The following is a 57,671-nucleotide window of genomic DNA, read 5'->3' as shown; positions in this document are numbered from 1 at the left end:
TAACGATGGGGAAGCGCCGGAACGTTCTGTAGATGTTGAAATCGCCATTCGATTAAAAGAAGAAAACAAAGCGTTCAAAGTTGAGAAATACGTACACAGTTATCCGCATTGCTGGAGAACCGACAAGCCTATTTTATATTATCCTTTAGATTCCTGGTTCATAAAAATTACGGATGTTAGAGACAGAATGTTTGACTTAAACGAGACGATTAATTGGAAGCCAAAAGCTACCGGAGAAGGCCGTTTCGGAAATTGGTTAAAAAACGCCAACGACTGGAATTTATCACGTTCTCGTTATTGGGGAATTCCATTGCCAATCTGGAGAACTGAGGAAGGAACGGAAGAGATTCTAATTGGTTCTGTAGAAGAATTATACAACGAAATTGAAAAATCTATCGCTGCAGGTTTCCAAAAAGAAAATCCTTTCAAAGGGTTCGAAATTGGAAATATGGGGGAAGCCAATTATGATTTAGTTGATTTACATAAAAATGTAGTTGATGAAATTACTTTGGTTTCTGCTTCGGGAAAACCGATGAAACGGGAAGCTGATTTGATTGACGTTTGGTTTGATTCGGGTTCCATGCCGTATGCGCAATGGCATTATCCTTTTGAAAACAAAGATAAAATTGACCAAAATAAAGATTTTCCAGCGGATTTCATTGCCGAAGGAGTCGATCAAACGCGTGGTTGGTTTTATACCTTGCACGCTATTGGGACCTTAGTTTTCGATAAAGTAGCCTATAAAAATGTAGTTTCTAACGGATTGGTTTTAGACAAAAATGGACAAAAAATGTCCAAACGTTTAGGGAATGCAGCAGATCCATTCGAAACATTAAAAGAATACGGCCCTGATGCCACGCGTTGGTATATGATTTCGAATGCGAATCCTTGGGACAACCTGAAATTTGACTTAGAAGGAATCGCTGAGGTACGCAGAAAATTCTTTGGAACATTATACAACACGTATTCGTTCTTTAGTTTATATGCGAATATTGACGGTTTCAAATTTGAAGAAGCGGAGATACCATTAAAGGAAAGACCGGAAATTGACCAATGGATCATGTCAGAATTGAACACTTTGATAAAAGAAGTGGATAGTTTTTATGCGGATTATGAACCAACGAAAGCAGCTCGTGCAATCTCAGAATTTGTACAGGAAAACTTAAGTAACTGGTACGTTCGTTTGTGCAGAAGACGTTTCTGGAAAGGGGAATATGCACAGGACAAAATCGCTGCGTATCAGACCTTATATACGTGTTTGTTAACTATAAGTAAACTAGGCGCGCCTATTGCTCCTTTCTTTATGGACAAACTTTACAGAGACTTAACTTTAGCAACACAGTCAGAAAAATATGACAGTGTACATTTGGCGGAGTTTCCAATTTCGGTTGAAAACTATGTTAATAAAATGTTAGAGAGTAAAATGCAGAAAGCACAGACCATTTCATCATTGGTTTTATCACTCCGAAAAAAGGAAATGATAAAGGTACGCCAACCGTTGCAAAAGGTAATGATTCCAGTACTTGACGACAATCAAAGGGCTGAAATTGAAGCTGTTTCTGACCTTATAAAAGCAGAGGTAAACGTGAAAGAAATCGTACTTTTGGACGATGCTTCCGGTGTTTTGGTGAAACAAATTAAGCCTAATTTTAAGGTGCTCGGGCCACGTTTTGGAAAGGATATGGGCTTGATTTCTAAGGAAATACAAGGGTTTTCAAAAGAGCAAATCAGTCAATTGGACAAGGACGGAAGTCTAAATATTGTTATTGCAGGAAATGACGTAATTTTAACTCTAGAAGATGTAGAGATAACATCACAGGATATTGAAGGTTGGTTAGTAGCCAACTCTAACGGAATAACGGTTGCGCTTGACATAACAATTTCTGAAGAATTAAAACAAGAAGGAATTTCCAGAGAATTGGTAAACAGAATTCAGAATATCCGTAAAGATTCAGGATTTGAAGTTACCGATAAAATTAAAGTTCAATTGAAAAGAAATGGAATTCTAGAAGAGGCGATTCTTAAAAACGAAGCGTATATAAAATCGGAAACATTAACTAGCGATTTGGTTTTTGTAGACGAAATAGAAAACGGTACAGAAATTGAATTTGACGATATAAAAACAATGATATTAATTTCAAAATAATACAAAAATGGTAAATGAAGCTACAAAATACTCAGAAGCTGATTTAGCAGAGTTCAAAGAGATAATCCTTAGCAAAATTCATAAAGCACAAGCAGATTTAGATTTGATAAAAAGTGCCTATATGAATGATTTAAATAACGGAACTGACGATACTTCTCCAACATTTAAAGCTTTTGAAGAAGGAAGCGAAACGATGTCTAAAGAAGCTAACTCTCAACTGGCGATACGTCAGGAGAAGTTTATTCGTGATTTGAAAAATGCACTCTTCCGTGTAGAAAATAAAACATACGGAGTTTGTAAAGTTACAGGCAAATTAATTGGGAAAGAAAGATTAAAAATCGTTCCTCATGCAACAATGAGTATCGAAGCAAAGAACTTGCAACGATAAACATCCTGTTAAACAATATTTAACGCTCCGTTGGGAGCGTTTTTTTTGATTAAATTGTTATTTTTGCGCCATTAAAATTTATAAAATGTCATTACGAAAAGCGTATCTCCTTATTTTTATCTTATTACTTGTTGATCAAGTTTCTAAAATTTATATTAAAACTAATTTTATTTTAGGAGAAGAAGTTGAAGTATTTAAATGGTTCAAAATCCTGTTCATTGAAAATGAGGGAATGGCTTGGGGAGTTCAAATTCCTGGAGCTCATGGAAAATTATTTTTAACTCTTTTTAGAATTGCAGCTGTTGGTGGTATTGGATATTGGTTGTGGGATTCAGTCAAAAAAAAGAGTTCAGATTATTTAATTGTTGCGATTTCATTAATTCTTGTTGGAGCTTTCGGGAACATTATCGATTCTGTTTTTTACGGAGTTGTTTTTGATGACAGTCACCAACAATTAGCTACTTTATTTTCAGATCAACCTTATGGAACATGGTTTCACGGAAAAGTAGTTGATATGTTTTATTTTCCTTTTTGGCATGGAAATTTGCCAAGTTGGTTACCAATTTGGGGCGGAAAAGAGTTTACTTTTTTCAATGCTATTTTCAACGTTGCTGATATGGCGATTTCTACAGGAGTTGGAATTTTGATTTTTTTCAATAAAAAAGCATTTCATCATCATCATTAGATTGAAAGCTTTCATAAAATAAAAAAAGACCTATTTCATGATTTGAATAGGTCTTTTTCTTTTATTAATTTTTATTTTGTCCTGGTGCGTAGCGTTTAGCACTTTTCCCTCCATATATTTTTTTAGCTTGACCCGGTGGGAGTTTCTTAGCTTTATAGGTAGATCTGCTGGTTCCGGTGTGAATGCTACAGTTTGAAAATGAAACTGCAAATAGAATAACCATAACGCTTACGGCAAATCTTGAATTTTTAAATGTTCTCATAACTTAATTAGATTGTATCTGCTGCGAAAATACAAAATCAAAATTAAAAACAGTGAATTTCATTCGGTGTCACACAATAATCCACTTTTACATAGGCTTCGTAAACAATAGGGGTATGATTCACATTTATTATGTAACAGTCTTTGGTGCTTTAACTTTGTGCTCAAACTTTCTGTAAGGATCTGTCATGACTGCCAGAACTGCTCAGATATACATGAATTTCTCTCGTTACCATAAAACGAATTTACAAATCGGCCTACAAACGAGAGCAGGTAAAACAAGTCAAGAAATAAAAAACCTCGCTATTTGCGAGGTTTTTTTATGTTTCATAAAGTTGCTACATTGTCCCCTACTTTATATGTATGGTTTTTATTTTGTGATAGTTACAGTTAAACGCGATTGGAAATCAGAGTTGAAGCCATAAAGACCAGCATACCAAGTTCCTGATGGAGGATTAAGAATGGTACAACTTTTAATTTCCCGGTTTGGCGTATGGCTTATGTAATCGGCAGTCCAAGTATATTTAGGTAGGTAAGTGGGTGGTTTGGGACCAGCTACGATAGGCGCAGCACCTCTTCTTACAAATAAATCTGCCAAATTTCGATAATTGTTTGTAGGTTCATTTGTTTTAACTGTCATACTCTTAACACCTGAAGGGACTGTAAATGGTACAACTTTTAGCTGATAGGCACTTCCAGTTACATCTACATCAATTAATTTAGTTTCTCCTGTAGTTGTACCAGATCCGCCTGTGCCGCCAGTTCCACCGGTACCACTACCAATAGATACAGCTACGTTATTAACAGAGAGACTTGGAGTATTATTCTGCACAACTATTTTTACTACGTTTGATGTTTTATTAAACATGGATTTAGAAATAGTACCAGAATATGAATTGGTAACTATATCCCATCTACTGCCAGTTAATGTGTATCTTTTCTTAGTATAAGATACAGAAACGCTTGTAGGCAATGTCATCTTGGTTTCAGAGCTTGAAACAAGTTTGTTGTTAATCACAATATCAGTTATAATATTATAATTGCTACTTGTTTTATTTAAGTCTTCCGAAAGCGCCGTAATTCCTAACATGTCATCAATTGCAGCATCAATATCTTTATTCAGACTATCTATTTCTTCGCAAGAAGAAAAACAGAAAATTGAAATTAGGGAAATAATCCAAATTTTTTTTTGTGAGATTTTACTTTTCATAGCTTAAGTTTTTTTACTTTTCAAAAGTATAGAAACTTTAAATCTGTTCAAATACCTACAAATGGGTATTTTTTATTTAGTAATGAAGATGAAGCGTTAGATTTTATCAGTTGCGAAAGCACAAATTCAAAATTAAAAAGAGTAAATAGAATTTGGAGTCACACAATAATCCAATTTTACATCGCCTTCAAAAATATCGGTAATCAATTCTTCTGGTTCAAAGAAAGAAAGTCCAATTTTGATTACATCCGGTTTGCATTCGGATAAAAATTTATCATAAAATCCTTTCCCGTAACCCACGCGATGTCCTTTTATGTCGAAAGCCAAAAGCGGTACAAAAACCACATCAATTTTATGTGAAGGAACTTCAATTCCATCTATAGGTTCTGGAATATTGTATTCGTTTTTCTTGATTTTGGTGTTGTCCGTCAAAAGAAAATGAACCAAATTACACGTTTTAAAATCGCATTTGGAAACAACTATTTCTTTGTCTTTTCCGGACAATATGTGCAGAATAAATTCGGTATTGATTTCCTTATGTTCCGTAATAGGAAGAAAAATATGGAAATAGGTTCTCTCCCAAATAGGAAGTGCCAGTATTTTATTGGCAATAGACAAACTCATTTCTTCTATTTCATTTTCAGAAAGTGAATTTCGTAAGGCTTTGTATTTTTGCCGTAATTCTGTTTTATTCTTCATCCTCTTCATTAGTGTTTGACATGTGATAAATAGCATCGCCTTCGTAAACAATAGGGGAATGATTGGCGTTGATCACGTAACCATCATTTGGCGCTTTAACTTTTCGCTCAAACTTTCCATACGGATCTGTTATAGTTGCTAGAATTGTTCCCTTTTGTACAAAATTACCAATAGTATTATAATCGTGCAACAATCCGGAACATTTGGCTCTTATCCAACCCGATTTTTCAATATAGATTGAAGGCGATTTTGGTTTGATAACGATATGTTTTGGATCTAACATACCAAGATGAGACAACAGGCGTTTTGCACCATTAACTCCTTCGTCAGCAACAAAATTATTAATGTCAAGTGATTTACCGCCCTCGAAAAGCAGCATTTTTACATTCATTTTTTCACTGGAACTTCGGAAAGAACCTGAAATGTTTTTGGAATACAACGTAAACGGAGCATTAAAAACATCGGCTAATATTTTTAATTGTTCATTGTTCTGGGTAAGACGAATTTGTGGCGCATTAAAACGACTGGCGCCACCAGCATGGAAATCAACGGCATATTGTACAATTGGCATTATCTCCGTTAAAATATGAAAGGCAAATCTACTGGCTAAAGAACCCGTTTTGCTGCCCGGAAAAACCCTGTTTAAATCCCTGCCGTCAGGAAATTCTCTGGATTTATTGACAAATCCATATACGTTTATGATAGGAATACAAATGATTGTACCTTTTTTTGGTCTGTTTATTTTCTTGCTGATCAATTGCCTAACGATTTCGACACCGTTAATTTCATCTCCATGAATTCCTGCGGAGAAAAGCACGACCGGGCCATCAATTTTAGAGCGTCTTACAATAACGGGGATGTTTAGTTTTGTGGTGGTGTGTAATCGGGCAATTTCGACATTGATGGTTTTGCTTTCGCCGGGAACAATGCTTTCGCCGAAAATTACGATTGGTGTGGTATTGGTTTTTATCATAGGTTCTTGAAACCATAAAAATAACGATAATAACGAATTAGAAACTAAAATTTTGATAAAAATTTCGCATGCGAGATTTCAAGAGTATTGACTTGTATTTCGGGATTATTGAGATTAACTTTGTTACATGAATCCAATAACTTTAGCCTTACAAATCCAAACCTTACCAGACGGTCCCGGCGTATATCAATATTATGATAAGGAAGGGAAAATTCTGTATGTGGGCAAAGCCAAAAACATTAAAAAAAGAGTTGCTTCCTATTTTAATAAAATTCATGATACGGCCAAAACTAATGTGCTTGTAAAAAAAATTGTCACCATAAAACACATTGTGGTTCCTACGGAAACCGATGCGCTGTTATTGGAAAATAACCTGATAAAAACATTGCTGCCGCGCTACAACGTATTGTTGCGAGATGATAAAAGTTATCCGTGGTTGTGCATAAAGAAAGAACCTTTTTCGCGCATTTTTGCGACTCGAAGAATGGTCAAAGACGGGTCGGAATATTTTGGGCCTTATACCAGTTTCAAAACCGTGAATACTATTTTAGAACTGATTAAAGAATTGTATCCGCTGCGAACCTGCAACTTTGATTTGAGTAAAAGCAATATTGAAAGCGGAAAGTTCAGGGTCTGTCTCGAATATCATATTGGCAATTGCATGGGGCCTTGTGAAGGTCATGAAACGTTAGAAAATTACCAAAAGCAAGTTGACGCGATTCGCGAAATCCTAAAAGGGAATTTCAAAGAAAGTATGAAGGATTTTAAGCGCGTCATGACCAATTTGGCCGCTGATATGCATTTTGAAGAAGCCCAAAAAATCAAAGAGAAAATAGAAGTTCTGGAAAACTACCAATCACGTTCCACAATTGTAAATCCTAAAATCACGAATATTGATGTGTTCTCGATTGTTTCGGATGAAAGCGCGGCCTATGTTAACTTTTTACAAATTTCTCACGGTTCGATTATTCGTTCGCACACGATGGAAATCAAAAAGAAACTCGACGAGACGGATGAAGAATTGCTAGAATTGGCAATTGTCGAATTGAGAGAGCGCTTTCAATTGTTGTCTCGAGAAGTTATCGTTCCGTTTCACGTTGATTTGGGTGAAAACATAAAAATTACGGTTCCACAATTGGGAGACAAAAAGCAAATATTGGATTTGTCGATTCGGAATGCTAAGTTTTACCGAATCGAACAACTAAAACAATTGCAAATTGTAGATCCTGACCGACATACCAAAAGGATTATGGCGCAAATGCAAAAAGATTTGCGTTTGCCGGTGGAGCCAAGACATATCGAATGTTTTGATAACTCAAACATTCAAGGAACTAACCCTGTTGCGGCCTGTGTGGTTTTCAAGGACGGAAAGCCAAGCAAGAAAGACTATCGCCATTTTAATATAAAAACGGTCGAAGGACCGGATGATTTTGCTTCGATGACCGAGGTGGTTTACAGAAGATATAAAAGATTGCTGGACGAAAATGAACCTTTACCACAATTAATCATTATTGACGGAGGGAAAGGACAATTATCCTCAGCATTAAAAAGTATCGATGAATTGGGTTTGCGAGGAAAAATTACGATAATCGGTATTGCCAAGAGGCTGGAAGAGTTGTTTTATCCGGGTGATTCCATTCCTTTGTATCTGGATAAAAGATCGGAAACCTTGAAGATAATCCAGCAATTGCGAAACGAGGCGCATCGTTTTGGGATCACACATCATAGAGATAAAAGGAGTAAAGCGGCACTAAATTCTTCGATAGAAAGTATTCCCGGTATTGGAGAAAAAACGATGCTGGCTTTAATTCAACATTTTAAAAGTGTTAAAAGATTGAAATTAGCCACAGAAAAAGAAATTTCAGACGTTATAGGTATGTCTAAAGCCAAAAAAATTATCGAATTTTACAAGGCTGCTAATGAATGATTAATTTAGATTATTGAATTTTGGGCAAATGATGCCTGATCGCGCCAAATTTTATTACTACCAAATTGCACCTTATGAAGAAAATCATTCTATTATTCATTGTTTTTGCAAGTCTGACTGTGTCTTCGCAAGAGCAAAAGAAACCAAAAATTGGTTTAGTTTTAAGTGGCGGCGGTGCAAAAGGATTTGCGCATATTGGAGTTTTGAAAGTATTGGAAGAAGCGGGAATCAAGATTGATTACATTGGCGGAACCAGTATGGGAGCGGTTATTGGCGGTCTTTATGCTTCAGGATATAACGCAAGTCAGATTGATTCTATTTTTCATGCAACTAATTTTGACGAACTATTAAACGATTTTATTCCAAGATCTTCCAAAAATTTTTACGAAAAAAGAAACGACGAATTGTACGCGCTCGTTTTACCGTTTAGTAAACTCAAAATAGGAATTCCGGAAGCGTTGTCAAAAGGGATGTATAATTATAATTTGTTAAACAGAATTACCAGAAACGTTAGACATATTAAAGATTTTAATCAGCTTCCAATTCCTTTTTTATGTATTGGAACTGATATAGAAACCGGAAAAGAAGTGCTGTTAAACAAAGGAAATTTGGCACAGGCTATGATTGCCAGCTCTGCATTTCCGTCTTTGTTTTCTCCTGTGGAAATTGACGGAAGGGTGCTTGTGGATGGAGGTGTCGTTAATAACTATCCAATAGAGGAAGTACGAAAATTAGGCGCGGATATTATAATAGGTGTTGATGTTCAAAATGATTTGTTAGATAGGAGCCAGCTTAAAGATGCCACGAGAATCTTGGTCCAAATTACAAATCTTCAATCCATTGAAAGGATGAAAAAAAATGTAAAAGAAACGGAGGTCTATATAAGGCCGGATGTCAAAAATTACGGAGTTGTGTCCTTCGACAAAGGAAAGGAAATTATTAGAAAAGGGGAAGAAGCCACATTCTCAGTTTATGAAAAAATAAAATTACTTGCCGATGAATCTAACCCGTATAAGAAGCCGAATCTAAAATTAACAACAGACAGCTTGCAGATTATAGACATCAATAGCAATGAATTGGATAATTATACCAAAGAATATGTAATAGGTAAATTAAGATTTAAACCAGGAGCTAAAACGTGTTATGATGATTTGTTGAAGGGAATAAATAATATCAATGCGACTCAGAATTTCAGTGCTATATCCTATTCATTAGACGCAAATGAAAACGGGGATGATTTAAATTTAACTTTAAAAGAAAATCCTACAAAAACGTATTTGAAATTTGGATTGCATTATGACAATTTATTCAAGAGTGCCGTTTTGATTAACCTGACACATAAAAAAACATTTTTTAAAAATGACAGAACCTCTCTGGATATAGTTTTGGGAGATAATATCAGGTATAATTTAGATTATTATATAGAGAATGGATTTAATTTGAGTTTTGGTTTCAAATCGCAGTTCAATCAATTTAATAGAAACGTAGCCAAAGAAATAAGCAGTTTAGATTTAGGTGCTTTGGGTATAAATTCAATCAATGTTGATTTTCATGATTTAACAAATCAGGCTTATTTTCAATCTTTATTTGTTCAAAAATTTTTGATTGGCGGAGGAATTGAATTAAAATATTTAAAAATAAAGTCGGAAACATTGGCCAATGTTGATCCGGTAATTGATAATAGTAATTACTTAAGTCTTTTTGGTTATATGAAATTTGATTCTTTTGATAATAAATATTTCCCAAAAAAAGGATGGTATTTTTCAGGGGATATACAATCGTATTTGGTGTCTTCGGATTACACAGGGGTTTTTGAGCCTTTTTCCATCGCGAAAGCAGATTTTGGAGTGGCTGCAACACTTTTTAAAAATGTTACGGTTAAATTTCATACGGATGCCGGTTTCTCCTTTGGGAATGAAAGTGTTTCTTTTTTTAATTTTATTTTGGGAGGTTACGGTTACAATCCTATAAACAACTTCAAGTATTTTTATGGGTATGATTATTTAAGTATTGCTGCCAACAGTTATATAAAATCAACAGGAACGATTGATTATGAATTTTATAAGAACAACCATTTCAATTTTTCGGCAAACTTTGCTAATGTTGGCGATAAAATTTTCGAAACGGTAGATTGGATTTCAATCCCAAAATACTCAGGTTATGCAGTAGGGTATGGTTTAGAAACAAGAATTGGACCTATAGAAATAAAATATTCCTGGTCTCCGGAAAATGCAAAAGGATACACTTGGTTTAGTATTGGGTTTATGTTTTAATTGTAATTTAATTCAATAATAATTCCGATATTTGTTATCATGAAAACAACTTGGAGCGGTTTATTAGGATATCTGCAATTTCTCATCAAGAGGAATCCTGAATAAGTTGCATTTTTTTGATTTAATTAAATAAGTTTAGTTTGACAAAACTTTAAACTTTTAAACGTTAATTTTTAAGCAAAAGAATCATGCCTTTATATCATAAATTGGGAAACTTCCCCCAAAAGAGACACACACAATTCGAAAAGTCAAACGGCGGTTTATACTATGAACAGCTTTTTGGAACAGAAGGTTTTCACGGTCATTCGTCATTATTATATCACGTTCACAGACCAACACAGGTAAAGGAAATTCTAACATCCTACTCGGTGGAGCCTAAAATTGCCATTGGGAAAAATATAAAATCGTTGTTGTTAAAAGGTTTTGAGTTGAAGCCCGAAGATGATTTTCTGGACAGTCGCAAAGCGATGTTAGTCAATAAAGATTGTACTATTGGGTTGGCCGCGCCAAGACAATCGTTGCGCAACTATTTCTATAAAAATGCTGATGCGGATGAAATGATTTTCATCCATAAAGGGAAAGGAAAATTACGCACCATGATGGGAAATATTCCTTTCGAATATGGCGATTACTTAATTATTCCTCGCGGAATGATTTATCAAATTGATTTTGAAACATCGGAAAACAGACTTTTCTACGTCGAATCATTTGCGCCTTTTTACACACCAAAACGCTATAAAAACGAATCAGGTCAGCATTTAGAACATTCACCATTTTGCGAACGCGACTTTATCTTGCCGACAGAATTAGAGACGCACGATGAAAAAGGAGATTTTCTAATCAAAATCAAAAAAGAAGGAATGATACATGAATTCGTTTACGCTACGCATCCCTTTGATGTAGTAGGTTGGGACGGATATAATTTCCCTTATGGATTCAGTATTCATAATTTTGAGCCTATAACAGGTCGCGTGCACCAGCCACCACCGGTTCATCAAACATTTGAAACGGCAACATTTGTAGTTTGTTCGTTCTGTCCGCGATTGTATGATTACCACCCAAAAGCAATTCCAGCACCTTATAATCACAGTAATATTGACAGTGATGAGGTTTTGTATTATGTAGATGGCGATTTTATGAGCCGCAACAATATCGAGCAAGGACACATTACATTGCATCCAAAAGGCATTCCGCATGGACCGGCACCAGGAGCAATGGAACGCAGTATTGGCCAAACCATAACCCACGAATTAGCAGTAATGGTCGATACGTTCCGCCCCTTAATGGTAACCGAAGAAGCCATGGGATTAGATGATGGTCAGTATTACAAATCTTGGGTAGAATAATAAGGAGCTATTTCCTGCTGTGCGCTTTATCTTATTCTGGCTAAAGAAGCCAGAAAAAGGATGCCGCTTCCATCAGGGCTAGGGCTTTAGAATAAATAACAACATTTTTTTAAATTAATAAATCCGCGTAAATCTGTTTTATCCGCATCATCTGCGTTCCAAAATTAGTTTACCGAATCAAAAAATAAATACCATGTCAAAAGAAGTAAAATCAGTAGAATACGGACTAGAAAAAATATTTGAAGGAGCGCAAGATTTCCTTCCGTTATTAGGAACCGATTATGTAGAATTCTACGTAGGAAACGCAAAACAATCCGCACATTATTATAAAACCGCTTTCGGATACCAGTCATTGGCCTATGCCGGATTAGAAACCGGAGTAAGAGACAGAACATCGTATGTGCTAAAACAAGATAAAATCCGCATTGTATTAACCACACCATTAACACAAGATTCTCCCATACACGAACATTTGAGAAAACATGGTGACGGGGTGAAAGTTGCGGCACTTTGGGTAGAAGATGCAACCAGTGCTTATGAAGAAACCATGAAACGTGGCGCGCGCTCTTTTATGGAGCCTACAGTGGAAAAAGATGAGTTTGGAGAAGTAGTCCGTTCGGGTATTTATACCTACGGCGAAACGGTGCATATTTTTGTAGAGCGAAAAAATTACAATGGTGTTTTCTTGCCAGGATACAAAGAATGGAAATCAGATTACAATCCGGAGCCAACAGGATTAAAATATATAGACCACATGGTAGGTAATGTGGGTTGGAACGAAATGAATACTTGGGTTAAGTTCTATGAAGACGTCATGGGATTTGTGAATTTCCTTTCCTTTGATGACAAACAAATCAATACCGAATATTCGGCGTTGATGAGTAAAGTAATGTCCAATGGGAACGGAAGGATTAAATTCCCAATCAACGAACCCGCCGAAGGAAAGAAAAAATCACAAATTGAGGAATATCTGGACTTTTATGGTGGACCTGGAATTCAGCATATCGCTATTGCAACGGATGATATTATCAAAACAGTATCTCAATTGAAAGCAAGAGGAATAGAATTCTTATCTGCTCCTCCACATACGTATTACGAGGCAATTCCGGAGCGATTGGGCGATCATATGAAAATGATGAAAGAAGATTTAAACGAAATCGAAAAGCTTGCCATTATGGTCGATGCCGATGAAGAAGGGTATTTATTACAAATATTTACAAAGCCTGTACAAGACCGACCAACCTTGTTTTTTGAGATTATTCAAAGAATGGGAGCCAAAGGCTTTGGTGCGGGTAACTTTAAGGCGCTATTTGAATCAATTGAGAGAGAACAGCAATTGCGAGGAACGCTGTAAAAAAGCATTATTTTTGCATATTGTGAAAAAATAACCGACAAACAACATGTTTCTTTGTAAATGTTGTGTTAAACTTTATTTTTCGCTAAAATAACTGGATTTGTTAGCTACCTTTGCACTCGCAAAAAGGAAGGGGTGGTTTCCTTCCTGATTTCATATAAATTTCATAGTTTATAGTTTTTTGGTTAGTTAATAGCATAAAAACTCAGTCATTATTTGACTGAGTTTTTTTGTTTTAATATATTTGGAACAAAATTTGTTATTAGAGTCACTGAATTGACTAATAAAGTAATGATGAAAAAAATAATACTATTCTTTGTGTTGGTAATGACCGTAAGTTTTGATTCTCCAAAAGAGGATGCTTATGACGTGGGAGAATGGTTCAAATTTCGAATTCATTATGGGATAGTCAATGCCGGCTATGCCACACTGGAAGTAAAAGACGCTACCGTGAATGACAAAAAGACGTTTCATGTTGTAGGTAGAGGATATACTACCGGAATGTCTCGATTTTTCTTTAAAGTAGACGATTTATACGAAAGCTATATTGACAAGGATACCAGAAATCCATACCAGTTTGTCCGAAAAATTAATGAAGGGGGCTACACTAAAAATCAAGAAGGCTTTTTTAATCAATCTACAAATAGAGTTCTTGTCAAAGATTACAAACATAAAACAGAGAAGACGCTTTACGTTCCTAAAAACACACAGGACATTTTGTCTACCTTCTATTATCTAAGAAATTATCCGGGAATTGATAAGCTAAAAATAGGAGAATCAGTTGCGATTGATATGTTTTTTGATGATGAAACCACAAAGTTTAAACTTAAGTTTATAGGTCGTGAAAATATCACGACTAAATTTGGTGTGGTATCAACAATGGTGTTTAGACCTTTAGTACAATCAGGGCGTGTTTTTAAAGAACAAGAAAGTCTTACCGTTTGGATTTCAGATGACGATAATAAATTACCAATCAGAATAAAAGCCAACTTGGCAGTAGGTTCAATAAAAGCAGATATAGATGCATATAGAGGATTGAAAAATCCTTTTAAAACAAATAAATAATGAATAACATTGATAGTTCAGAAGCGATTTTAAAAGAAATTGAAATTAAATACCAAGCAATAAATCAAAAAACAGAGACACAGCTGGAAGGATTGTTATGGTCAAAACCAATTACGTATTGGGATTATATTCAAACGGATGCATTATTGGGTCTTCAAATTCAAAGAACAACACTTCCTGATGAAATGGTTTTTATCATGTATCACCAGGTTAATGAATTGATATTTAAGATGATACTTTGGGAAATGCATCAAATTTCTTATTGTAAAAATATCAAAACTGATTTTTTTACTGAAAGATTAATGAGAATAAGTCGGTATTTTGATATGCTGACAACTTCTTTCGGTATTATGGAAAATGGAATGGAAGTGGATCAATACATGAAATTTAGAAATACGCTAACTCCTGCCAGTGGTTTTCAAAGCGCGCAATACCGTTTAATAGAATTTTCTTCCACTGACCTAATAAATCTTATCGATCACCGTTATAGAGATTCAATAGATAGAAATACGCCTTATGAATTTGCCTTAGAGCATTTGTATTGGCAAGCGGCCGGAAAAGATTATCATACCGGTAAGAAATCTTTTTTACTGGAGGAGTTTGAAAAAAAATATAAGAAGACGTTCCTAAATCATATGGAAGAATACAATACCATAAATATTTGGCAAAAATTCAAACAGCTTCCAGATTTAGATCAAAAAAATCCAGAGTTAATAGTAGCGATGCGTCATTATGATCATACGGTGAATATCACTTGGGTAATGCAGCATTTGAATACGGCAAAGAAATATATTGACCAGAGCGGTAAAGGGGATGGTGAAGCGACGGGTGGAAGTGACTGGAAAAAATACATGCATCCAAAATACCAACGCAGGATATTTTTTCCGGAATTATGGTCGGCAGAGGAACTAGCGCATTGGGGTGAAGAAAAATAATTTGAATAAAAAAACATAGTTTGAAACAAATATTATTAGCAATTATAGTATTATTTTCTTTGATTTCTTGTAATAAATCAGATGAAATTATAGAAAAAGAAATTATAAAACCAGCAGTTAAAAAGATAGAGTTTGGGTTTAAATATTCTGATTTTAATGTTATTCAGGATACTATAAAAAAAGGAGACACTTTTGGGACTTTACTAGAAGAGCAAAATATTGGAGAGCGAGAAATATATGATATTGTCGCTAAAGTAAAAGACACTTTTGATGTGAGAACCATCAGGATAAATAAACCTTTTACAATGCTTCGGTCAAAAAACAAGAAGAATGATTTACAGGTTTTTATATATCAGCCGGACGCACTAAACTATTATGTAGTCGATTTCCGTGATACCGCTATTGTTGTTTATAAAAAAACAAAACCCATAACCATTAAGCGACGCACCATTGGCGGGGTTTTGAAAGAATCATTGTCTGAGACTTTAGGCAATGCCAAGATTGAAGGGGCATTGGCAAGTAAAATTTCTAAAATTTATGCTTATTCCATTGATTTTATGAAACTCAAAAAAGGAGATCGTTTTGCGATAACTTTTACGGAACGATTCATAAATGATTCTGTTTATGATGGAGTGGAAGAACTGGAAGCATCCTTTTTTGAATACAAAGGAAAAATTATTTACGCATTTCCTTTTGCTCAAAATCCGGACTCAGATAAAATAGAATATTACGATGAAGATGGAAAAACGTTAAAAAATTTCTTTCTTAAATCTCCAATAAAATTCAGTAGAATATCCTCTCGATTTTCAACTAGTCGATTTCATCCTGTTCAACACAGATGGAAAGCGCACAAAGGAACGGATTATGCGGCGCCACGCGGTACGCCTATAACTACAACGGCTGGCGGAGTTGTGGAGCAAAGTGGTTTTACGGCCGGAAACGGGAATTTTGTAAAAGTAAAACACAACGGAACCTACTCAACGCAATATTTACACATGTCTAAAATATTGGTAAGACGGGGGCAACGTGTCAGTCAGGGACAGGTTATCGGTTTAGTAGGAAGCACAGGTTTGGCAACAGGGCCGCACGTTTGTTATCGATTTTGGAAAAACGGTAAACAAGTGGATGCACTAAGACTTAAATTGCCTAGCGGTGAGCCGATGAGCGGAAGAAATAAAGACCGATACATTAAAACGATTACTCCGTTAAAGTTTGAATTGGATAGTGTTGCCAATTTATAATTCGATAATTTAAATTAACTAAAAAGTTTACTTGGCGAATAAATAGAAACAATTAGCGTGATTATATGTCAACCACTATTTGGTGTTTTTCCTGCTAAATTGTTATATAATTCAAAAGTCATTTAGCGTTAAAACTAATTTCAGTATTTTTGCCAGAATTTAAATAATACTACAAACTACCTATAAATGGCTCTAAATACTATAAACCCAACAGAAACGAACGCTTGGAAGAAACTTGAGATGCATTACAACGAAATGCAAAAAGCTTCGATGCAAGAATTATTTCAATTGGACGCAACCAGAACTGAAAAATTCAATTTGAAATGGAATGATTTTTTAATTGACTATTCAAAAAACATTATCAATCAAGAAACACTTCAGTTGTTATTGGAATTAGCAGAAGAAGTAGGTCTTAAAGGCGCCATTAAAGACTATTTTGATGGCGAAATAATCAATCAAACGGAAAACAGAGCTGTACTTCATACCGCATTGCGAGCCAAAGAATCAGCAGTTATAAATGTTGATGGAGATAATGTGGTTTCTGAAATTTATGAAGTAAAAAGCAAAATAAGAACATTCACGAATCAGGTTACTTCAGGTGAAAGAACTGGTCACACGGGAAAACCTTTCACGGATGTTGTCAATATAGGTATTGGAGGTTCTGATTTAGGACCTGCTATGGCGGTTGAGGCATTACAATTTTATAAAAATCATTTAAATGTTCATTTTGTTTCAAATGTGGACGGCGATCATGTAAATGAGATTATAAAAAAACTAAATCCGGAAACTACGCTTTTTGTAATTGTTTCTAAAACATTTACAACACAAGAAACATTGACCAATTCTGAAACTATCAGAAAATGGTTCTTAGAATCAGCTACTCAAGAAGATGTGGCCAAGCATTTTGTTGCGGTTTCCACCAATATCCAAAAAGTAACAGAGTTTGGGATAAACCCGGATAATGTATTTCCTATGTGGGATTGGGTTGGCGGAAGATTCTCTTTGTGGAGTGCCGTTGGACTTACAATAAGTTTAGCCGTTGGATACGATAATTTTGATGAATTGTTAGAAGGGGCGAATGAAATGGACGAACATTTCAAAACTGCTGATTTCGATAAAAATATGCCGGTAACATTGGCTTTATTGAGTATTTGGTACAATAATTTTTTTGGTGCCGAAAGCGAAGCCTTAATTCCTTACACGCAATATTTGCAAAAATTAGCTCCTTATTTACAACAAGGGACTATGGAAAGTAACGGTAAAAGTATAGGTCGTGATGGGAAGCCGGTAGACTATCAAACAGGAACTATTATTTGGGGAGAGCCAGGAACTAATGCACAACATGCATTTTTTCAGTTAATTCATCAAGGGACAAAATTAATCCCAGCAGATTTTATTGGGTTTATAACTCCTTTATACGGTGATAACGATCATCATGACAAACTAATGTCTAACTTTTTTGCGCAAACGGAAGCGTTAATGCATGGAAAATCTGGAGAACAGGTTCAGGCGGAATTCGACAAACAAGGTGTTTCAGAAGAGAAGGCTAAGTTTCTTTTACCGTTTAAAGTTTTCACGGGCAATAAGCCTACAAATACCATTTTAATCCAGAAATTAACTCCAAAAACCTTGGGTTCTTTGATCGCTTTATATGAACACAAGATTTTTGTACAAGGAATTATCTGGAATATTTTTAGTTTTGATCAATGGGGTGTAGAATTAGGAAAACAATTGGCGAATTCTATTTTGGAGGAGATTAACACAAAGACAGTCAAAAATCATGACAGTTCTACAACCTTTTTATTGAATCATTTTTTGCAGCATAAATAAGTTTTTTTATTCTTAATAGATATTCTAAATGACAAAACCTTGACTTTTTTAAGCCAAGGTTTTGTCATTTAGGGGATTAAATGATTTTTTTTTAGAATTAGTAGGATATTTTTGATTCAGTTATGTCATGATTTTTTTGATTAATAAGATGAAAATACTATGCATGAATAGTAATTATGTATTTTTTTAACAAAAAAATAAAATAAATCATTTTTAAGATAAAAATCCTACTTAAAAATGTGCCATTCTTAACGTTATGTTAACTTTTTAAGTAAAAAATGTTATATTTTTGCCAAATATTAATAAACTAAACAAAATGAAAAAATTATTAAAATTATTTTTAATTCTAGTTGTAATAATGTTCGCCAATCCTGGAGTTTATGCACAGGGTAACACAACCTCTTCCATTAGTGGTAATGTTTATGATAAGGATTCTCAAACCTTACCTGGGGCATCAATTCTTGCGACACACACTCCATCAGGTACTCGATACACTGCATCTACAGATGGCACGGGTAACTTCAGAATATCTAACATGAGAGTTGGAGGTCCATACAAAATTGTAATTACTTTTGTTGGATTTAAAACTTTTGAAGATAGTGATGTTTATCTTCAGTTAGGGGATTCAAAAGATTTTAAAGTGGTCTTGCAAGAAGAATCAAATGAATTACAAGAAGTTGTAGTTAGAACTTCAAGAGATAATACTTTTAATTCACAAAGAACTGGAGCTCAAACAGTAATTAATTCAGATAAAATTAAAGCATTGCCTTCTTTATCTAGAAATATTTCAGATTTTGCCAGACTAACACCACAAGCTCAATTAAGAGGTGATGATGTTTTATCTATCGGAGGTCAAAACAACAGATTCAATGCTATTTACATTGATGGTGCTGTAAGTAATGACGTTTTTGGATTAGCTGCTAATGGAACTAATGGAGGTCAAACAGGAGTAAGTCCTATCTCTATTGATGCAATTGAGCAATTTCAAGTAAGTGTTGCTCCTTATGATGTAAAACTATCTGGTTTTGCTGGTGGAGCAATTAGCGCGATTACTAAATCAGGAACTAATAATTTTGAAGGTTCAGCTTATTTCTTTAATAGAGATGAAAATTTGGCAGGAAAAACACCTCCTTCATTAGCGGGAACAAATGGAAGAAAAAAATTAGCTGATTTTTCTGCTCAAACTTATGGTGTTCGTGCAGGTGGAGCTTTAATTGAAGATAAATTATTTTATTTTGTTAATTATGAGAGACAAGATAATGAAACTCCACAGCCATTTGATTTATCAACTTATACAGGATTGTCTGGAAGCAGATTGGGAGAATTAAGAACTAAACTTGCTACTTATGGATATGATCCAGGTTCTTTTGAAAACAATGTAAGAACTCTTGTAAGTGATAAGTTGATTGGTAAGATAGATTGGAATATCAATGATAATCATAAATTATCTTTGAAACACAGTTATGTAAAAGCGGAGAATTTTTCGCCAAGTAGATCTTCTGCAACTGCAATAAGTTTTATAAACGGTAGCCAGTTATTCAATTCTACAACTAATTCTACAGCTTTAGAATTAAACTCAAGATTTGGGAATAAATTTTCAAATAATTTAGTTGTTGCTTACACTAGTGTAATCGATGATAGAGATGCATCAGGAAGTCCTTTCCCAACGGTTCAGATTTTTGATGGTGCGAATCAAAGTATTTTCTTTGGAGCAGAGGGATTTTCTACAGCAAATCTTTTGGATCAAAAAACATTGACTATTTCAGATAATTTTGAAATTAATGCTGGAATGAGTAAAATAACTATTGGTACTCATAATGAATTTTCAAAATCAAGAAATGTTTTCTTTGGAAATAATTTTGGATCTTACAGATACGCTACTTTAAACGATTTCTTAAACAATGCAAAACCGAATAGATTCCAATTAAACTATTCTTTAATTGGTGGTGAGGGTGATGATTCTCAAGGCGCAGCTGAATTTGGGACTAAACAATTCGGATTCTACATTCAAAATGATATGAAACTGAACAGTAATCTTAAAGTTTCTTATGGTATTAGAGTAGATATTCCTGTTTGGGAAGATGGATTAGGGAATAATGACTTTAATAACAGAACAATTGGTTTGTTACAAGCGGCTGGTAAAAATTTAAAAGGAGCAAGAGTAGGAGAAGGTATTGCAAATTATACACATTTTGCACCACGTTTCGGCTTCAATTACGATCTTAACGGAAAAAAATCTACTCAGTTTAGAGGTGGATTAGGTATATTTACTTCTAGATTGCCTTTAGTTTGGCCAGGAGGGACTTATAATAACAATGGTGTTTCTCAAGGTGCCATTTCAATAACAAGTCCTACAGGAATGCCTTTGTTTAACCCAAATCCAAGTGTTGCTAGTCAAATTGCACCGCTTCCTGCATCATATCCACGTCCAGGCTCAGGACGTACAGGAGGAAATGTTGATTTGTTTGCAAAAAATTTCAAATTGCCTCAAGTATTCAAAGCAAGTTTTGCAGTTGATCAAAAATTACCATTAGGTTTTGTTTTGACATCTGAAATTACTTATAATGATAATATTAGTGCAATCATTTATGAAAATTTGAATATCAAAGCTGCTTCAAGCGCTTTAACAGGGGCTGATACAAGACCTCGTTATAATGGAAACAGCAGAGTAGATCCTTCTTATTTAGGAATTTATTTAGCTTCTAATACAGATGAAGGTACAGCTTACAATCTTGCTTTTACATTGACTAAAAATTTCAGATCTGATTTCATTGATGCTAATATTTCTGGAACTTATTCTTACGGTAAATCAACTGTTTTAATGGATGCGACTTCTTCTCAAAACAGTTCACAATGGAATAATACAGAAACTGTTAATGGTGCGAATTATTTAGCGCTTTCAAGATCTGATTTTGATCAAGGAAGAAGAATTATCTCTAATGGTAATGCAACATTCAAATGGAATAAATTCACTAAATCTAGAATTGGTGTATTTTACGAAGGTGCTCAAGGAACTCCAATCAGTTATGTTTATAATGATTCTGGTCGTTTATTACAAGACACATTCTCTAATTCAGCATTGATTTATGTTCCTGCTGCACAAAGTGAGATTAGACTTGTTTCCACTTCTGCAAATACTTTAACTCCACAACAACAATGGGATGCTTTAAGTACTTTTATAGAAGGTAATGAGTACTTAAGAGGTAGAAAAGGTGGTTATGCTGAGCGTAATGGTGACCGTTTAAAAACAAGCCATGTTGTAGATTTAAAATTCGCTCAAGAATTTACTATCAATGTAGGTAAAAAGAAGCATACACTTGAATTTACTGCGGATATTTTTAATTTCACAAACCTTTTGAATAAAAATTGGGGAAAAAGATATTTTACAAATTTTGACCAAGTACAATTACTTCAACAAGTTGGATTCTTAGCGGATAACACAACTCCAACATTTAGTTATAATCCAGCTGTAGCAAACAGTATTAACCAAGCTGATGATGTAGGTTTAAACTCATCTAGATGGCAAATGCAAACGGGTGTTCGTTATACGTTCAACTAAGTTTAGCTAAAAATATTGCAACCCTCATTTCAATTGGAATGAGGGTTTTTTTATGCCTTTTTTTCTTATATTTGTTAAAACAAAAACATTATCTATGTACGATTTTATTCAAAAATTTCATTCTGGTTGGGGGTATTTAGCACTTTTAGTATTAGTGATCGCAGTTGTTAATTCCTTCATTGGGATGTCTTCTAAAAAAGATTTTACTTCAAAAGACAGGAAAATTGCTTTGTTTGCATTAATAGCAATTCATACTCAATTGTTAGTTGGGTTAATTTTATATTTCGTGTCTCCTAATGGATTAAATATGATAAAAGCAGTTGGAATGGGTGGATTAACAACCGAGAGCAGATTACTGGCTTTAGAGCATCCTTTAATAAATATTATTGCAATTGTTTTAATCACTATAGGTTGGTCAAAACATAAAAAATTAATAGCTAGTGAATCAAAATTCAAAACCTTTTCTATTTTTTATGGTTTAGGATTACTACTTATTTTAAGTAGGATTCCATGGAAAATTTGGTTTTAAAAACCAATTAAAGCTCTAGAAATAGAGCTTTTTTTATCTAGGTATGGTTTTTGTAAAATAGATTTAACTAATACGATATATATGAAAAAATCAATAACATTATTTTTTTTACTTGCAATTATTAGCTTAGTCAGCAGCCAAAGTTCAATTTCAGAAAAACAAAAAGCTGCAACACAAAAAGATACGCTCAGGAAGGGTAAGGCATTAATTGAATTGCAAGAAAACAAAATAGATTCTTTAATAACTTCATTAGGAAAATTTAAAATCTATAAAAAAGAAGCACATGCATCCTATTATGCAGATAAATTTAATGGAAGACGAACTACAAGCGGCAGTAGATTCGATAATAATAAATATACTGCAGCACACAAAAAACTGCCTTTTGGTACAAAAGTAAAAGTGACTAATGAGAAAAATGGGAAGTCCGTAATTGTGGAAATTACCGATAGAGGGCCATTTGTTAAATCTAGAGAAATTGATCTTTCAAAACGCGCATTTATGGATATTGCCTCCAATAAAAGCAGTGGTGGAATGAAAGTAACAATGTCAATATTAAATTAAATTACCAGTTTTTGTAAGGATTAGTGCTTAAATAAGCATTGTAATAACGGTTGCTGTTTGTCACTTCTTCACCTAGCCAACTTGGTTTTTCAAAAGTTTCCATTTCAGAATCAAGCTCAATTTCGGCGACAATTAATCCTTCGTTTTCACCATAAAATTCATCAACCTCATAAATATGATTGCCTTGTTTTATCTCAAAACGGATTTTGTCAATGACACCTTTTTCGCATAACAATAACAATTCCTTTGCTTCAGCAACAGGAATTTCTTTTTCCCACTCAAAACGGGACATTCCGGAATCATTTGAAATCCCTTTTATAGTCAAATATCCTTTGTCGCCTTTTATGCGTACGCGTACCGTACGTTCTGGAACGGAACTCAAATACCCTTGTGCAATATGGTTTTGAGCGAAAGCTTCTTTCTTGAACGAATCATCTGTGACCAAAAATTTTCTTTCTATTTCAATCATTTTTTATAAATATTTTGGAGCTATTTACTTCTTCAGTTTGCATCGCTCGTGTCCAGCTATTCGTTTCAATTTCTCAATCATAAAACTTTTTTTCTATTTTAAAAAAAGGAGCTTCTTGGGTCGCTCTTTTTTAAAAATAAAAAATAGTTTTTTTCAATCGAAGATTTCCACTTCTATCTGGGCTAATCCAGAAACTCAAAGGTATCAAATATTTCTATTTTTCGTACTTATACCATTTAAGCTTTCTTTTTAATGGAATAAAACAGCGTCTATTTGCCATTTCGACGAAGGGGAAATCACATAACGAGAGCAACTAATGAGATTTCTCCTTCGTCGGAATGACAAAGTCACAACAACATAATCCAGTAAATTCTATGTTCAAACGGTATAACAGTTATTTTCTGAATAAGTTAATGGAAGTTATGGCGTCGATTTGTATTTTTACAAAACCGAATGAATTCAAATATGCCAATTTTTAAAGTAAAATCTAAACCAACACCCGCAACACTATTAATCAAGTTTTTTGGGGAAAATCAATTTTGGCGTAAAACAGACGATAGCTTAGAACCCTTAATTGAATTGATTAGGCTGATTAGACCTTTGAAATTTAAAGATCTGGAAACGGTTGATTTACAGGAAATCATTTCTTTTTTCAATGAAAATGATTCTTGCAGGGAACAATTCTCAATATATCTCAAAGAAATAGTAAAAGATAAAAAATTCAACAAAATACTTTCTGACGCAGCTATTCTGCAAGATGTAGATTTTATTTTTGAAGTCAAAAAAAGAATATTCGCTAAATTTTTACCCTACCAGCCTCAAAAAGACACTTTAGAATATATCCTTAATCAGGTTTTCTATTTGGCCAATGATACGATTTGGATTAATAAAATTCCATCCAATCAATTGGAAGAATTATACAGGCTTTTAAAATTCAAATCAATTTATGAAAGTGTAGCACCTAATTCAGTTTTGTCGGAATTATTAGTTGCAATGGATTTAATTACGCAACGCATTAGTGGTCGTGCCTTGGAAACCGATGTTATCAAAATGGTGCCGGAATTTGATGATTACGAAAGTCCTTTTACAGCCTTTGAAAAGGAATTATTCCTGATTGAAGACCGAATCAGAAATTCTGAAAATCATTTTATTAAACCCGATGATTTGTCCTATGCCCAGCTGTTAGTTTTGCACAAACAATGCGAAGATTTTGTGGAGAAAGCATTTCACAACAGTTCAAAATACGGAATTTCACTTCGTGTAAATCAGAATTTATTAAAAATCAGACAGCAATTAGTGCGACTTAAATTTTTAATTTCATTATTGATTATAGAAAAAGGAAGTGATAAAAGAAATAACGGAATTACATTGGTTTTGCACTTGATTAAATACAATTGCTACAAAAACAATGTTAGGAAATTTATTGGAGAAAGCACCCAGCTTATTTCTTATGAAATAACACAACACACAGCTAAAACCGGCGAACATTATATTACTGAAAGTCGAAAGGAGTATTTCAAAATGTTTAGAACGGCTTTAGGAGGAGGATTTATTGTGGGGATTTTGTGTGTCATTAAAGTCTTGCTTTCTAAAGCTGATACCAGTTTTTTTGGGCATGCTTTTCTTTACAGTATGAATTATGCCATTGGATTTATTGCTATTTATCTTTTAGGTTTTACACTTGCTACAAAACAACCCGCAATGACAGCCTCAGCTTTGATAAGAGCATTGGAGGAAGGTGTCATAAAAAAAGGAAAAGATGCCGAAAAGTATAAAGCTTTTGCTATTCTTTTTGCACGTGTATTTCGTTCTCAGTTTATCGCTTTTGTGGGGAATGTAATCATGGCTTTTCCGGTTTCATTACTTGGAATCTGGGTTATTGATTATACGTTGCAGTATAATATTGCTGCAACTAAATGGGAAGGACTACTTACTGATTTGAGTCCGATTCATTCTTTAGCCATACTTCATGCGGCTATTGCCGGAGTCTTTTTGTTTTTATCAGGAATTATCTCAGGAAGTATTGCGAACAGGGACAAACACAACCAAGTGTATTTTCGAATTACAGAACACCCTTTGCTGAAAAGGAGTTTTGGGAAAGACAGAACGGTTAAATTAGCCAAATTATACAGAAAAAGATGGGCTGGGATTATTTCAAATTTCTGGTTTGGAATATTCATGGGAAGTACGGCAACTATTGGCTTGTTTTTGGGCTTGAATCTAGATGTTCGACACATCACTTTTGCAAGCGGAAATCTCGCTTTGGCGATATACGGTGCGAATTATGCGGTAAATAACTCCATGTTATTCTGGGGTATTTTTGGGATTGGCATTATAGGATTGGTTAACTTTATAGTGAGTTTTAGTCTTTCACTGGGGCTTGCATTTCGTTCGAGAGCCATCTCATTATTCGAATTGCGATTTGTTACGGTTTCCATTTGGAATCATTTCAAGTCGAGACCCATTAGTTTCTTTTTTCCAACGGAAAAGAAAGATAAATCAGTAGTTGTAGAAAATTATTTGCACGTGGAAGATCAAAAATAATTTTTAGCGCTAATAAATCATTAGGAAATAGTATTGGATATTCAATCAGTTTAGATGCAGGAATTAATTCCAAATAGAAAAATCATACACGTTGACATGGATGCTTTCTATGCTTCTGTGGAGCAAATGGACAATCCATTGTTGCGTGGGAAACCTATTGCTGTTGGCGGATCAGAAAACCGAGGTGTTGTTGCTGCGGCAAGTTATGAAGCTAGAAAATTTGGAGTTCGAAGTGTTATTAGTGGTGTTATGGCCAAAAAAAATTGCCCGGAACTCATTTTTGCAAGGCCACGTTTTGACAGGTACAAGGAAATTTCGAGTAAAATCCAAAAGATTTTTTATGAATATACGGACTTAGTAGAGCCATTGTCACTTGATGAAGCCTATTTAGATGTCACCAATAATAAAAAAGGAAATCCAAGTGCTACGTTATTGGCACAGGAAATTAGACAGCGTATTTTCAACGAAGTGGGTTTGACGGCTTCGGCAGGAATATCAGTGAATAAGTTTGTGGCTAAAATTGCCAGTGATTACAACAAACCCAATGGTCAAAAAACGGTGAATCCGGATGAAGTTATTTCATTTTTGGAAGAATTACCTATTCGGAAATTTTATGGCGTTGGAAAAGTAACCACTGAAAAAATGTACCAACTGGGAATTTTTACGGGAGTGGAGTTGAAAAGCAAAACATTAGAATTTCTAGAGAAACATTTCGGGAAATCGGGAAACTTTTATTACAATGTTGTAAGAGGAATTCATAACAGCGAAGTGAAATCAGACCGAATTACAAAATCAGTTGCTGCCGAACATACTTTTGATGTTAATCTTTCTTCAGAAATTTTTATGATTGAGAAGTTGGAGGTCATTGCCAATGCATTGGAAAAAAGATTAAAAAGATACAATGTAGCCGGTAAAACAATCACTTTAAAAATAAAATACAGCGACTTTACACAACAGACCCGAAGTAAAACATTGCCTTATTTTATTTCAGATAAAGGATTAATTTTAGAAATTGTAAAGGAGTTGTTGTATCAAGAACGCATGAAGGATTCTGTTCGATTACTTGGAATTTCACTCAGTAATTTAAATACAGAAGAGAAGAAGTTTGTCGTCGTGCAGTTGAAATTCGATTTTTGAAGAACTAATTCACTCGTTCAACAATGGTTAAAGTCTGAAATATGTTGTTTTATTTTTATAAATAAAATTATATTTGGTTTTTTAACATAAAAAGGCATGAGCAATTTTAGACAATATGAAGAGGCAATTGCTAAGTATCACAGTAGTTTAAGCGTAAAAACAGTTCCTGTTTCTTCTTGGGATTTCCATAATGATTTTTTAGGTTTAATAAAAAATCTCTTTGTGGATTTAAATAAACTGGATGCTCTTGCTTCCCAAAATAAATGGATTCGTAATAATTGGGATTTAAAAACAAGACAACAAGAAGAAGTCATAATTGTAACAGATACTAAATTAAACATCGTTTTTGCTTCGCATAATATGATAAAAATGAATGGTTATGTGGAAGCAGAAGTTCTAGGTAAAAGCCCTAAGATTTTTCAAGGTGCAGCAACCGATTTGACAATTTTGAACGAAATCCGTAGTGCAATACTAGTTCAAGAACCTTTTGAAAAAACAATTGTGAATTATAAAAAAAACGGAGATGTTTATGGATGTAAGATAAAAGGATTTCCAGTCTTCAATACAAAAGGGCAATTAAGCCACTACATAGCTTTTGAGAAAGCGGCTTAAAAGAGAAAACCTTTCCAATTTGGAAAGGTTTTCTCTTTTATAATTTTTTTATGATGATTTTAATTTTTATTGTTCAATTTAGAAAGTAATCTTAGAAATTCAATATACAACCAAACCAGTGTAATCATTAATCCCATTGCGCCATACCATTCCATGTATTTTGGCATTTTTTGTTCAGCTCCTTTTTCTATTCGGTCAAAATCTAAAAATAAATTTAAAGCAGCAATTACAATAACAAAAATGCTGATTCCAATGCTCATTATTGAGTTTCCATAATGCACGGGAACAAAACTCGTAAACATTGAAAACACCCAAGATATAAGGTAATAGGTTGCAATTGCAAGTGTAGCAGCCACAACAACCGATTTGAATTGCTCTGTTACTTTTACGATTTTATATTTATACAATCCCAGACAAACCATAAACGTTACAAAAGTTGCACCAACCGCCTGAATTACGATTCCGGGATACATAGCTTCAAATATTGCCGAAATTCCACCAATAAACAAACCTTCGAACAAGGCATAGCCTGGTGCTAAATAGGGAGAGTATTGTGGTTTGAAAGCAGAAATAAGCACTAAAACTAATCCCACAATAGCACCGCCAATTGCTGGAACCATCGGATTCATTCCGTTAAAAGTCAACCACCAGATTACTGTTGCAGAAGCTGTAAGAAGTAAAAACAAGATTAGACTTTTATTGATGGTGCCAGACAAAGTCATCTCGTCGTTATAATCAATAAGGATAGCTTGATGTACTTCATCATTTTTTGAAACTGCAGTAGAAAAAGTTTTGTTGTTTAAAAATGGATTTTTAGAATTGAAATTCATAGTTTGTAGGGTTATTTGTTGTTCAAATATAAATTTTATTTTGCAGATGATTGTTTAAATAGTCTTAAAATTTTTTAAAAGGAAAATCATATTACATTGATTGATGCATAAAAATAATCCGTCTTATTTCGTTTTAAAAACGAGACAAGACGGATAAGTATGTAAGTGATTTTTAAACTATTCTATTTCAGAAACTCTCAAGGTATTAACCATTCCTTTTTCTTTTATTGGCATTGCGGCTAAATTAATAACAAAATCTCCTTTGGCAACATACCCTTTTTCTTTAACGATATCATTTATATCAGTCACAGTATCATCGGTGCTTACTCTTTTGTCATACAAGAACGATTTTACCCCCCATAATAAACTCAATTGGGTAAGGATTCTTTTATTTGAAGTAAAAACTAAAATATGCGCGTTAGGTCTCCATGCCGAAATCTGGAAAGCAGTATAGCCACTATTTGTCAAGGTACAGATGGCTTTAGCTTTGATAACATTAGCCATAGTTGCGGCGTGATGACAAATTGTTTTAGTGATAAAACGTTTTGTTTTAATCTGTGGCGTGTTTTGTGGTACTTGAATTAGCGGAGAATCTTCCACTGCTTCAATAATTTGTGTCATTTTTTGAATTACCTGAACCGGATAGTTACCGGTAGCCGTTTCTCCAGAAAGCATTACTGCATCTGCACCGTCCATAACCGAGTTGGCAACATCGTTCACCTCTGCACGTGTTGGTGTCAAGCTAGTAATCATTGTTTCCATCATTTGAGTGGCAACAATTACTGGAATTCTGGCAGTTTTAGCTCTGCGAATCAATTCTTTTTGAACTAGAGGAACTTCATGTGCTGGAAGTTCAACTCCTAAATCTCCACGAGCGACCATCAAACCATCACAATAAGCAACAATTTTGTCAATATTTTCTAATGCTTCCGGCATTTCTATTTTGGCAATAATTGGAATTTTATAATCCGAATGTTTGGCTATTAATTCCTGTAATTCCTGTAAGTCTTGTGGTGTTTTTACAAAAGATAATGCAATCCAATCAACGTTTTGTCCAATAGCAAAAATAGCATCTGCTATATCTTTTTCGGTCATAGCGGGAAGAGAAATTTTTGTATTAGGAAGATTTACTCCTTTTTTAGATTTCAATTCACCGCCTTGAATCACTTTTGCTATAACTTCTGTTTTTTTATCCGTTTCAACGATTTCAAAGATAAGTTTTCCATCATCAAGCAAAATTCTTTCTCCAGGATTTACATCATTTGGAAAGTTTTGGTATTTCATGAATACTTTCTTTGCAGTTCCAAGAATGTCTTCGGCAGTGGTAAATGTAATTAAATCACCATCATGAACGATTACACCTTCTTCCATAACTCCTACACGAAGTTTTGGTCCTTGTAAATCACCCAGGATTGCAGTTGTATAGCCAAATTCTTCGTTAAGGCCTCGTATGATATTAATTTTTTCTTTTACATCATTGTAATCAGCATGAGAGAAATTCACTCTAAACACATTTACACCGGCATCAATCATGTCTTTTATGATTTCTCTTGTACTACATGCGGGCCCAAGTGTGGCTACAATTTTTGTTTTTTTGTTTGTGAGCATTTGTATTAAAAAATTAAATTGTTTTTTGATTTTATTTGATTTGTATCTACCGTATAAACTGTGGATACGTTATCTATGGTATTTAATAGGATCTGTATTTTGGATACATTCATGGTATCGTCGTTGTTTTCTATTTTTAAAAAGTAATCTACTTTTTTAAATTCCGGAAGTAAAAATACTTTGGTTGAAACTTCCATTGTTACATTTGAAAATAGATTTTGAGTATTTTCTTTTTTGTATTGGGTAACCTCATTTTTATTTTGAATCAAATCCCAAGAGATGTCTTTTTCGGTATCATTATAATAAAATCTCGAAAAATTGGTCTCGCCTTCTTTTATATTAATTTGAATTTCATTTTTGCTTTTACTCAAATTTATAGGCAGCTTTTGATTAATAAAATAAGCCAATCTATAGTCCTCTAATGAAGTATGAATTGCGATGAGATCGTAATCTATTTCGTCAAATTCGCCAAGATCCAATTTATGAATAGCCATTTTATGAAAAAATAAGATGTAAATATAGTATTTCTAACGAAGTATAGACCTCTCAGAATAAGATGTTTTCGTTAATTTATGAACGAAAACGTTATAGTTTTATGAAAATTGATATTATTTTCTGTCCATTTTTTCTTGAAATGCAAAATAAGCACGTTGGGATGCTTTTTCTTCCGCTTTCTTTTTTGAAGTTGCTCTTGCTCTTGCAATCACTTTGTCATCAATACTAAGTTTTACGCCAAATAAACGTTGCCCGTCAATGGCGTTATCTTCGAAAATATCATAATGAAATATTTTCTTTTCTTTTTGGCACCATTCTATTACCAAACTTTTATAGCTAATTACTTTTCCTTCGAGTCTTGCGATATCTACGTAAGGAATTATAACTCTTTTTTGAATGAATTTTTCACAATATACATAGCCTCTATCAAGATAAATTGCTCCTACGAGTGATTCAAAGATATTACCATGTATGTTTTCTCCAAAATGCTGTATCGGCACTTTGCTTTCTATATATTGTACTAAATTTAGGTCTTTCCCTAATTCGTTCAAATGTTCTCTACTTACAATCTTTGAACGCATTTTAGTAAGATAACCTTCGTCTCCAGCGGGTGCTTTACTGAATAAATGTGCTGCAATTACCGAGCTTAACATGGCGTCACCCAAAAATTCCAATCGTTCGTAATTGATAGGGTTTCCTAAAATATCCAGACGATTTGAGGAACGATGTGTGAAGGCTTTCTTATAATAATCTAAGTTTATTGGATCAAAACCTAAGATTTTTTGAATAGAATCAAAAAAAATCCCGTCTTCTGGAGAACGGGATTTTGAAAATATTTTCCTGATTATACGCATATATAATTATTAGATTTCTAATTTTTTTACCAATACACAAGCATTGTGACCGCCAAAACCAAAAGTATTACTCATAACAACATTCATTTCTCTTTTCTGAGCTTTGTTGAAAGTAAAATTTAATTTAGAATCAATGCTTTCATCATTTGTAAAATGATTTATTGTAGGTGGTACTATTCCATGTTTCATGGAAAGAATAGAAGAAATTGTTTCAACAGCTCCTGCTGCGCCAAGTAAATGACCAGTCATGGATTTTGTTGAATTTAGATTCATTGTGTAAGCGTGTTCGCCAAAAACATGAAGTATAGCTTTAGATTCTGCCATATCTCCAAGAGGCGTTGAAGTTCCGTGCATGTTTACTCCGTCAACGTCGGTTGGTTTCAAACCAGCGTCTCTCAAGCAGTTCAACATTACGTTTTTGGCACCCAATCCATCAGGATGTGGAGCGGTTATATGATGCGCATCTGCTGACATACCGCCACCGCCAATCTCGCAATATATTTTTGCTCCACGAGCAATAGCATGTTCGTATTCTTCAAGAATTAAAGCTCCGGCTCCTTCTCCTAAAACAAATCCATCACGGTCTTTATCCATAGGTCTGGAACCTGTTTTTGGATCGTCATTTCTTGTTGATAAAGCATGCATGGCGTTAAATCCCCCCATACCTGCTATAGTCACAGCCGCTTCAGATCCACCTGTTACCATAACATCTGCATGGCCTAATCTGATGTAATTGAAAGCATCAATAATAGCATTTGTAGAAGATGCGCAAGCAGAAACAGTAGCGAAGTTTGGTCCTCTAAATCCGTATTTTATAGAAATATGACCACAGGCAATATCTGAAATCATTTTTGGAATAAAGAATGGGTTGAATTTAGGAGTTCCATCGCCTGCTGCAAAATTCAACATTTCGATTTGAAAGGTCTCCAATCCACCAATTCCTGAACCCCAAATAACACCGGCTCTGTCTTTATCTAATGTTTCCAGATTGAATCCGGCATCATTTACTGCTTCGTCTGATGACACCATTGCGTATTGTGCATAGCGGTCCATTTTTCTAGCCTCTTTTCTGTCTAAGAAATCTTCAGCATTAAAATTTTTCAATTCGCATGCAAATTGAGTTTTAAATTTTGAAGCGTCAAAATAAGTGATTGGAGCAGCTCCACTAACGCCGTTAATAAGTCCGTTCCAATACTCTTCAATGTTATTTCCAATGGGTGTAAGAGCGCCTAAACCTGTTACAACAACTCGTCTTAATACCATAAATTCTATTTTTGTTATCTTTAAACAAATAAAACCCATGCTTTCTTTACTGTATTACTATTACGAAAGAGCCATGGGTATTACAATAAATATAGTTTTGATTGAAATTCAATCTCGAATTTAATTTTTAAAAAATAATAACACCCGTTTACAGGATTGCAAACGGGTGTATAATTTATTATTTTTTAGCTTCCTCGATATAAGAGATTGCTTGACCTACAGTAGCGATGTTTTCTGCTTGATCATCTGGAATTTGAATGTCAAATTCTTTTTCGAATTCCATAATAAGCTCAACAGTGTCTAATGAGTCAGCTCCTAAATCATTAGTGAAGCTTGCTTCTGTTACAACTTCGTTTTCGTCAACACCTAATTTGTCTACGATAATCGCTTTTACTCTTGATGCAATGTCTGACATAATCTTTAATTTTAGAATTTAATTTGTTGGCAAAAATAAAAAACTTTATTTTAAAACAACTATTTAGTTAATAAATGTGACATCTAATTTATGAAATTTATTTTAACAAAGCTGTCGCAATGTTATTTATTTTCATTTTTTATGCCTTTTTTTGTGCAATTAAAATAGGATAGGTTATGAAAAAAATTGTGATTTTTGCTTCTGGATCGGGTACTAATGCTGAAAATATCATAAAGTATTTTGCGAAAACAAAAATTGGAACGATCGAAGCGGTGTTTACAAATAATCAAAGTGCTCTAGTGATTGAAAGGGCAAAAAACTATGGAGTTCCAGCTATAATTTTCTCAAAAGAAGAACTGATTGAAGGTATTGTATTACAAAAAATAAATGAAATTCAACCAGATTTGATTGTTTTGGCAGGATTTTTATTAAAATTTCCCGAAAATATCATTGCAGTCTATCCTAATAAGATCATAAACATTCATCCGGCATTACTACCAAAATACGGCGGAAAAGGAATGTATGGTATGTATATCCATAGAGCAATTGTTGGCAATAAAGAGGTGGAAACTGGAATTACAATTCATTTTGTTGATGAAAATTATGATGAAGGGAATATTATTTTTCAAAAAAAGATAGCTTTATCGGGAGATGAAACTCCAGAAGAAGTTGCTGGTAAAATACATGAATTAGAACAAAAGTATTTCCCAGAAATAATTGAGAGATTGTTAGAAAATTAGAATATCAGGCTTCTTAGAAAAGTTACTATATCTTCACAAAAAATCTAACAATCTAAAAGATCACCAAGTCTAAAAATCTAAAATGGAACACGAAGTACACATATATACGGATGGTGCTGCCAAGGGAAACCCTGGGAACGGGGGGTATGGGGTAGTAATGGAATGGGTAGGAAAGCCGTATAAGAAAGAATTCTATGAAGGTTTTCGTCGTACTACCAATAATAGGATGGAATTGCTGGGGGTAATTGTAGGTCTCGAAAAATTAAAAAATCCGAACACTAGTGTTTTAGTAGTTTCGGATTCTAAGTATGTGGTAGATTCAGTTGTGAAAAAATGGATTTTAGGCTGGGAAAAAAAAGGATTTGTTGACAGGAAAAATTCCGACTTGTGGAAACGTTTTTTGGTGGTGTATAGAAAGCACCAAGTTGATTTCAAATGGATCAAAGGACATAATAATCATGTCCAAAACGAAAGATGTGATGAATTAGCCGTTATGGCTTCGATGCAAAAGCAACTTTCAGTCGATGCTTTTTACGAAAAAGAAGAAGAAAAATTGTTGTAAATAACTGTTTTTCAGTGTGATAAATTGTGAAAATTTTACGATTGTGAGGCATTGCAACTTTACAACTTATAAGCTATCTTTGCGCCTTAATTCGAAACTGATAAAATGAATAAATTATTGATTGTTGGAAGCGTTGCTTTTGATGCCATAGAAACGCCTTTTGGCAAAACAGATAAAATTTTAGGCGGAGCCGCACCTTATATAGGGCTTTCGGCTTCTTTTTTTAATTTACAATCTGCCATAGTTTCTGTAGTTGGCGATGATTTTCCACAAGAATATTTAGATTTATTGACAGCAAGAAATATTGATATCTCGGGACTTGAAATAGTAAAAGGCGGAAAAACGTTTTTTTGGAGCGGACTTTACCATAATGATTTGAATTCAAGAGATACATTGGCAACAGAACTTAATGTTTTGGGTGATTTTCAACCAAAAGTACCTCAAAATTTTAAAAATGCTGATGTAGTGATGTTAGGTAACCTACATCCATTGGTACAAAGTAGTGTTTTGGACCAAATGGAAAGCAAACCAAAATTAGTGGTTTTAGACACTATGAATTTTTGGATGGATTGTGCTTTACCAGAATTGCTTGACGTAATGAAACGTATAGATGTAATCACTATTAATGATGAAGAAGCAAGACAGCTTTCCGGAGAATATTCTTTGGTAAAAGCAGCTGCGAAAATTCGTAAAATGGGACCAGAATATGTGGTGATAAAAAAAGGAGAGCACGGAGCGCTTTTGTTTCATAAAAAAGAAGTGTTTTTTGCGCCAGCATTGCCATTAGAAGAAGTTTTTGATCCAACTGGGGCAGGAGATACTTTTGCTGGTGGATTTGCAGGATTTATAACGCAGAGTGAAAACATCTCTTTTGAGAACATGAAAAATGCCGTTATTTATGGTTCTAATTTAGCTTCATTTAGTGTGGAAAAATTTGGAACAGAAAGAATGGTTAATTTAGATAAAGAGGAAGTAGTGTCCAGATTGAAACAATTCAAATCACTGACACAGTTCGACATAGAATTATAATGCACTGAAACCTCGGAAACGAGGTTTTTTTGTTAAATAAAATTAGCAGGGAATTACATCTGATTTGTTGATTTTTTAGATCAGTTCAATATATTTTTTAGAATAACACAACAACACAAACAACCTTACAATGAGTGATGCTTTAAAACACGAGTGTGGTATAGCCTTAATTAGACTACTCAAACCGCTTGAATTTTATAAAGAGAAATACGGAACTGCTTTCTACGGAATACAAAAAATGTATCTTCTTATGGAAAAGCAGCACAATCGCGGGCAAGACGGAGCAGGTTTTGCAAGCATAAAACTAGATGTGGAGCCGGGAGAACGTTACATCAGTAGAGTTCGATCTAATCATGCTCAACCTATTCAAGATGTTTTTGCTCAAATAAACGACAGAATAAATGAGGAAATGGCTTCTCATCCAGAATATGCGGATGATGTAGCACTTCAAAAACAGAAAATCCCATATTTAGGGGAGCTGTTTTTAGGACACGTTCGTTATGGAACTTTTGGTAAAAACAGTATTGAGAGTGTTCATCCTTTTTTACGTCAGAACAATTGGATGCACAGAAACTTGATTTTGGCAGGAAATTTTAATATGACCAATGTCAAAGAACTTTTTCAAAGTTTAGTTGAACTAGGTCAGCATCCAAAAGAAATGGCGGATACGGTTACAGTAATGGAAAAAATTGGTCATTTTTTGGATGATGCAGTAACTGATTTGTACCAAGAATGTAAAGTTAATGGATTAACAAAAAGAGAAGCTTCGCCAGTAATTGCTGAAAAGCTGGATGTTGCTAAAATTTTAACCAGAGCTTCTAAGAATTTAGATGGAGGTTATGCTATGGCAGGACTTCTGGGTCATGGTGATTCATTCGTATTTAGAGACCCGGCAGGAATCCGTCCCGCTTATTTTTATCAAGATGATGAAATAGTAGTAGTGGCTTCTGAAAGACCGGTAATCCAGACTGTTTTTAATGTTCCTTTTGAAAAAGTCCAAGAAATTGAACCTGGGAATGCATTAATTATCAAGAAAAATGGGACTGTTTCTATGCAGGAAATTCTTCCGCCAACGGTTAAGAAAGCATGTTCTTTTGAGCGAATTTATTTCTCGAGAGGAAGTGATGCTGAAATATATCAAGAAAGAAAAAATTTAGGAAAACTTATTTTGCCTGCCGTTTTAAAATCAATAGACGAAGATACAGACAATACAGTTTTTTCTTATATACCAAATACGGCAGAGACTTCATTTTACGGATTAGTTGAAGCAGCGCAAGATTTCTTGAACCAAAGAAAGAACAACTATATTCTGGAAAATAAAGATACTTTGACAAAAGATTCTTTACAGGAATTACTTTCAGTGAAAATCCGTACCGAAAAAGTAGCCATTAAAGATGCTAAATTAAGAACCTTTATTACAGAGGATAGTAGTCGTGACGATTTAGTAGCCCACGTATATGATGTTACGTATGGTGTTATTAAACCTACGGATAATTTGGTAATAATAGATGATAGTATTGTTCGAGGTACAACTTTGAAAATGAGTATTATCAAAATGATGGATCGTTTGAATCCAAAAAGAATAGTCATAGTTTCATCAGCACCACAAATACGCTATCCGGATTGTTACGGAATTGATATGGCAAAACTAGAAGGTTTAGTAGCTTTCAAAGCAGCTTTAGAGTTGCTTAAAGAAAGAAACTTATATCATATTGTTGACGAAGTGTATGTGAAATGTAAAGCACAAGAAAACTTCAAGGACATTGATGTTGTAAATTACGTAACAGCAATATATGCGCCTTTTCAACCACAAGAGGTTTCAGATAAAATTGCACAAATGTTGAGTTCTCCTGAGATAAAAGCTGAAGTGAAAATTATTTTTCAAAGGGTAGAAGATCTCCATATAGCTTGTCCGAAAAATTTAGGAGACTGGTACTTTACCGGAGACTATCCAACACCTGGAGGGAACCGAGTGGTAAACCGAGCATTCATGAATTTCTATGAAGGAAAAGATGCCAGAGCATACTAATATCGCCGATGATAGGGTTTTAATCGGTTTTCTAAGTTGTTCGTCTAATTTATTTGGTGGCAACCAAGAACTGATATAAATTTGAATCACCATAACATTAGTAGGTTAAGTTTATGGTAGATTTGGGGCAAAAAGGGTGGAAGAAATTCCACCTTTTTTATTGGAATAAAGCGAAGAAATGAGATAAACAAAAAGCGCCGATTTCAAAATTTTGAAATCGGCGCTTTTTGTTTTAAGAGAAAAGAAATAAGAGAAAAGAAATAAGAGAAAAGAAATAAGAGAAAAGAAATAAGAGAAAAGAAATAAGAGAAAAGAAATAAGAGAAAAGACAACAGTAATTTTTGAAGTCTTTATTCTTTCATCTTGACTCTCTTTTTATTTCTCTAAAGCATATCTTCTTGAAACTTCAGTCCAGTTAATTACATTGAAAAAAGCTTCAATATAATCAGGTCTTCTGTTTTGATAATGCAAATAGTAAGCATGTTCCCAGACATCCATTCCTAAAATTGGAGTTCCGCCACAACCTACACCTGGCATTAATGGATTATCTTGGTTTGGAGTGCCGCAAACATCTACTTTTCCACCTTTATGAACACAAAGCCAAGCCCATCCAGAACCAAATTGGGTAATTCCCGCTTTGCTGAATTTTGCTTTAAACTCTTCAAAAGTCCCAAAAGCAGCTTCAATAGCAACTAGTAAATCACCAGTTGGGAGTCCGCCACCGTTTGGTGTCATTATGGTCCAAAACAAGTTGTGGTTGTAAAATCCACCACCATTGTTACGAACAGCAGCATTTTTCAGGTCAAGATTAATCAAAATATTTTCAATCGTCTTACCTTCCATATCCGTTCCAACAATAGCTGCATTAAGATTGGTAGTATAAGCATTGTGATGTTTAGAATGGTGAATTTCCATTGTACGCGCATCAATATAAGGTTCTAATGCGTCATACGCATAAGGTAATTGTGGTAATTCAAAAGCCATAATATGATTGTTTAAATGATTTATAAATATTTTTATTCAAATTTAAACATTAAACTTTGGAAACGGAAATTCTATTTCGTTATAATTTCATTAAATTAATTAATAGTGTGCTCTTTGGGGTTGTAACAGACTTGTTTTCAGGAGCTATTTACTTCGTCAGTTCGCTCCGCTCGTGTCCTGCTTTCCGCTCCAATCTTTTTATTCGCCGAAAAGGCTTATAAAAAGGATTTTCACTTCAAACGAAGTTCACTGAACTCCTATGAGAATAAAAGTTAGGTGAAGTAATCAGGGATGAAAAACGATTGTATTTTAAATTGCCATTCTGTTTTAAATGCAAGTTTTAGAATTGAAATTTCCAAATTACGATTGCGCCATCGCCATACAAACAATACTGATTTTTGCCCCGGGAATTTTTAGTAAAGCTCGGGAACAGGCTTCTAATGTAGCTCCAGTTGTAATTATATCATCAATTAAAAGAAAATGTTTGTTGTAGTTTTTCTCAGTAAACACAATATCAAAAATGCTTTCGATTCCTTCCGTTCTGCCTAATAAGGTTTTCTTAGATTGCGTTTTTGAATATACATTCCGAATCAAAAGCGAATCATTATAAACTAAATTTAGATTCGAAGAAAGCGCTTTTCCAAAAGTGCTAACTTGATTGTATCCTCTTTCTTTTAACTTTTTCCGGTGTAATGGAACGGGAATAATTTCATCAACAGACTCTAGTAATTCGATATTCCTCAAATCTTCGGCGTACCATTCGCCAAGAACAGTTCCTATTTCCTCATGTCCTTTGTATTTCAAATTATGAATAAGTTCTTGGACAATTCCTTTTTTATGAAAATAAAACAATGCTGAGGTATGAAGTACGGGAATTCGTCCGTAAAATTTTTTGAAAGCATCATTTTCTGGATTCAAATGATGATTCGTCAACGGAATATCGTGTCTGCAAACCGTACAAATTACATTTTCATTGGCCAATAAAAAGGAGCTGCAGCCGGAACAGACTTTTGGAAAAAAGAGATTTATAATGCTTTCAAACATGTAAACAGGGATTTATTTATAAAAATAGACAAATCAATGCTTCAATCTTTAACAATTTTCTTTTTTTTAAGTTCACTTTTTATATTTTTGCAATACTATGGCAAAACAAGAAGATTTATTTAAGAATGTAATTTCGCACGCGAAAGAATATGGATTTATTTTTCCGTCAAGCGAAATATACGATGGTTTAAGTGCAGTCTATGATTATGCACAAAACGGAGTAGAATTAAAAAAGAACATACGCGAATATTGGTGGAAAGCAATGGTTCAAATGAACGATAATATTGTTGGCCTTGACGCGGCAATTTTGATGCACCCAACCACTTGGAAAGCATCAGGTCACGTAGACGCTTTCAATGATCCATTGATTGACAATAAAGATTCGAAAAGAAGATATAGAGCCGATGTTTTGATTGAAGATTATGCCGAAAAGTTAAATCAAAAAGCAATCAAAGAAATCGAAAAAGCGCGTGCTCGTTTTGGTGATGCTTTCAACGAACAGGAATTTGTAACTACAAATGCCCGAGTTATGGAGTACAAAGCCAAAGAAAGGGAAATTCTGGAAAGAATGGCACGTTCTTTAGGTAATGAAGATTTGGAAGATGTAAAAGCATTAATCGAAGAACTAGAAATTGCTTGCCCGGAATCGGGTTCCAGAAACTGGACTGAAGTCCGTCAATTCAACTTGATGTTCGGTACTAAATTAGGAGCTTCGGCCGATTCAGCAATGGATTTATATTTGCGTCCGGAAACGGCGCAAGGTATTTTTGTTAACTTCTTGAATGTACAAAAATCAGGAAGAATGAAAGTTCCTTTTGGAATTGCACAAACTGGAAAAGCGTTCAGAAACGAAATTGTTGCGAGACAATTTATTTTCCGTATGCGTGAGTTTGAACAAATGGAAATGCAGTTTTTTGTACGTCCAGGCGATGAAATGAGATGGTACGAACATTGGAAAACAGCTAGACTAAATTGGCACTTGTCACTTGGTTTAGGAAAGGAAAATTACCGTTTTCACGATCACGAAAAATTAGCACATTATGCAAATGCTGCTGCTGATATTGAATTTAATTTCCCTTTTGGATTCAAAGAATTGGAAGGAATTCACTCTCGTACTGATTTTGATTTGAAAGCACACGAACAGTTCTCTGGTAGAAAATTACAGTATTTTGATGCTGAATTAAACCAGAATTATGTTCCTTATGTAGTGGAAACTTCAGTAGGATTAGATAGAATGTTCTTGGCTGTTTTTGCAACTTCATTAAAAGAAGAAACGTTAGAAGATGGTTCCACAAGAACAGTGCTGAAATTACCTTCAGTTTTGGCTCCTACAAAAGCGGCAATTTTACCATTGGTTAAAAAAGACGGATTACCAGAAATCGCACATAAAATAATTGACGATTTGCGTTGGGATTTCAATGTGGCGTATGATGAAAAAGATGCGGTAGGGAGACGTTACAGAAGACAAGATGCCTTAGGAACTCCTTTTTGCATTACCGTAGATCATCAAACTATCGAAGATCAAACGGTAACGATTCGTCATAGAGATACAATGAAACAAGATCGTGTAAACATTGCAGACTTGAAATCAATTATTGAAAATGAAGTTTCAATGAAAAACTGGTTGATGAAAATGTAATCAAATATTTTTTATATAAGAAAAGCTTTCCGAATAGGAAGGCTTTTTGCTTTTAGGATAGTATCAAATGATTTTTGTGAGGTACAATTAATTAGAATGAACGGATTTATTAGTTTCTTTTACAATACAGATTTACGCTCTTCATCGGATTTATTTGCACTTCATCTTAATGTGTCAACATTTGTCAAAAACATATTAACAACATATATGAAAAAAAGGTTAAATGCTTATTTTTAGAATGTTAAATAAGAGTTTTTTGTTTAACTAGTTTCCCAAAACTACCATTATTACTTAATAATTTAAAGTATATTTTACTTTGGACATATAATGTAATGCTAACAATTCCAGGAAAAACCATTGATGAATTATTCGTACATTATTATTGACGACGATCAAGAAAGTGTTTTGAAAACAAAAGCCATGGCTGATAGTTTTTCAGAGCTCGATTTTGTAGCATCAGCTAATAATTATGAAGAGGGTTTAAATCTCATATTAGAACACACTCCGCAAATAGTTTTTCTGGAAATTGACCCAGTTAATCCCGCCAGTAATTTGTCGTTGGCTCTTATTAATGAGCTGCACAGGTATTTGAAAGTGATTCCTAAAATTATCATTACAACGGCTAGGAAAGATTTAGCTTTTGATGCTATAAAATATGAGGTTTCCGATTATTTAATAAAACCACTGGCACGGATAGATTTTATAAAATCAGTTTTAAAATTGAATAAATCAATTGTTCCAAAAGAAGTCTTTTTAGAACAATCATTAGTTGCTGATGAAGAACCAGCAGTTTTTGCCAGACAAGAAGTATCAAATCAAGATCAATCTCTTATTCTGTGTATAAAATCCTATGGGGATTACAGATACATTGCTGCCAAAGATATTTGCTATTTCCAAGCTGATAATAATTCTACGGATATATACCTGAATAATGGTGAAATGATAACCGCTTTCAAAACATTGAAACATTTCGAAGGCGTCTTGTCTTTTCCTTTTATTAGAATTCATAACAGTTATATAGTCAACCGTAATTATATTTCTAGAATTCATAGCGGAAATTCAGTGTGTTATATTAAAAATAGCACTGTGAAACTTCCGTTCTCCAAATCCTATAAGGTAAATATCGACCTTGTTATCTCTGACTTTTCCAACGGAAATTATCTGGAAATTTAAAAAACAGTCATTCACTTTAATTTGAGGGTCATTCACTATCAAACGGCTGTATTCTACCATAAACGTCTTTTTTTGTAGGAATTTCTGAAGTTGTCTCTGTAGTTTTACAAAAGAATCTCACACAAATGTGGTTCCAAAAACAAGATAAAACAAAACAACAACATAAAAAACCCCAAATTATGAAAAAAGCAATCTTAACAATCGGATTATTCTCTTTAGTGATGATATTGACATCTTTTACTACACCAGAAAAAACTAATGTATTAAGAGGTGGTGGTAATACAGTTAATTTGACTGGCGGGCAAGCATCAGGAGGAAACCAGAAAGTGGATTTGACTGGTGGTCAAGCATCAGGAGGAAACCAGAAAGTGGATTTGACTGGTGGTCAAGCATCAGGAGGAAACCAGAAAGTGGATTTGACTGGTGGTCAAGCATCAGGAGGAAACCAGAAAGTGGATTTGACCGGTGGGCAAGCATCAGGAGGGAATCAAAAAGTGGACTAAACCAATCGTCTTCAATTAGATTTAATTTATAAAAAAGAATCTGGCCATCAAATATTTGATGGTCTTTTTTTTATGGCAATAGTTTTATTTTACTATTTTTGATGAAATTCAAATGAAACTATTGAAAAATTCGTACTATATATTTTTGCTGTTGCTCTTGGTTTGCTCTGGTTGTGTCAAGAAAGGCAAAGTAATTGCTACCGTTGGTTCCCCCGAGGATAGTATCACTTCTTATCTATCCTTTGCAAAAGACAACAGCCTATCGCTCCTCAAAAAGCAAGAATATAATAAAAAGGCATTTGTTATTATTATCAGTCAGCCCAACGATTCGATGAATAAGGTAAAATTGTTCAGGGTAGCCAATCGGTATTATAATATGGGTGATTGGAAAGGCTACAAAGAGACAGTACATCTTGTTTTGGAAAATTCCAAAAGCAGTAAGGATTCCGTGAACATGGCCAAAGGCTATGTTTATTTAGGGGATTACTATAGTTCACAAGCTGTTTCGGATAGTGCCTTCCTGTACTATTCCAAGGCCGAAAAGATATACCGTCCTCTCCAGGATAATTACAATTTGGCTAAAACATTATTTAATAAAGCAAATTTACAATATATCGAAGGTGATTTTATGGGTAGCGAGTTAGCCGTATTCAATGCCCTTAGAGCTATAAAAGGAGGAAAGGCAATCGATGTTGTATATGACTCCTACAACCTTTTAGGGATAGTTTACAATGAACGGGAAGAATATGACAGGGCTTTGGAATACCATACCAAAGCCTTAGCCAATATAGATGAAACAGTTTTACCATCGGTATTTCAGTCGAGAGCTACCTCATTGAACAATCTGGGGTATGTGTATCAAAACATGAACAAGTACAAAGAGGCAAAAAAATATTTTGAACAAGGATTGGAACAAAAAAATCTAATTAGTGATAAGCCTTTCGTATATGCCATGTTGTTAGATAATTTGGCATATTCAAAATTCAAACTGAAAGAATCTAAGGGGTTGCCTGAGCTGTTTTATCAATCACTGAAGCTGAGAGATAGTTTGCAACTGACCGCTGGAATTATTCTCAACAAAATCCATTTATCGGAATATTTTGCATCAAAAGGGGATACGCTAAGAGCGATGGAATATTCCAAAGAAGCACTTGCAACAGCCCAGAGTTCCAAGAATTCCCAAAATGTCTTGGCTTCCCTTAAGCAATTAGCCATTATAGAACCTAAAAAAGCGGCTGTTTATAACAAAGAATACATTCACATTAATGATAGTTTGCAAAAAGCGGAACGAAAAATGGGAGAGAAATTCTCACGAATAGAGTATGAAACTGATAAAATAAAAGATGAGAATACTAATCTTGAGGTTCAAAACAGGAATTTAGTTTTTATTTTCAGTGGATTAGCGATGTTGGGATTATTTATTTTTGTAATTAAAGCTCAAAAAACTAAAAATAGAGAGTTACTATTCAAACAACAGCAGCAAGAAGCAAATGAGGAAATCTATAATTTGATGATTTCGCAACAGAATACCATTGAAGGGATTAGAATTAAAGAGAAAAAAAGAGTGGCTCAGGAATTGCACGATGGAGTTTTGGGGAGAATGTTTGGTATTCGAATGAACTTAGATAGTCTAAATAAAATTCACGACGGAACTGCTGTTGAAAAAAGAAACAACTACTTAACAGAGTTGAAAAGTATTGAACAGGATATTCGTGAAATTTCCCATGATTTAAATAGAGAAAAATCAGAATTAATTAATAACTTCGTTGCTATTGTAGATAATTTACTTGAAGAACAGAAAAAGACATTCAAACCTAAGTTATTTACAAGTATTGACAGATCCATAAAATGGGAGTTGTTAAGCAATTCGATTAAAATAAATTTATACAGAATTATTCAAGAGTCACTTCAAAACATTAATAAGTATGCTGAAGCAAATACTATTAAAGTAGAACTTAAAAAAATTGAGGATGATTTATTTTTAACCATAAGTGATGATGGTAATGGATTTGATGTAAATAAATCAAAAAAGGGCATTGGTTTGCAAAATATACAATCTCGCACCATAGAATGCAATGGAACGGTTGACATAAAATCAAAAAAAGGGAATGGAACAATTATTACGATCGCAGTTCCATTTGAAAACAAACAAATACTTACATAGAAATGACAATTGCCTCAGATGTAAAGACAACAACTAAAAATAATATATTAATCGTTGATGATCACCCTTTTATTATTGAAGGATACAAAAATGCGATTACAAGATATAATCCTCAAGAATTTGAATTTTTAATTAGTCAGGCCAAAGATTGTGAATCGGCATATAATATCATTACAAACCCAGATACTATAGTTTTTGATATAGCTTTTTTAGATATTAGTATGCCTTCTTATGAAGAAAAAGGTATTTATAATGGCGAGGATTTGGCAAGGTTGATATCGGAATTTATGCCAAACTGTAAAATAATTTTGCTTACCATGTATACAGAATTATTAAAGATAAAAACTATTATAAAAACTATAAATCCTAGTGGGCTGGTTATAAAAAATGATTTAACATTTGACGAATTACTTTTTGCGTTCGATAAAGTTATAAAAAATGAAAAATATTATAGTCAGTCGGTTCTGAAAATGCTAAACCAATCCGAGTTAGATAGTATAGAAATTGATCAATTTGATAAAGAAATTTTATTTCATATTTCAAAGGGAACTAAGCTGAGTGATATCCCACAATACATTCCAATTTCATTAGGAGCAATTGAGAGAAGAAAGATAAAATTAAAAGAATTACTAAAGATAGAAGACGGTAGTGATATTGACTTAGTCCGAGAGGCAAAAAACAAAGGCTTACTTTTCTAAATTTACTCAAACAAAAAAACGACACCTTAAAAGTGTCTTTTTTTGTTTTTAAAGAAGTTTTATTGTGTTAAAGCATCCCAACCGCGTGCTTTTAATGCAATTTTGGTGTTGGCACGAGTAACTAAATGAATCCCTTCACTTTCTTGTGTCATGTGGCCAATAATAGTGAAATTTGGATTCCCTTTTATTTTTTCAAAATCCTCCATGGCAATGGTGAAAAGCAATTCATAATCTTCACCACCATTTATTGCAACTGTTGTACTGTCGATGTTGAATTCTTCACAAACATTAATGAATTGTGGATCAATGGGTAACTTGTCTTCATATAAATTGCAACCCACTTTAGACTGCTTACACAAATGCATAATTTCTGATGACAATCCATCCGAAATATCAATCATTGAAGTTGGTTTTATTTCTAAAGCGTGCAATAAAGTTCTAACGTCTTTACGTGCTTCAGGCTTCAATTGACGTTCGATTAAATACGTATAGGCATCTAAATCAGGTTGTGAATTTGGATTCACCTGAAACACTTGCTTTTCTCTTTCTAAAACTTGTAATCCCATGTAAGCAGCTCCAATATCTCCGGTAACCACTAATAAATCAGTTTGTTTGGCGCCATTTCTATAAACGATTTCTTCTTCATCAGCTTCGCCAATGGCTGTAATACTAATAATCAATCCTTTTTGTGATGAAGTCGTATCTCCACCTATAACATCTACGTTATATTCACGGGCTGCATGGGTAATTCCTGCAAATAATTCATCTAATGCTTCCAAAGGAAAACGATTAGATACTGCAATGGAAACCGTGATTTGTGTTGGCTTTGCATTCATGGCGCAAATGTCAGAAACATTAACAACGACTGCTTTGTAGCCTAAATGTTTTAGGGGCATATATGCCAAATCGAAATGCACACCTTCTATCAACAAATCAGTAGAAACGATTACTTTTTTGTCTTTAAAATCCAAAACGGCAGCATCATCCCCAATTCCTTTCAAAGTTGAAGGTTGGTTGATTTCAAAGTTTTTTGTCAAATGGTCTATCAATCCAAATTCTCCTAATTGAGCAATACTTGTGCGTTGTGGGTTTTTATCTTCGATCATTATTTTATTTGTTTTGAAGTGCAAATATACGAAGAAATATTCGCCGTGAATTGTATCAATTTTTATGAATTTTATCCGACCTTTAGAGTAGTAAAATTTATAAAAATGAAGACATTTGATATAGTTACGCTTACAGTTAATCCTGCGTTAGATAAAAGCACTCATTTTAAAGGATTAGTCCCAGAACAAAAAATACGGTGTGATGAACCACGCTTTGATGCGGGAGGAGGAGGAATCAATGTGTCTAAGGCAATCGCTCGTCTAGGAGGAACTTCTTTAGCGGTATTTACTTCTGGCGGGCCAATGGGTAAAATACTTGAGGAATTGGTTAATAAAGAATCAGTTGAATTTAAAGCAATCGAAGTCCAAACTTGGACAAGAGAAAGTTTTGTCGCTGTGGATGACAACACTAATTCACAATACCGATTTGGATTTACTGGCGGAAAAATTACTGCAGAAGAAAGCAATAGAATATTAGAGACAATAGCTGCTTTAAAGCCGAAATTCTTAGTAGCCAGTGGCAGTTTAAATGAAGGTTTGTCTACAGATTTTTATCAAAAAATCGCAGAAATCGCAAAAAAATCAAATGCTAAGTTAATTGTTGACACCTCTGGTGAATCATTAAAAAAAGCGTTGGAAATTGGTGTTTATATGATCAAGCCCAATGTTGGGGAACTCGCAAAATTAATAGGCGTGGAACGATTGGAACTGGAAGAAGTAAACGAAGCCGCAAAACAAATAATTGCCAAAGGTGGTGCAGAAATTGTTGTTGTTTCACTTGGTCCACAAGGCGCAGTATTAGTTACAAAAGATAATTACGAGTTTGTACCGGCTCCTAATGTAGCCAAAAAAAGCACTGTAGGTGCTGGTGACAGCATGGTGGGTGGAATGGTTTGGGCGCTTTCGCAAAATAAAAGCATGAAAGAAGTAATTCGTTGGGGAGTCGCTTGTGGATCTGCAGCAACGATGAACGAAGGTACCCAATTGTTTAAACCGGAAGATGCGAAACGATTGTTTGAATGGTTGAAGGATAAATAAATATTTTTAGTTGTTTGGTAGAGACGCTGCAGTGCGTCTCTACATCGTGCGTCATTACGATACTGTATGTAAAAACAAAAAACCCTGACAATTTTCATCATCAGGATTCTATCTTAATACTTTGTACTTAAATTTTAATACTCAAAAATACTAATCATTCAACTTCAAAACCGCCATAAATGCTTCTTGTGGAATTTCGACATTCCCTACAAGCCTCATCCGTTTTTTACCTTTTTTCTGTTTTTCCAATAATTTACGTTTACGGGAAATATCTCCACCATAACATTTGGCAGTAACGTCTTTACGCAACGCTTTTATCGTTTCACGAGAAATTACTTTCACACCAATTGCCGCTTGAACAGGAATGTCAAATTGTTGACGCGGAATTAATTCTTTCAGTTTTTCACACATTTTTTTACCAATCGAATAGGCATTATCGGCATGCATCAAGGATGATAAAGCATCAACAATCGTTGCGTTCAATAAGATGTCAACTTTAACCAAATTGGAAGTTCGCATTCCAATTGGCGTATAATCAAACGAGGCATATCCTTTAGAAACTGTTTTTAAACGGTCGTAAAAATCAAATACAATCTCTGCTAACGGCATATCAAAAGTCAACTCTACACGTTCCGTAGTCAAATACGTTTGATTGGTAATTAATCCACGTTTTTCGATACACAAACTCATTACATTTCCAACATAATCGGATTTAGTGATGATAGTTGCTTTAATAAAAGGTTCTTCAACGTGGTCTAAACGAGATGGCTCCGGCAAGTCCGTAGGATTGTTTACTATAAGTGGTGTTGTAGGATCTTTTTTGGTGTAAGCCAAATACGAAACATTGGGAACGGTAGTAATAACGGTCATGTTAAATTCTCTCTCCAAACGCTCCTGGATAATCTCCATGTGCAACATTCCCAGGAATCCACAACGGAAACCAAATCCCAAAGCTGCCGAGCTTTCCGGTAAAAATACCAATGAAGCATCATTCAATTGCAGTTTTTCCATCGAGTTTCTCAACTCCTCATAATCTTCGGTGTCTACGGGATAAATTCCAGCAAAAACCATTGGTTTCACATCTTCAAAACCTTTAATTATATTTGTTGTTGGCGTTTTTGCATCTGTCAACGTATCTCCTACTTTTACTTCCTTTGCTTCTTTAATTCCAGAAATCAAATACCCAACATCACCTGCTGAAATTACTTGTTTTGGAACTTGGTTTAATTTCAAAGTACCAATTTCATCTGCAAAATATTCATTGCCAGTAGCCATGAATTTAATCTTTTGCCCTTTTTTGATCTGTCCGTTTTTCACACGGAAAATAACTTCGATTCCTCGAAACGGATTGTAATGCGAGTCAAAAATCAATGCTTGTAATGGTTCGTCAACATTTCCTGATGGAGGCGGAATTTTTTCGATAATCGCTGCCAATATATTTTCAACACCAAAACCCGTTTTACCCGAAGCGTGAATAATATCTTCCAACTTACATCCGAGTAAATCAATAATATCGTCACTTACTTCCTCAGGATTCGCACTCGGTAAATCCACTTTATTCAAAACTGGAATAATTTCTAAGTCATTCTCCAAAGCCAAATATAAATTTGAAATCGTTTGTGCCTGTATACTTTGTGCTGCATCTACAATCAAAAGTGCGCCTTCACAAGCCGCAATGGATCGAGAAACTTCATACGAAAAATCCACGTGTCCAGGAGTATCAATCAAATTCAGGATGTATTCTTGTCCTTTATAAGTGTATTCCATTTGAATCGCGTGACTCTTAATCGTAATCCCACGTTCGCGCTCCAAGTCCATGTTGTCAAGCAATTGCGCTTTTTCTTCACGAGCGGTAACAGTTTGTGTTGCGCCTAGTAATCGGTCAGCAAGCGTGCTTTTTCCGTGGTCAATATGTGCAATAATGCAAAAATTACGTATATGTTTCATCTTCTATTAGTATCTATTTTTTTAGGACGTGCCTTTGCTTCCTCTATCGTTCCAGCAATGTCGGGCTATCCGCTATATCTTTTGTTTCGCAAGCTACACAAAAGGATGCCGCTTCTATCCCTCACGCACCATCGCAAACGGCGACAATTAATCTGCAAATATAATTCAAAGTTAATCAGCATCAAAGGAGGTATAGGATATAATGAATAATGCGTTTTTTTATTTTTAATTTAATTAAAATTATATATTTTTACGTGTAAGTTTTTTTACACAAAACAAAAAAAATCAAGTAAATGAAAAAATTAGTAGTAGCAGTATTATTCGTTTCGTCAATGATGACGGCACAAGACATTGATGTTGTAAAAGGAAATTTTGATTTCCTGAAAGATCAAAAGGAAATCAACGTTGAATTTGATTACAGTAAAATGACTTTAATGAAAGAGAAAAAAACCGAAGCGCAATATATTGAAGACCGAACGAAAGAATTAAATGAGAAAACTAAAGGAGTTGGTAATATTTGGATGAAAAAATGGAATGCAAGCAAAGAGTTAATCTGGAGCCCGAAATTTTTAGAATTAATGAATGTTGTTTTTGTAAAAGATAAAAAAGAAGTTAGTTTTCAGGAAGAATTAATAACGGCAAAATACACTTTAATTGTAGAGACCGTTTGGATCTATCCAGGTTGGGATGCAATGGTAATGAAACAACCTGCAAAAGTTTCGACCTTATTAAAATTTGTGGAGACGAGCGATAAATCAAATGTTTTATTAGAAATCTCTAGCCAAGAAGCTCCCGGAGATCAATATGGAAGTAACTTTAGTAATGAATCTAGAATTGGCGAAGGGTTTGCTAAAACAGCAAAATCTTTAGCAAAAATGGTATTGAAAAAAGCGTATAAATAATTCATTAAACAAAAACCCTAATAATTAATTAGGGTTTTTGTTTTTTTGCTCCTTTTCAAGGGTTATTACATGCGCCATATTCTTAATGACATTATCGTGTTTCTTTACAAACGGATTCGTCTCATCCCAAACATAACCGGCAAGAACAGCACAAATTTTTCGTTTCACCTCTGGGTTTTCAGGTTGATGAAAAAACAGGGTTTGTAGATTCCCGGTGTACCATTCTTTTACATAAGTGGTAAAAACGTTAATGCCTCTTTTCATATATGCCGTAAATTCTTCTTCCCAATCTACGGTAATTCCTTGCGATTCTTTTATAAAAAGTTTAGCGGCAAGCATCCCAGATTCTGTAGCAAAAGCAACACCGGAAGAGAAAACGGGATCCAAAAACTCCGAACTATTGCCTGTTAGAGCAAAACCATCGCCATACATTTGTTTTACAGAACGAGAGTAATTTTCCAATTTCACCGGTTCAAACAAGAAATCAACCCCGCCAAATCTTTTTATGTAATAGTCAGAAAGCTGAATAGCGTTTTTCAATGCTTCAGCATTATTTCTGTTTTCGGATAGGGAATTGATAAAATCAGTTGGTCCAACAACGCCTAAACTGGTATTTCCATTAGAAAAAGGAATCACCCATAACCATACTTCGGTTTCTAAAACATCAAAAGAAATCAATGTTCCTTCTTCGCCTTCGGGTCTGTTACTGTCTTTTACATGCGTAAAAATAGAGGAATGCGGATCTAATTTTGAAGGAGTATCCAAATCTAAAAGGCGCGGTAAAACCCGACCGTAACCACTTGAATCTATAATGAACTTGGCATGAATTTCTTTTAGATTTCCGTTTTTGTCTTTTACAATGGTCTTGGAGTTTTTTCCTTCAAAGGATACGGAAACAACTTCCGATTCAAATTCTAAATCAATTCCTTTTCGTACTACTTCTTGCGCCATCGTATTGTCAAAATCAGCTCTTGGCACCTGCCAAGTCCAATCCCAGCCTTCGGAAAATTTATTGCTAAAATCAAAAACGCAAATTTCTTCCCCACGAATGAATCTTGCGCCTAATTTTTTTTCAAAATTCATCGCGTCAAGACTCTCAAATAATCCTGCTTCTGCAAAATGATCCATCACACGGGGAATTAAACTTTCGCCTACAACAAGTCTTGGGAATCTTGTTTTTTCCACAACTTTCACCTTGATATTGTTATTATGAAGATGTGAGGCCGAAACGCATCCTGAAGGACCGGCACCTATGATTAATACATCAACAAACTCCTTTAACATAATTTTATATTATTATTGATTATTTCCTACATTTGCCACCGTCAAAATAACTACATTTATTTTAATAAAAAAAACTAATTTAGAATAATCAAAAAGGCTTGCATGGACACTATAAATGAATATTTAAGTTTAAAAGAATTTGAATCTATTATTTTTGGAAATAATAAAATAGCAATAAGCGAACTTGTTTTAAACAGAGTAAATGAAAGTTTTAATTTTTTAAAAAAATTCTCTGAAAACAAAGTGATTTATGGTGTAAATACAGGTTTTGGGCCGATGGCTCAATACCGTATTAAGGACGAAGATCGAATCCAGTTACAATATAATTTAATTAGAAGCCATTCTTCGGGAACAGGAAAACCGATGAGTGCCATTTGTGTAAAAGCAGCTATTTTGGCACGATTAAATACCCTTTCTTTAGGGAATTCAGGGATTCATTCTTCGGTAATTCAGTTGATGGCTGAGTTGATAAACAGAGACATTACACCGTTGATTTTTGAACATGGCGGCGTTGGTGCAAGTGGTGATTTGGTACAATTATCACACCTGGCATTAGTCTTGATTGGCGAAGGCGAAGTCTTTTACAAAGGAGAAAGAAGAGCAACCCAAGAAGTTTTTGAGATAGAAAATCTGAAACCCATTCAGGTAGAAATAAGAGAAGGTTTAGCATTAATAAACGGAACGTCTGTAATGACAGGAATTGGGGTTGTTAATGTGCATCATGCAAATAAATTATTAGATTGGTCGCTAAAATGTTCTTGTGCGATTAATGAAATAGTTCAAGCGTATGACGATCATTTTTCGGAAGAATTAAACCAAACCAAACGTCATAAAGGACAACAAGAAGTGGCAGCAAGAATGAGACAGAACCTTTCTGATAGCACTTTAATCAGAAAAAGAGAGGATCATTTGTATTCAGGCGAAAATACCGAAGATATATTTAAAGAAAAAGTACAGGAATATTATTCGTTGCGTTGTGTTCCCCAAATTCTAGGACCCGTTTTAGAAACCATAAATAATGTTGCTTCAATTCTGGAAGACGAATTTAACTCGGCTAACGACAATCCAATTATTGATGTGAAAAATCAACATGTATATCATGGAGGAAATTTTCATGGGGATTATATTTCTTTGGAAATGGATAAATTAAAGATTGTGATTACCAAATTAACGATGCTTGCCGAGCGCCAGTTGAATTATTTACTGAATTCAAAAATCAATGAAATTCTTCCCCCGTTTGTAAATCTTGGAACTTTAGGATTTAATTTCGGAATGCAAGGAGTTCAGTTTACAGCGACTTCAACCACTGCGGAAAATCAAATGTTGTCTAATCCAATGTACATTCACAGTATTCCTAATAATAATGACAATCAGGACATTGTAAGTATGGGAACAAATGCGGCTGTAATTACCGCAAAAGTGATTGAGAATTCTTTCGAAGTATTGGCTATTGAGTTGATTACTATTGTTCAAGCCATAGATGCATTAGAGCAAAAAGATAAAATTTCTTCGGTTACCAGAAAAATGTATGATGATGTAAGGGCTATTATTCCTCAATTTAAAGAAGATCAGGTCATGTATCCATTTATTCAAAAAGTAAAGGATTATTTGATGTCAAATTATAAAAACGAATAATCATGAAATGTGCATTAGTTACTGGTGGTTCAAGAGGAATTGGCAGTGCAATTTGTCAAAAATTAGCCGAAGACAGTCAATATCATATTTTGATTAATTATCAAGCTAATAAAGAAGCCGCCGAAAAAACACTAGAGGAGGTGATAAAAAGGGGAGCAACTGGGGAAATTATTCAGTTTAATGTTTCGGATTTTGAAGAAGTGAAAAATAAACTAACACAATGGCAGGATGTAAATCCAGAGGCAATTGTTGAGGTGATTGTAAATAACGCCGGAATTACAAAAGACGGTTTGTTTATGTGGATGAGTCCCGAGGACTGGACCAGCGTTGTTAATACCAGTTTGAATGGTTTTTTTAATGTGACCAATTTTTTTATCCAAAAAATGTTGCGTAACAAATATGGACGAATAGTAAATATGGTATCTGTTTCAGGTGTAAAAGGAACTCCGGGGCAAACTAATTATTCGGCTGCAAAAGGTGCCGTTGTTGCCGCAACCAAAGCATTGGCACAGGAAGTAGCCAAACGGAATATTACTGTAAACGCCGTTGCTCCCGGGTTTATTAGGACCGACATGACAAGCCAATTGGACGAAAAAGAATTAATAAAATTAGTTCCCGTGAATCGTTTTGGAGAAGCCGAAGAAGTGGCGGATTTAGTTAGTTTTCTCGTTTCGAAAAAAGCAAGTTATATTACAGGGGAAATTATCAATATAAACGGAGGAATTTATTCATAAAAGTTACTTTAAAGAGAATGAACAGAAGAGTTGTCATCACAGGAATGGGAATTTACTCGTGTATAGGAACATCGTTAGACGAAGTAAAAGACTCCTTATATAATGGGAAATCAGGAATTGTTATTGATCCCGAACGAAAAGAATTCGGTTTTCGCTCTGCCTTAACAGGAATGGTTCCAAAACCAGATTTAAAAAATTTGCTTTCCAGGAGACAAAGAATAAGTCTTGGCGAAGAAACAGAATATGCTTATTTAGCAACAATCGAGGCTTTGAAAGAGGCCAATATTGATGATGCATTTTTTGATGGAAATGAGGTAGGGATCATGTATGGAAATGATAGTGTTTCAAAGGCAGTTATTGAAGCTACGGATATTATTAGAAATAAAAAAGATACCGCATTAATAGGTTCGGGTGCGATTTTCAAATCGATGAATTCAACGGTAACGATGAATTTGTCTACGATTTTTAAATTAAAAGGCATCAATCTTACTATTAGCGCTGCTTGCGCAAGCGGCTCACATTCGATAGGGCTGGCTTATTTTTTAATAAAAAGCGGATTTCAAGACATCGTAATTTGTGGAGGCGCACAGGAAATCAACAAATATGCCATGAGCAGTTTTGATGGTTTGGGTGTTTTTTCTCCCAGCGAAGATGAACCGGCAAAAGCCTCCAGGCCTTTTGATGCCGCCCGTGATGGTTTGGTTCCAAGTGGGGGTGCTGCCACTTTAATTTTAGAGAGTTATGAATCGGCTATAAAGCGAGGTGCGACTATTGTTGCTGAAGTTGTGGGTTACGGATTTTCATCCAATGGCGGGCATATTTCTACACCAAATGTTGAGGGGCCATCAACAGCCATGCAAAGAGCATTAGATGAAGCTGGACTAAAACCAGGCGATATTGATTATATAAATGCGCATGCTACATCAACACCTGTTGGTGATGGTAATGAAGCCAAAGCTATTTTTGAAATTTTTGGAGAAAGCAACCCACATGTAAGTTCCACAAAATCAATGACGGGCCACGAATGTTGGATGGCAGGAGCAAGCGAAGTTATTTATTCGATTCTAATGATGCAAAATGATTTTATTGCACCCAATATCAATTTGGAAAATCCAGATGAAGATTCAAAAAAATTAAATTTAGTTAAAGCGACTTTAAATAAAAAAATTGATATATTTTTGTCGAATTCCTTCGGATTTGGAGGGACAAATTCGGCATTAGTGGTTAAAAAGTTTAAATAAAAGATGAATAAAGAAGAAATAGTTGAGAGAATAAATGGATTTTTAGTTGATGAGTTTGAGGTTGATGTCGATGATATTCAGCCAGAAGCAAATTTGAAAGATACTTTAGGGTTAGATAGTTTAGATTATGTGGATTTAGTTGTTTCTGTAGAATCTAATTTTGGCGTGAAATTAGTTGAGGTTGATTTCGTGGGAATAGCCTCTTTTCAAAGTTTTTATGACTTAATTGAGAACAAACTAAAAGCTAAAATAGATTTTCAGACTTCTTAGATTTTTATCGAATCACTCTGTTTTTGCATTAGTCCATTTTAATTTATCCTTTCTCAACACTATCCAAAAGAGGGTTCGTCAAGATTGTGTGAATTTATAATCCATATTAGTGTAGAATAATTGTATCTTAAAAGCCAAGAGATCTAAAAATCCAATAATCTAAGAAGTCTAAATAAAATGAGTCAATGGGAGGGGAAATCTAAAGGAACACTTTTAGGCTATAAAATTTTCGTTTTTTTTATAAAAAAAGTAGGAATCCAATCGGCCTACTTTATCCTTTATTTTGTTGCTACTTATTATTTTCTTTTTCTCAAAAAAAGCAACCGAGCCGTCTTTTATTATTTCAAAGAAAGACTGGGCTATTCCTATTTAAAATCCAAACAAATGGTTTTCAGGAGTTACTATACTTTTGGGCAGACTATTATTGACAAAATTTCCATTTCAGCTGGAATGCGAAATAAATTCACCTACGAATTTGATGGAATTGAAATCTTAAAAAAACTTTTATCCGAAAAAAAAGGAGGCGTTCTCATCAGTGCCCATATCGGTAATTTTGAGATAGCCGAACATTTTTTTGGCGAAATCGATATTGATTTTCAAATTAATCTAGTCACTACTGATTTAGAACATACTACAATTAAAAACTATCTGGAGAGCATCACCAAAAAATCAAATATCAAATTCATTATCATCAAAGAAGATCTGTCGCATATTTATGAAATCAATGCCGCTTTGGCAAAAAACGAATTGATTTGTTTTACAGGCGACCGCTATTTTGAAGGCGTAAAATCATTGTCGGAAAATTTATTAGGCGAGGAAGCTAATTTTCCTGCCGGACCATTTCTTATTGCTTCCAGATTAAAAGTTCCAGTAGTTTTTGTTTATGTGATGAAAGAAGCCAATTTGCATTATCATTTATATGCCAGAGAAGCCCAAGTAAAGCATCGAGACGAAAAAGGAGTGCTGAAAGCCTATGTGGCAAGTGTCGAATCGATGCTTGAAAAATATCCGTTGCAATGGTTCAATTATTTTGATTTTTGGAACAAACTCGGAAATCATCACAAAAAATAAAGTTTGAACTATAAATGCAGTATTCATTTCATCTATTTTGTATTTTAGCAGAGCCTCAAAATAAAATATGGAAGAATTTGACACAATTATTATCGGTTCTGGTGTTGGCGGTTTAGCTACGGCAATTTGTTTAACGCGTGCGGGACAAAGAGTTTTGGTTCTCGAACAACATTATGTTCCTGGAGGTTGGAGTCATAGTTTTACTTTGAACGGTCAACGATTTAGCCCGGGCGTGCATTATGTTGGGCTTCTTGACGAAGGACAATCCACACACGAACTTTATCGTGGTTTGGGCATTGCAAACGACATGGTGTTTTTTCGAATGAATAAAAATGCCTACGAGCATTGTTTGATTAACAATGAAACTTTCGATCTGCCTGCCGGAGTTGAGAATTTAAAGGAAGTGCTTATTTCTCGTTTTCCAAAGGAAAAAAAAAACATCACAGAATATTTAACTCTGGTGCAAAGAGTGAGTCATGAATTGCAATTAATCCCTAAATTGAAAGGGTTTTGGCAAAAAATCACTGTTCCTTTTCGAACCAAACACTTCGGGAAATTTGCTTTGTTTCCTTTAAAAAAAGTAATTGGTTGGCATATAAAGGACCCTTTGTTGAAAGCCGTTTTAAATATTCAATGTGGGGATCACGGGCTTTCGCCAAAGCGAGCTTG

The 57,671-nt window shown here is 34.4% G+C and carries 50 protein-coding genes (2 of these 50 running past the window's edge); 34 read left to right on the top strand and 16 right to left on the bottom strand.

The window, feature by feature from the left end; translation table 11 throughout:
• From ileS to E0H99_RS01700, 3 genes are all read left to right on the top strand, one after another.
• Positions 1 to 2,146 carry the 3' portion of an isoleucine--tRNA ligase gene (ileS, locus tag E0H99_RS01710; protein ID WP_131990572.1) on the top strand. Its footprint begins 1,313 nt before the window's first position, so only the last 2,146 of its 3,459 coding nucleotides appear in the window; its start codon lies beyond the left edge, outside the window; the stop codon is at positions 2,144 to 2,146.
• Positions 2,147 to 2,153: 7 nt separating this feature from the next.
• Positions 2,154 to 2,534, top strand: a complete 381-nt coding sequence (locus E0H99_RS01705) for a TraR/DksA family transcriptional regulator (RefSeq protein WP_131990570.1) — start codon at positions 2,154 to 2,156, stop codon at positions 2,532 to 2,534.
• Between the two features lie 85 nt (positions 2,535 to 2,619).
• Positions 2,620 to 3,219, top strand: coding sequence for a lipoprotein signal peptidase (locus tag E0H99_RS01700; RefSeq protein ID WP_131990568.1), 600 nt, complete (start codon positions 2,620 to 2,622; stop codon positions 3,217 to 3,219).
• A gap of 64 nt (positions 3,220 to 3,283) precedes the next feature.
• On the opposite strand, the gene E0H99_RS01695 is transcribed toward E0H99_RS01700, so the two are convergent.
• The 4 genes from E0H99_RS01695 to E0H99_RS01680 all read right to left on the bottom strand — a co-directional run bounded on the left by E0H99_RS01695 (position 3,284) and on the right by E0H99_RS01680 (position 6,362).
• A complete protein-coding gene (locus tag E0H99_RS01695; protein WP_131990566.1) occupies positions 3,284 to 3,481 on the bottom strand; it encodes a hypothetical protein in 198 nt (65 codons plus the stop codon).
• Between the two features lie 369 nt (positions 3,482 to 3,850).
• The gene (locus tag E0H99_RS01690) at positions 3,851 to 4,690 is read right to left on the bottom strand and encodes a hypothetical protein (protein WP_131990564.1); all 840 of its coding nucleotides are present in this window, start codon (positions 4,688 to 4,690) and stop codon (positions 3,851 to 3,853) included.
• 132 nt (positions 4,691 to 4,822) lie between these two features.
• A complete protein-coding gene (locus E0H99_RS01685) occupies positions 4,823 to 5,389 on the bottom strand; it encodes a 5-formyltetrahydrofolate cyclo-ligase (protein ID WP_131990562.1) in 567 nt (188 codons plus the stop codon).
• Positions 5,379 to 6,362, bottom strand: a complete 984-nt coding sequence (locus E0H99_RS01680) for a succinylglutamate desuccinylase/aspartoacylase family protein (RefSeq protein WP_131990560.1) — start codon at positions 6,360 to 6,362, stop codon at positions 5,379 to 5,381. Before E0H99_RS01680 ends, E0H99_RS01685 begins: the two co-directional genes overlap by 11 nt.
• A 127-nt stretch (positions 6,363 to 6,489) precedes the next feature.
• On the opposite strand from E0H99_RS01680, the gene uvrC reads away from it, so the two are divergent.
• The 11 genes from uvrC (at position 6,490) to E0H99_RS01625 (ending at position 22,982) form a co-directional block, all read left to right on the top strand.
• Positions 6,490 to 8,289: an excinuclease ABC subunit UvrC gene (gene uvrC, locus E0H99_RS01675; RefSeq protein WP_131990558.1), complete on the top strand. Its 1,800-nt coding sequence runs from the start codon at positions 6,490 to 6,492 to the stop codon at positions 8,287 to 8,289.
• 74 nt (positions 8,290 to 8,363) lie between these two features.
• Complete coding sequence (locus tag E0H99_RS01670; protein WP_131990556.1) at positions 8,364 to 10,562, top strand: patatin-like phospholipase family protein; 2,199 nt, start codon at positions 8,364 to 8,366, stop codon at positions 10,560 to 10,562.
• A 188-nt stretch (positions 10,563 to 10,750) separates the two neighbouring features.
• On the top strand, positions 10,751 to 11,908 hold the full coding sequence (locus E0H99_RS01665) for a homogentisate 1,2-dioxygenase (RefSeq protein ID WP_131990554.1): 1,158 nt from the start codon (positions 10,751 to 10,753) through the stop codon (positions 11,906 to 11,908).
• Positions 11,909 to 12,101: 193 nt separating this feature from the next.
• Positions 12,102 to 13,262: a 4-hydroxyphenylpyruvate dioxygenase gene (gene hppD, locus E0H99_RS01660; RefSeq protein ID WP_131990552.1), complete on the top strand. Its 1,161-nt coding sequence runs from the start codon at positions 12,102 to 12,104 to the stop codon at positions 13,260 to 13,262.
• A gap of 294 nt (positions 13,263 to 13,556) precedes the next feature.
• Positions 13,557 to 14,327, top strand: a complete 771-nt coding sequence (locus tag E0H99_RS01655; protein WP_131990550.1) for a DUF3108 domain-containing protein — start codon at positions 13,557 to 13,559, stop codon at positions 14,325 to 14,327.
• Positions 14,327 to 15,262, top strand: coding sequence for a tryptophan 2,3-dioxygenase family protein (locus E0H99_RS01650; protein WP_131990548.1), 936 nt, complete (start codon positions 14,327 to 14,329; stop codon positions 15,260 to 15,262). The genes E0H99_RS01655 and E0H99_RS01650 overlap by 1 nt, the downstream gene beginning before the upstream one ends.
• 20 nt (positions 15,263 to 15,282) lie before the next feature.
• On the top strand, positions 15,283 to 16,503 hold the full coding sequence (locus E0H99_RS01645) for a M23 family metallopeptidase (protein WP_131990546.1): 1,221 nt from the start codon (positions 15,283 to 15,285) through the stop codon (positions 16,501 to 16,503).
• 186 nt (positions 16,504 to 16,689) lie between these two features.
• Entirely contained in the window at positions 16,690 to 18,333 is a 1,644-nt protein-coding gene (gene pgi, locus E0H99_RS01640; protein WP_131990544.1) for a glucose-6-phosphate isomerase, read from the top strand.
• A 316-nt stretch (positions 18,334 to 18,649) separates the two neighbouring features.
• Positions 18,650 to 21,892, top strand: coding sequence for a carboxypeptidase regulatory-like domain-containing protein (locus E0H99_RS01635; protein ID WP_131990542.1), 3,243 nt, complete (start codon positions 18,650 to 18,652; stop codon positions 21,890 to 21,892).
• Positions 21,893 to 21,986: 94 nt separating this feature from the next.
• Positions 21,987 to 22,421 (top strand): hypothetical protein, encoded by a 435-nt coding sequence (locus E0H99_RS01630; RefSeq protein WP_131990540.1) that lies wholly within the window; start codon positions 21,987 to 21,989, stop codon positions 22,419 to 22,421.
• An 81-nt stretch (positions 22,422 to 22,502) separates the two neighbouring features.
• Positions 22,503 to 22,982 (top strand): septal ring lytic transglycosylase RlpA family protein, encoded by a 480-nt coding sequence (locus tag E0H99_RS01625; protein WP_131990538.1) that lies wholly within the window; start codon positions 22,503 to 22,505, stop codon positions 22,980 to 22,982.
• A gap of 1 nt (position 22,983) precedes the next feature.
• Here the strand turns inward: E0H99_RS01625 and E0H99_RS01620 are convergent, their stop codons facing one another.
• Positions 22,984 to 23,451: a CYTH domain-containing protein gene (locus E0H99_RS01620; protein ID WP_131990536.1), complete on the bottom strand. Its 468-nt coding sequence runs from the start codon at positions 23,449 to 23,451 to the stop codon at positions 22,984 to 22,986.
• 453 nt (positions 23,452 to 23,904) lie between these two features.
• Between E0H99_RS01620 and E0H99_RS01615 the strand changes: the two genes are divergently transcribed.
• The 3 genes from E0H99_RS01615 (at position 23,905) to E0H99_RS01605 (ending at position 27,744) form a co-directional block, all read left to right on the top strand.
• Positions 23,905 to 25,995 carry a site-specific recombinase gene (locus tag E0H99_RS01615; protein WP_240723423.1) on the top strand — a complete coding sequence of 697 codons (2,091 nt, stop codon included), beginning with the start codon at positions 23,905 to 23,907 and terminating at the stop codon, positions 25,993 to 25,995.
• A gap of 54 nt (positions 25,996 to 26,049) precedes the next feature.
• On the top strand, positions 26,050 to 27,132 hold the full coding sequence (gene dinB / locus E0H99_RS01610; protein ID WP_131990534.1) for a DNA polymerase IV: 1,083 nt from the start codon (positions 26,050 to 26,052) through the stop codon (positions 27,130 to 27,132).
• Positions 27,133 to 27,228: 96 nt separating this feature from the next.
• On the top strand, positions 27,229 to 27,744 hold the full coding sequence (locus tag E0H99_RS01605; RefSeq protein WP_131990532.1) for a PAS domain-containing protein: 516 nt from the start codon (positions 27,229 to 27,231) through the stop codon (positions 27,742 to 27,744).
• A 59-nt stretch (positions 27,745 to 27,803) separates the two neighbouring features.
• On the opposite strand, the gene E0H99_RS01600 is transcribed toward E0H99_RS01605, so the two are convergent.
• From E0H99_RS01600 to E0H99_RS01575, 6 genes are all read right to left on the bottom strand, one after another.
• On the bottom strand, positions 27,804 to 28,574 hold the full coding sequence (locus tag E0H99_RS01600) for a Bax inhibitor-1/YccA family protein (protein ID WP_131990530.1): 771 nt from the start codon (positions 28,572 to 28,574) through the stop codon (positions 27,804 to 27,806).
• A gap of 177 nt (positions 28,575 to 28,751) precedes the next feature.
• Positions 28,752 to 30,182 (bottom strand): pyruvate kinase, encoded by a 1,431-nt coding sequence (gene pyk, locus E0H99_RS01595; RefSeq protein WP_131990528.1) that lies wholly within the window; start codon positions 30,180 to 30,182, stop codon positions 28,752 to 28,754.
• Positions 30,183 to 30,187: 5 nt separating this feature from the next.
• Complete coding sequence (locus E0H99_RS01590; RefSeq protein WP_131990526.1) at positions 30,188 to 30,676, bottom strand: IPExxxVDY family protein; 489 nt, start codon at positions 30,674 to 30,676, stop codon at positions 30,188 to 30,190.
• Positions 30,677 to 30,790: 114 nt separating this feature from the next.
• Positions 30,791 to 31,531: a ribonuclease III family protein gene (locus tag E0H99_RS01585; protein WP_131990524.1), complete on the bottom strand. Its 741-nt coding sequence runs from the start codon at positions 31,529 to 31,531 to the stop codon at positions 30,791 to 30,793.
• 9 nt (positions 31,532 to 31,540) lie between these two features.
• Positions 31,541 to 32,794, bottom strand: coding sequence for a beta-ketoacyl-ACP synthase II (gene fabF, locus E0H99_RS01580; protein WP_131990522.1), 1,254 nt, complete (start codon positions 32,792 to 32,794; stop codon positions 31,541 to 31,543).
• 178 nt (positions 32,795 to 32,972) lie between these two features.
• Positions 32,973 to 33,209, bottom strand: coding sequence for an acyl carrier protein (locus E0H99_RS01575; protein ID WP_007137004.1), 237 nt, complete (start codon positions 33,207 to 33,209; stop codon positions 32,973 to 32,975).
• A 176-nt stretch (positions 33,210 to 33,385) separates the two neighbouring features.
• Here E0H99_RS01575 and E0H99_RS01570 point away from each other — a divergent pair, with 176 nt between their 5' ends.
• The 4 genes from E0H99_RS01570 (at position 33,386) to E0H99_RS01555 (ending at position 37,569) form a co-directional block, all read left to right on the top strand.
• The gene (locus E0H99_RS01570) at positions 33,386 to 33,949 is read left to right on the top strand and encodes a phosphoribosylglycinamide formyltransferase (protein WP_131990520.1); all 564 of its coding nucleotides are present in this window, start codon (positions 33,386 to 33,388) and stop codon (positions 33,947 to 33,949) included.
• An 82-nt stretch (positions 33,950 to 34,031) separates the two neighbouring features.
• The gene (gene rnhA, locus E0H99_RS01565; protein ID WP_131990518.1) at positions 34,032 to 34,511 is read left to right on the top strand and encodes a ribonuclease HI; all 480 of its coding nucleotides are present in this window, start codon (positions 34,032 to 34,034) and stop codon (positions 34,509 to 34,511) included.
• A gap of 105 nt (positions 34,512 to 34,616) precedes the next feature.
• Complete coding sequence (locus E0H99_RS01560) at positions 34,617 to 35,540, top strand: PfkB family carbohydrate kinase (protein WP_131990516.1); 924 nt, start codon at positions 34,617 to 34,619, stop codon at positions 35,538 to 35,540.
• A gap of 130 nt (positions 35,541 to 35,670) precedes the next feature.
• Entirely contained in the window at positions 35,671 to 37,569 is a 1,899-nt protein-coding gene (locus E0H99_RS01555; protein WP_131990514.1) for an amidophosphoribosyltransferase, read from the top strand.
• Between the two features lie 375 nt (positions 37,570 to 37,944).
• Here E0H99_RS01555 and E0H99_RS01550 read toward each other — a convergent pair whose 3' ends face one another.
• Together E0H99_RS01550 and E0H99_RS01545 are read right to left on the bottom strand one after the other, a co-directional pair.
• Complete coding sequence (locus tag E0H99_RS01550; RefSeq protein ID WP_131990512.1) at positions 37,945 to 38,553, bottom strand: superoxide dismutase; 609 nt, start codon at positions 38,551 to 38,553, stop codon at positions 37,945 to 37,947.
• 360 nt (positions 38,554 to 38,913) lie between these two features.
• Complete coding sequence (locus tag E0H99_RS01545; protein WP_131990510.1) at positions 38,914 to 39,597, bottom strand: ComF family protein; 684 nt, start codon at positions 39,595 to 39,597, stop codon at positions 38,914 to 38,916.
• A 97-nt stretch (positions 39,598 to 39,694) separates the two neighbouring features.
• Here E0H99_RS01545 and E0H99_RS01540 point away from each other — a divergent pair, with 97 nt between their 5' ends.
• The 5 genes from E0H99_RS01540 (at position 39,695) to E0H99_RS01520 (ending at position 45,774) form a co-directional block, all read left to right on the top strand.
• A complete protein-coding gene (locus E0H99_RS01540) occupies positions 39,695 to 41,236 on the top strand; it encodes a glycine--tRNA ligase (RefSeq protein WP_131990508.1) in 1,542 nt (513 codons plus the stop codon).
• 360 nt (positions 41,237 to 41,596) lie between these two features.
• The gene (locus tag E0H99_RS01535) at positions 41,597 to 42,409 is read left to right on the top strand and encodes a LytR/AlgR family response regulator transcription factor (protein WP_131990506.1); all 813 of its coding nucleotides are present in this window, start codon (positions 41,597 to 41,599) and stop codon (positions 42,407 to 42,409) included.
• A 179-nt stretch (positions 42,410 to 42,588) separates the two neighbouring features.
• Positions 42,589 to 42,912, top strand: coding sequence for a 3-oxoacyl-ACP reductase (locus E0H99_RS01530; protein WP_131990504.1), 324 nt, complete (start codon positions 42,589 to 42,591; stop codon positions 42,910 to 42,912).
• Positions 42,913 to 43,024: 112 nt separating this feature from the next.
• Entirely contained in the window at positions 43,025 to 45,076 is a 2,052-nt protein-coding gene (locus tag E0H99_RS01525; RefSeq protein WP_131990502.1) for a tetratricopeptide repeat protein, read from the top strand.
• A 2-nt stretch (positions 45,077 to 45,078) separates the two neighbouring features.
• Positions 45,079 to 45,774, top strand: a complete 696-nt coding sequence (locus tag E0H99_RS01520) for a response regulator (RefSeq protein WP_131990500.1) — start codon at positions 45,079 to 45,081, stop codon at positions 45,772 to 45,774.
• Positions 45,775 to 45,833: 59 nt separating this feature from the next.
• Here E0H99_RS01520 and thiL read toward each other — a convergent pair whose 3' ends face one another.
• On the bottom strand, positions 45,834 to 46,880 hold the full coding sequence (gene thiL, locus E0H99_RS01515) for a thiamine-phosphate kinase (protein ID WP_131990498.1): 1,047 nt from the start codon (positions 46,878 to 46,880) through the stop codon (positions 45,834 to 45,836).
• Between the two features lie 105 nt (positions 46,881 to 46,985).
• Here thiL and E0H99_RS01510 point away from each other — a divergent pair, with 105 nt between their 5' ends.
• On the top strand, positions 46,986 to 47,918 hold the full coding sequence (locus E0H99_RS01510) for a 1-phosphofructokinase family hexose kinase (RefSeq protein ID WP_131990496.1): 933 nt from the start codon (positions 46,986 to 46,988) through the stop codon (positions 47,916 to 47,918).
• Between the two features lie 150 nt (positions 47,919 to 48,068).
• Here E0H99_RS01510 and lepA read toward each other — a convergent pair whose 3' ends face one another.
• Positions 48,069 to 49,865 carry a translation elongation factor 4 gene (gene lepA, locus E0H99_RS01505; RefSeq protein ID WP_131990494.1) on the bottom strand — a complete coding sequence of 599 codons (1,797 nt, stop codon included), beginning with the start codon at positions 49,863 to 49,865 and terminating at the stop codon, positions 48,069 to 48,071.
• Between the two features lie 293 nt (positions 49,866 to 50,158).
• Here lepA and E0H99_RS01500 point away from each other — a divergent pair, with 293 nt between their 5' ends.
• Positions 50,159 to 50,767, top strand: coding sequence for a hypothetical protein (locus tag E0H99_RS01500; protein WP_131990492.1), 609 nt, complete (start codon positions 50,159 to 50,161; stop codon positions 50,765 to 50,767).
• Positions 50,768 to 50,791: 24 nt separating this feature from the next.
• On the opposite strand, the gene E0H99_RS01495 is transcribed toward E0H99_RS01500, so the two are convergent.
• Positions 50,792 to 52,051 (bottom strand): NAD(P)/FAD-dependent oxidoreductase, encoded by a 1,260-nt coding sequence (locus tag E0H99_RS01495; protein WP_131990490.1) that lies wholly within the window; start codon positions 52,049 to 52,051, stop codon positions 50,792 to 50,794.
• Positions 52,052 to 52,153: 102 nt separating this feature from the next.
• Here E0H99_RS01495 and hutH point away from each other — a divergent pair, with 102 nt between their 5' ends.
• The 6 genes from hutH to E0H99_RS01465 all read left to right on the top strand — a co-directional run.
• Positions 52,154 to 53,686, top strand: coding sequence for a histidine ammonia-lyase (hutH, locus tag E0H99_RS01490; RefSeq protein WP_131990488.1), 1,533 nt, complete (start codon positions 52,154 to 52,156; stop codon positions 53,684 to 53,686).
• A gap of 2 nt (positions 53,687 to 53,688) precedes the next feature.
• Complete coding sequence (gene fabG / locus E0H99_RS01485) at positions 53,689 to 54,420, top strand: 3-oxoacyl-ACP reductase FabG (protein ID WP_131990486.1); 732 nt, start codon at positions 53,689 to 53,691, stop codon at positions 54,418 to 54,420.
• A 17-nt stretch (positions 54,421 to 54,437) separates the two neighbouring features.
• Positions 54,438 to 55,661 (top strand): beta-ketoacyl-[acyl-carrier-protein] synthase family protein, encoded by a 1,224-nt coding sequence (locus E0H99_RS01480; protein ID WP_131990484.1) that lies wholly within the window; start codon positions 54,438 to 54,440, stop codon positions 55,659 to 55,661.
• A gap of 3 nt (positions 55,662 to 55,664) precedes the next feature.
• Positions 55,665 to 55,931 carry an acyl carrier protein gene (locus E0H99_RS01475; RefSeq protein ID WP_131990482.1) on the top strand — a complete coding sequence of 89 codons (267 nt, stop codon included), beginning with the start codon at positions 55,665 to 55,667 and terminating at the stop codon, positions 55,929 to 55,931.
• Positions 55,932 to 56,108: 177 nt separating this feature from the next.
• Positions 56,109 to 57,002 (top strand): lipid A biosynthesis acyltransferase, encoded by an 894-nt coding sequence (locus E0H99_RS01470; RefSeq protein WP_131990480.1) that lies wholly within the window; start codon positions 56,109 to 56,111, stop codon positions 57,000 to 57,002.
• 67 nt (positions 57,003 to 57,069) lie between these two features.
• A protein-coding gene (locus tag E0H99_RS01465) for a phytoene desaturase family protein (protein ID WP_131990478.1) crosses the window boundary here: on the top strand, positions 57,070 to 57,671 show its start. Its footprint extends 1,054 nt past the window's final position; only the first 602 of its 1,656 coding nucleotides appear in the window; it begins with the start codon at positions 57,070 to 57,072; its stop codon lies beyond the right edge, outside the window.

Origin of the sequence: Flavobacterium sp. GT3P67 (genome assembly GCF_004349155.1) — a bacterium.
Classification (GTDB): domain Bacteria; phylum Bacteroidota; class Bacteroidia; order Flavobacteriales; family Flavobacteriaceae; genus Flavobacterium; species Flavobacterium ranwuense.
Note: the sequence above shows the minus strand (reverse complement) of the source record. Positions and strands in the feature narration are given on the sequence as shown.

What these genes read in the sequence shown, in the direction of transcription:
- E0H99_RS01705 (WP_131990570.1), top strand. Translation starts at nt 2,154, where the DNA reads ATGGTAAATGAAGCTACAAAATACTCAGAAGCTGATTTAGCAGAGTTC.
- E0H99_RS01700 (WP_131990568.1), top strand. Translation starts at nt 2,620, where the DNA reads ATGTCATTACGAAAAGCGTATCTCCTTATTTTTATCTTATTACTTGTT.
- E0H99_RS01695 (WP_131990566.1), bottom strand. Translation starts at nt 3,481, where the DNA reads ATGAGAACATTTAAAAATTCAAGATTTGCCGTAAGCGTTATGGTTATT.
- E0H99_RS01690 (WP_131990564.1), bottom strand. Translation starts at nt 4,690, where the DNA reads ATGAAAAGTAAAATCTCACAAAAAAAAATTTGGATTATTTCCCTAATT.
- E0H99_RS01685 (WP_131990562.1), bottom strand. Translation starts at nt 5,389, where the DNA reads ATGAAGAATAAAACAGAATTACGGCAAAAATACAAAGCCTTACGAAAT.
- E0H99_RS01680 (WP_131990560.1), bottom strand. Translation starts at nt 6,362, where the DNA reads ATGATAAAAACCAATACCACACCAATCGTAATTTTCGGCGAAAGCATT.
- uvrC (WP_131990558.1), top strand. Translation starts at nt 6,490, where the DNA reads ATGAATCCAATAACTTTAGCCTTACAAATCCAAACCTTACCAGACGGT.
- E0H99_RS01670 (WP_131990556.1), top strand. Translation starts at nt 8,364, where the DNA reads ATGAAGAAAATCATTCTATTATTCATTGTTTTTGCAAGTCTGACTGTG.
- E0H99_RS01665 (WP_131990554.1), top strand. Translation starts at nt 10,751, where the DNA reads ATGCCTTTATATCATAAATTGGGAAACTTCCCCCAAAAGAGACACACA.
- hppD (WP_131990552.1), top strand. Translation starts at nt 12,102, where the DNA reads ATGTCAAAAGAAGTAAAATCAGTAGAATACGGACTAGAAAAAATATTT.
- E0H99_RS01655 (WP_131990550.1), top strand. Translation starts at nt 13,557, where the DNA reads ATGAAAAAAATAATACTATTCTTTGTGTTGGTAATGACCGTAAGTTTT.
- E0H99_RS01650 (WP_131990548.1), top strand. Translation starts at nt 14,327, where the DNA reads ATGAATAACATTGATAGTTCAGAAGCGATTTTAAAAGAAATTGAAATT.
- pgi (WP_131990544.1), top strand. Translation starts at nt 16,690, where the DNA reads ATGGCTCTAAATACTATAAACCCAACAGAAACGAACGCTTGGAAGAAA.
- E0H99_RS01635 (WP_131990542.1), top strand. Translation starts at nt 18,650, where the DNA reads ATGAAAAAATTATTAAAATTATTTTTAATTCTAGTTGTAATAATGTTC.
- E0H99_RS01630 (WP_131990540.1), top strand. Translation starts at nt 21,987, where the DNA reads ATGTACGATTTTATTCAAAAATTTCATTCTGGTTGGGGGTATTTAGCA.
- E0H99_RS01625 (WP_131990538.1), top strand. Translation starts at nt 22,503, where the DNA reads ATGAAAAAATCAATAACATTATTTTTTTTACTTGCAATTATTAGCTTA.
- E0H99_RS01620 (WP_131990536.1), bottom strand. Translation starts at nt 23,451, where the DNA reads ATGATTGAAATAGAAAGAAAATTTTTGGTCACAGATGATTCGTTCAAG.
- E0H99_RS01615 (WP_240723423.1), top strand. Translation starts at nt 23,905, where the DNA reads ATGAATTCAAATATGCCAATTTTTAAAGTAAAATCTAAACCAACACCC.
- dinB (WP_131990534.1), top strand. Translation starts at nt 26,050, where the DNA reads ATGCAGGAATTAATTCCAAATAGAAAAATCATACACGTTGACATGGAT.
- E0H99_RS01605 (WP_131990532.1), top strand. Translation starts at nt 27,229, where the DNA reads ATGAGCAATTTTAGACAATATGAAGAGGCAATTGCTAAGTATCACAGT.
- E0H99_RS01600 (WP_131990530.1), bottom strand. Translation starts at nt 28,574, where the DNA reads ATGAATTTCAATTCTAAAAATCCATTTTTAAACAACAAAACTTTTTCT.
- pyk (WP_131990528.1), bottom strand. Translation starts at nt 30,182, where the DNA reads ATGCTCACAAACAAAAAAACAAAAATTGTAGCCACACTTGGGCCCGCA.
- E0H99_RS01590 (WP_131990526.1), bottom strand. Translation starts at nt 30,676, where the DNA reads ATGGCTATTCATAAATTGGATCTTGGCGAATTTGACGAAATAGATTAC.
- E0H99_RS01585 (WP_131990524.1), bottom strand. Translation starts at nt 31,531, where the DNA reads ATGCGTATAATCAGGAAAATATTTTCAAAATCCCGTTCTCCAGAAGAC.
- fabF (WP_131990522.1), bottom strand. Translation starts at nt 32,794, where the DNA reads ATGGTATTAAGACGAGTTGTTGTAACAGGTTTAGGCGCTCTTACACCC.
- E0H99_RS01575 (WP_007137004.1), bottom strand. Translation starts at nt 33,209, where the DNA reads ATGTCAGACATTGCATCAAGAGTAAAAGCGATTATCGTAGACAAATTA.
- E0H99_RS01570 (WP_131990520.1), top strand. Translation starts at nt 33,386, where the DNA reads ATGAAAAAAATTGTGATTTTTGCTTCTGGATCGGGTACTAATGCTGAA.
- rnhA (WP_131990518.1), top strand. Translation starts at nt 34,032, where the DNA reads ATGGAACACGAAGTACACATATATACGGATGGTGCTGCCAAGGGAAAC.
- E0H99_RS01560 (WP_131990516.1), top strand. Translation starts at nt 34,617, where the DNA reads ATGAATAAATTATTGATTGTTGGAAGCGTTGCTTTTGATGCCATAGAA.
- E0H99_RS01555 (WP_131990514.1), top strand. Translation starts at nt 35,671, where the DNA reads ATGAGTGATGCTTTAAAACACGAGTGTGGTATAGCCTTAATTAGACTA.
- E0H99_RS01550 (WP_131990512.1), bottom strand. Translation starts at nt 38,553, where the DNA reads ATGGCTTTTGAATTACCACAATTACCTTATGCGTATGACGCATTAGAA.
- E0H99_RS01545 (WP_131990510.1), bottom strand. Translation starts at nt 39,597, where the DNA reads ATGTTTGAAAGCATTATAAATCTCTTTTTTCCAAAAGTCTGTTCCGGC.
- E0H99_RS01540 (WP_131990508.1), top strand. Translation starts at nt 39,695, where the DNA reads ATGGCAAAACAAGAAGATTTATTTAAGAATGTAATTTCGCACGCGAAA.
- E0H99_RS01535 (WP_131990506.1), top strand. Translation starts at nt 41,597, where the DNA reads ATGAATTATTCGTACATTATTATTGACGACGATCAAGAAAGTGTTTTG.
- E0H99_RS01530 (WP_131990504.1), top strand. Translation starts at nt 42,589, where the DNA reads ATGAAAAAAGCAATCTTAACAATCGGATTATTCTCTTTAGTGATGATA.
- E0H99_RS01525 (WP_131990502.1), top strand. Translation starts at nt 43,025, where the DNA reads ATGAAACTATTGAAAAATTCGTACTATATATTTTTGCTGTTGCTCTTG.
- E0H99_RS01520 (WP_131990500.1), top strand. Translation starts at nt 45,079, where the DNA reads ATGACAATTGCCTCAGATGTAAAGACAACAACTAAAAATAATATATTA.
- thiL (WP_131990498.1), bottom strand. Translation starts at nt 46,880, where the DNA reads ATGATCGAAGATAAAAACCCACAACGCACAAGTATTGCTCAATTAGGA.
- E0H99_RS01510 (WP_131990496.1), top strand. Translation starts at nt 46,986, where the DNA reads ATGAAGACATTTGATATAGTTACGCTTACAGTTAATCCTGCGTTAGAT.
- lepA (WP_131990494.1), bottom strand. Translation starts at nt 49,865, where the DNA reads ATGAAACATATACGTAATTTTTGCATTATTGCACATATTGACCACGGA.
- E0H99_RS01500 (WP_131990492.1), top strand. Translation starts at nt 50,159, where the DNA reads ATGAAAAAATTAGTAGTAGCAGTATTATTCGTTTCGTCAATGATGACG.
- E0H99_RS01495 (WP_131990490.1), bottom strand. Translation starts at nt 52,051, where the DNA reads ATGTTAAAGGAGTTTGTTGATGTATTAATCATAGGTGCCGGTCCTTCA.
- hutH (WP_131990488.1), top strand. Translation starts at nt 52,154, where the DNA reads ATGGACACTATAAATGAATATTTAAGTTTAAAAGAATTTGAATCTATT.
- fabG (WP_131990486.1), top strand. Translation starts at nt 53,689, where the DNA reads ATGAAATGTGCATTAGTTACTGGTGGTTCAAGAGGAATTGGCAGTGCA.
- E0H99_RS01480 (WP_131990484.1), top strand. Translation starts at nt 54,438, where the DNA reads ATGAACAGAAGAGTTGTCATCACAGGAATGGGAATTTACTCGTGTATA.
- E0H99_RS01475 (WP_131990482.1), top strand. Translation starts at nt 55,665, where the DNA reads ATGAATAAAGAAGAAATAGTTGAGAGAATAAATGGATTTTTAGTTGAT.
- E0H99_RS01470 (WP_131990480.1), top strand. Translation starts at nt 56,109, where the DNA reads ATGAGTCAATGGGAGGGGAAATCTAAAGGAACACTTTTAGGCTATAAA.